Origin of the sequence: Leptospira weilii (assembly GCF_006874765.1) — a bacterium.
Classification (GTDB): Bacteria; Spirochaetota; Leptospiria; order Leptospirales; family Leptospiraceae; genus Leptospira; species Leptospira weilii.
Window position 1 is genome coordinate 1472501 of record NZ_CP040840.1, and the last position, 57671, is coordinate 1530171.

38 protein-coding genes and 1 pseudogene (2 of these 39 running past the window's edge) are annotated in these 57671 nt (G+C 41.3%); 22 read left to right on the forward strand and 17 right to left on the reverse strand.

Going from position 1 to position 57671, the window contains the following annotated elements; all coding sequences use genetic code 11:
• The 6 genes and pseudogenes from FHG67_RS07055 to FHG67_RS07085 form a co-directional block, all read left to right on the forward strand.
• Positions 1–370 carry the 3' end of a M16 family metallopeptidase gene (locus FHG67_RS07055; RefSeq protein WP_232423652.1) on the forward strand. 1106 nt of this gene lie to the left of the window's left edge, so only the last 370 of its 1476 coding nucleotides appear in the window; its start codon lies beyond the left edge, outside the window; its stop codon occupies positions 368–370.
• Positions 360–1187 carry an MBL fold metallo-hydrolase gene (locus FHG67_RS07060; protein WP_004499548.1) on the forward strand — a complete coding sequence of 276 codons (828 nt, stop codon included), beginning with the start codon at positions 360–362 and terminating at the stop codon, positions 1185–1187. The genes FHG67_RS07055 and FHG67_RS07060 overlap by 11 nt, the downstream gene beginning before the upstream one ends.
• On the forward strand, positions 1184–1921 hold the full coding sequence (locus tag FHG67_RS07065) for an O-methyltransferase (RefSeq protein ID WP_004501841.1): 738 nt from the start codon (positions 1184–1186) through the stop codon (positions 1919–1921). The genes FHG67_RS07060 and FHG67_RS07065 overlap by 4 nt, the downstream gene beginning before the upstream one ends.
• 74 nt (positions 1922–1995) lie before the next feature.
• A complete protein-coding gene (locus FHG67_RS07070; RefSeq protein WP_004495737.1) occupies positions 1996–2763 on the forward strand; it encodes a hypothetical protein in 768 nt (255 codons plus the stop codon).
• Positions 2763–4166, forward strand: a complete 1404-nt coding sequence (locus FHG67_RS07075; RefSeq protein ID WP_004499492.1) for an N-acetylmuramoyl-L-alanine amidase — start codon at positions 2763–2765, stop codon at positions 4164–4166. Before FHG67_RS07070 ends, FHG67_RS07075 begins: the two co-directional genes overlap by 1 nt.
• Positions 4167–4419: 253 nt before the next feature.
• A pseudogene (locus FHG67_RS07085) lies at positions 4420–5059 on the forward strand (IS630 family transposase); the annotation flags it as partial.
• A 587-nt stretch (positions 5060–5646) separates the two neighbouring features.
• Here the strand turns inward: FHG67_RS07085 and FHG67_RS07090 are convergent.
• From FHG67_RS07090 to FHG67_RS22305, 8 genes are all read right to left on the reverse strand, one after another.
• The gene (locus tag FHG67_RS07090; RefSeq protein WP_026054159.1) at positions 5647–6021 is read right to left on the reverse strand and encodes a hypothetical protein; all 375 of its coding nucleotides are present in this window, start codon (positions 6019–6021) and stop codon (positions 5647–5649) included.
• Positions 6022–6037: 16 nt separating this feature from the next.
• Positions 6038–9352, reverse strand: a complete 3315-nt coding sequence (locus tag FHG67_RS07095) for an efflux RND transporter permease subunit (protein WP_142499715.1) — start codon at positions 9350–9352, stop codon at positions 6038–6040.
• A 64-nt stretch (positions 9353–9416) separates the two neighbouring features.
• Positions 9417–12476 carry an efflux RND transporter permease subunit gene (locus FHG67_RS07100; protein WP_142499716.1) on the reverse strand — a complete coding sequence of 1020 codons (3060 nt, stop codon included), beginning with the start codon at positions 12474–12476 and terminating at the stop codon, positions 9417–9419.
• A gap of 27 nt (positions 12477–12503) precedes the next feature.
• Complete coding sequence (locus FHG67_RS07105) at positions 12504–14108, reverse strand: Ig-like domain-containing domain (protein ID WP_142499911.1); 1605 nt, start codon at positions 14106–14108, stop codon at positions 12504–12506.
• A gap of 17 nt (positions 14109–14125) precedes the next feature.
• Positions 14126–15703 carry an Ig-like domain-containing domain gene (locus FHG67_RS07110; RefSeq protein ID WP_004503780.1) on the reverse strand — a complete coding sequence of 526 codons (1578 nt, stop codon included), beginning with the start codon at positions 15701–15703 and terminating at the stop codon, positions 14126–14128.
• Positions 15700–16365 (reverse strand): tetratricopeptide repeat protein, encoded by a 666-nt coding sequence (locus tag FHG67_RS07115; RefSeq protein ID WP_004503779.1) that lies wholly within the window; start codon positions 16363–16365, stop codon positions 15700–15702. Before FHG67_RS07115 ends, FHG67_RS07110 begins: the two co-directional genes overlap by 4 nt.
• Complete coding sequence (locus tag FHG67_RS22300; protein ID WP_004503764.1) at positions 16355–17005, reverse strand: hypothetical protein; 651 nt, start codon at positions 17003–17005, stop codon at positions 16355–16357. Before FHG67_RS22300 ends, FHG67_RS07115 begins: the two co-directional genes overlap by 11 nt.
• Positions 17002–17565 carry a tetratricopeptide repeat protein gene (locus FHG67_RS22305; protein ID WP_004499551.1) on the reverse strand — a complete coding sequence of 188 codons (564 nt, stop codon included), beginning with the start codon at positions 17563–17565 and terminating at the stop codon, positions 17002–17004. The genes FHG67_RS22300 and FHG67_RS22305 overlap by 4 nt, the downstream gene beginning before the upstream one ends.
• A gap of 199 nt (positions 17566–17764) precedes the next feature.
• Between FHG67_RS22305 and FHG67_RS07125 the strand changes: the two genes are divergently transcribed.
• The 3 genes from FHG67_RS07125 to FHG67_RS07135 all read left to right on the forward strand — a co-directional run bounded on the left by FHG67_RS07125 (position 17765) and on the right by FHG67_RS07135 (position 21373).
• Positions 17765–18391 carry a lipoprotein gene (locus tag FHG67_RS07125; protein ID WP_004495775.1) on the forward strand — a complete coding sequence of 209 codons (627 nt, stop codon included), beginning with the start codon at positions 17765–17767 and terminating at the stop codon, positions 18389–18391.
• Between the two features lie 40 nt (positions 18392–18431).
• Entirely contained in the window at positions 18432–19844 is a 1413-nt protein-coding gene (locus tag FHG67_RS07130) for a TolC family protein (RefSeq protein ID WP_004499523.1), read from the forward strand.
• Positions 19845–19942: 98 nt separating this feature from the next.
• On the forward strand, positions 19943–21373 hold the full coding sequence (locus FHG67_RS07135; RefSeq protein WP_004503762.1) for an efflux RND transporter periplasmic adaptor subunit: 1431 nt from the start codon (positions 19943–19945) through the stop codon (positions 21371–21373).
• On the opposite strand, the gene FHG67_RS07140 is transcribed toward FHG67_RS07135, so the two are convergent.
• The 3 genes from FHG67_RS07140 to FHG67_RS07150 form a co-directional block, all read right to left on the reverse strand.
• Positions 21367–21777 carry a hypothetical protein gene (locus tag FHG67_RS07140; protein WP_002623272.1) on the reverse strand — a complete coding sequence of 137 codons (411 nt, stop codon included), beginning with the start codon at positions 21775–21777 and terminating at the stop codon, positions 21367–21369. The genes FHG67_RS07135 and FHG67_RS07140 overlap by 7 nt on opposite strands.
• Positions 21778–22223: 446 nt before the next feature.
• Positions 22224–22565, reverse strand: a complete 342-nt coding sequence (locus tag FHG67_RS07145) for a HigA family addiction module antitoxin (RefSeq protein WP_002623237.1) — start codon at positions 22563–22565, stop codon at positions 22224–22226.
• Positions 22566–22574: 9 nt separating this feature from the next.
• The gene (locus FHG67_RS07150; RefSeq protein WP_016758231.1) at positions 22575–22856 is read right to left on the reverse strand and encodes a type II toxin-antitoxin system RelE/ParE family toxin; all 282 of its coding nucleotides are present in this window, start codon (positions 22854–22856) and stop codon (positions 22575–22577) included.
• Between the two features lie 293 nt (positions 22857–23149).
• Here FHG67_RS07150 and FHG67_RS07155 point away from each other — a divergent pair, with 293 nt between their 5' ends.
• From FHG67_RS07155 to FHG67_RS22595, 4 genes are all read left to right on the forward strand, one after another.
• Positions 23150–23914 carry a hypothetical protein gene (locus tag FHG67_RS07155; protein WP_004503761.1) on the forward strand — a complete coding sequence of 255 codons (765 nt, stop codon included), beginning with the start codon at positions 23150–23152 and terminating at the stop codon, positions 23912–23914.
• Positions 23908–37386 carry a GumC domain-containing protein gene (locus FHG67_RS22310; protein ID WP_244947483.1) on the forward strand — a complete coding sequence of 4493 codons (13479 nt, stop codon included), beginning with the start codon at positions 23908–23910 and terminating at the stop codon, positions 37384–37386. The genes FHG67_RS07155 and FHG67_RS22310 overlap by 7 nt, the downstream gene beginning before the upstream one ends.
• Positions 37387–37390: 4 nt before the next feature.
• Complete coding sequence (locus FHG67_RS07175; protein WP_004494991.1) at positions 37391–38161, forward strand: hypothetical protein; 771 nt, start codon at positions 37391–37393, stop codon at positions 38159–38161.
• Between the two features lie 145 nt (positions 38162–38306).
• Positions 38307–38441 (forward strand): hypothetical protein, encoded by a 135-nt coding sequence (locus tag FHG67_RS22595; RefSeq protein WP_004494987.1) that lies wholly within the window; start codon positions 38307–38309, stop codon positions 38439–38441.
• A 181-nt stretch (positions 38442–38622) separates the two neighbouring features.
• Here FHG67_RS22595 and FHG67_RS07180 read toward each other — a convergent pair whose 3' ends face one another.
• Positions 38623–39750, reverse strand: a complete 1128-nt coding sequence (locus FHG67_RS07180) for a helix-turn-helix domain-containing protein (protein ID WP_142499717.1) — start codon at positions 39748–39750, stop codon at positions 38623–38625.
• Positions 39751–40262: 512 nt separating this feature from the next.
• On the opposite strand from FHG67_RS07180, the gene FHG67_RS07190 reads away from it, so the two are divergent.
• Complete coding sequence (locus FHG67_RS07190) at positions 40263–40652, forward strand: helix-turn-helix domain-containing protein (RefSeq protein WP_004494978.1); 390 nt, start codon at positions 40263–40265, stop codon at positions 40650–40652.
• On the opposite strand, the gene FHG67_RS07195 is transcribed toward FHG67_RS07190, so the two are convergent.
• Both FHG67_RS07195 and FHG67_RS07200 read right to left on the reverse strand, forming a co-directional pair.
• The gene (locus FHG67_RS07195; protein ID WP_004494973.1) at positions 40639–41538 is read right to left on the reverse strand and encodes a histidine kinase N-terminal 7TM domain-containing protein; all 900 of its coding nucleotides are present in this window, start codon (positions 41536–41538) and stop codon (positions 40639–40641) included. The genes FHG67_RS07190 and FHG67_RS07195 overlap by 14 nt on opposite strands.
• Positions 41539–41562: 24 nt before the next feature.
• Positions 41563–42210, reverse strand: a complete 648-nt coding sequence (locus tag FHG67_RS07200) for an LBL_2463 family protein (RefSeq protein ID WP_004494988.1) — start codon at positions 42208–42210, stop codon at positions 41563–41565.
• A 477-nt stretch (positions 42211–42687) separates the two neighbouring features.
• Between FHG67_RS07200 and FHG67_RS07205 the strand changes: the two genes are divergently transcribed.
• The 4 genes from FHG67_RS07205 to FHG67_RS07230 all read left to right on the forward strand — a co-directional run bounded on the left by FHG67_RS07205 (position 42688) and on the right by FHG67_RS07230 (position 50583).
• Positions 42688–43668, forward strand: a complete 981-nt coding sequence (locus FHG67_RS07205; protein WP_004494977.1) for a DUF1016 N-terminal domain-containing protein — start codon at positions 42688–42690, stop codon at positions 43666–43668.
• Positions 43669–43799: 131 nt separating this feature from the next.
• Entirely contained in the window at positions 43800–48632 is a 4833-nt protein-coding gene (locus FHG67_RS07215) for a hypothetical protein (protein ID WP_420844358.1), read from the forward strand.
• Positions 48633–49194: 562 nt separating this feature from the next.
• A complete protein-coding gene (locus tag FHG67_RS07225) occupies positions 49195–49791 on the forward strand; it encodes a hypothetical protein (RefSeq protein ID WP_232423461.1) in 597 nt (198 codons plus the stop codon).
• 138 nt (positions 49792–49929) lie between these two features.
• Positions 49930–50583, forward strand: a complete 654-nt coding sequence (locus FHG67_RS07230; protein WP_004503769.1) for a hypothetical protein — start codon at positions 49930–49932, stop codon at positions 50581–50583.
• A 50-nt stretch (positions 50584–50633) separates the two neighbouring features.
• Here the strand turns inward: FHG67_RS07230 and FHG67_RS07235 are convergent, their stop codons facing one another.
• The 3 genes from FHG67_RS07235 to FHG67_RS07245 form a co-directional block, all read right to left on the reverse strand.
• Entirely contained in the window at positions 50634–51548 is a 915-nt protein-coding gene (locus FHG67_RS07235; RefSeq protein WP_004499528.1) for an LIC10906 family membrane protein, read from the reverse strand.
• Positions 51549–51564: 16 nt separating this feature from the next.
• Complete coding sequence (locus FHG67_RS07240) at positions 51565–52170, reverse strand: LBL_2463 family protein (protein WP_004499493.1); 606 nt, start codon at positions 52168–52170, stop codon at positions 51565–51567.
• Between the two features lie 85 nt (positions 52171–52255).
• Positions 52256–52639 (reverse strand): helix-turn-helix transcriptional regulator, encoded by a 384-nt coding sequence (locus FHG67_RS07245; RefSeq protein ID WP_004503782.1) that lies wholly within the window; start codon positions 52637–52639, stop codon positions 52256–52258.
• 90 nt (positions 52640–52729) lie between these two features.
• Between FHG67_RS07245 and FHG67_RS07250 the strand changes: the two genes are divergently transcribed.
• The 4 genes from FHG67_RS07250 to FHG67_RS07265 form a co-directional block, all read left to right on the forward strand.
• A complete protein-coding gene (locus FHG67_RS07250; protein ID WP_061222089.1) occupies positions 52730–53899 on the forward strand; it encodes a helix-turn-helix domain-containing protein in 1170 nt (389 codons plus the stop codon).
• 122 nt (positions 53900–54021) lie between these two features.
• Complete coding sequence (locus FHG67_RS07255; protein ID WP_004499515.1) at positions 54022–54237, forward strand: B9T54_RS14040 family protein; 216 nt, start codon at positions 54022–54024, stop codon at positions 54235–54237.
• A gap of 254 nt (positions 54238–54491) precedes the next feature.
• Positions 54492–55478 carry a DUF1016 N-terminal domain-containing protein gene (locus tag FHG67_RS07260; RefSeq protein ID WP_004499542.1) on the forward strand — a complete coding sequence of 329 codons (987 nt, stop codon included), beginning with the start codon at positions 54492–54494 and terminating at the stop codon, positions 55476–55478.
• A 25-nt stretch (positions 55479–55503) separates the two neighbouring features.
• Positions 55504–57671: the 5' portion of a hypothetical protein gene (locus FHG67_RS07265; protein WP_420844359.1), read on the forward strand. The gene runs 442 nt beyond the window's last position; the window shows 2168 of its 2610 coding nt (coding positions 1–2168); it begins with the start codon at positions 55504–55506; its stop codon lies beyond the right edge, outside the window.

Sequence of the window (57671 nt, forward strand, 5' to 3'; positions counted from 1 at the left end):
GAAAACTTCCACGACCAAGGAAGTTTACGACCTGATGAGGGAAATTCTAAGCGAACAAACGATTGCCAAAATCACGGAAGAGGAATTGGAATCCGCAAAACAATCCATCGTCAACCGTTTCATCTTTCAATTTGCGGATAAGATGGGAATTCTACACAACTTTCTTCGGTTTAAAGAACACGATATGCCCGCCGACTATCTAAAAATGTACCGGGGTAAAATCCAAGCGGTCACATTAGGCGATCTCAAACGGGTCGGTAAAAAATTCTTCGTGAGTTCTTCCGTAAAGACTATTTTGACCGGGCCGAAAGACATTACGAAAGGATTGAATGAAACCGTGAAGCACATCGGACCGGAAGATGTATTGTAAGTTTCAGCACAAACAATATCAATTCGAAGGAATATCGGAGGGGGGCATTCGTACCTCCCTTTATCTTCCTTCCTTGAGTTTAATGTTCGATATAGGAGCCCAGAACCCCAATCGGATTCACCTTGATACTTTGTTATTGACTCATTCTCATCTGGATCATTCCTGCGCTTTGCCGTATTATATTTCCCAGAGGTCTTTGAGAAAATTAAAACCGCCTAAGATTTTCGTTCCCGCCGCTTTGGAAGAACCCATGAGAAGGATTTTGGATCTTTATTCCGAGATCGAAGATTTTTCTTATTCGTACAATATGAAAGCGGTAAGCCCCGGAGATAAGATTGATTTGGATCAACAGCATTTTTTTTCTCCTCATAAAACCTTCCATAGGGTTCCCTCCCAAGGATATACCTTGTATCAGAGAAGAAAAAAATTAAAAAAGGAATTTCAATCTCTTCCCCAGGAGGAATTGAATCTTGTTTTAAAACAAAATAAGGAAGTTTCCGAGCCGAGTGAAACTCCGGTGGTCAGTTTTTCGGGAGATACGAAAATAGAATACGTATTGGAACACGAAGACGTCGCGAGTTCGAATATTCTATTTATCGAATGTACTTATATCGACAAGGAACGAAACGTCGCTCAGGCTAGGGAATGGGGTCATATTCATCTGGACGAAATTTTAGGAAATCTTTCCTCTTTTCGAAACGAAAAGATCGTTCTCATTCATTTTTCGAAACGTTATTCGATTTCGTATATTCGGGAAGTTTTGGACAAAAGAATCCCGAAAGAAGAACGACATAGATTTCATCCGTTTCTGCCATGAGCAAGGGGAGTCCTCCCGGAAAATACGGAACCTCGATTTTTCTTAACGGTCTGGAAGAAAGGATCGATTCTGAATTGGTTGCCCGCCCCATCGATATCCTTTTGCAAATGGAAAAAGATGCGGCTGCAATTGGTGTTCCCGTTTTAACTCCGGCTTCGGGTGCGGTTCTTCGTTTTCTTGTGGAGTGCGAACAGCCGGAGGAAATTCTCGAACTCGGAACCGGATACGGGGTTTCCCTTTTTTGGATGGCTTCCGGTTTAAATAGAATCGCTAAGATCGTCTCCTTGGAGAGAGAGATTGATTATATCGCGCGAGTTCGTTCTTATTTGGAAAAACATCCTTTTCGTGATTTGGATATTCGTCTTTTAAAGGTTCATTGCCTTCGATATCTCAAGGAAGCGAGCGGGAATTCGGACGTGAAGTGGTCGGGCAAGTTCGTGTTTGTGGATTGTGATAAGGTCTTATATCCGGAAATTTTTCGGATTCTCAAACAAGTGCGACCGGACACAGCGGTGTTTGATAACGTTCTTTGGCACGGTAGAATTTTCGATCCTTCGAGACAGGCTCCTTCGGACAAAGCGGTGCGGGAATTTTGGGACGAAGTCAAAAGTTCGAATCTTCCCTATACTCTTTTTCCGGTCGGAGACGGGTTGCTTCGAATTCGATTTTGTGAATCCTTCGAAAGGAACAAGACCTTTTGCAGAGGGACGAACGAACCCGTTTGTTCGTTTTAGACGTAAGGCGGAAAGCGACAAAATACTAGTTGCGTTTTAAGACGCTGTGTTATACTTCCGTGCAGGAGATTTGCATGTCATTTAAAAGTTTCCAGATTTCGATTTTAGTTTTATTTTTTTCTGTATTTTCAGTTTCGGCTCAATCGAACGCATCCAAGGACGAAGACAAAGGGAGCGAACTTGCAAGCGCGACTAACGATCCTAAGTATCAGGGAGATTATTTAGAAGAATTTCATTACGCGAGAACCTTGGATTCCATGAAGGAGAGAGTAAAAAACGATATTCACGCGCTCGTAACCGTAACGAAAAATTTCGGTTCCAGCGTTCAAGGTTCGAACGAGGATCTGAACTCGATCTGGAAACAATACAACGACGCTCTTCATTACTATTACAGAAGACAGTATGTGGTCGCGGGAAGAAAGATGCGGGAAACTTCGGAAAGTATGGACAAACTTTACAATAAGTTTTCGGATCAGTACAATAAAAGGACGGATCAGCTTTTGGGGGAATGCGCGGATACGATCGTAAGTGTGGAGCAGACTCAGAGCGGATCGGTTCAGTCTTCTTCCGCTCGTAGTAGGGAAGTTTCGGCAAATCATCATAAACTTCAGATCGCTTATTATCAGATGATCCAAGCGGATCGAATGCGCAAGGATTCAAGATATAAGGATTCTCTCATGCACTTTCGTCTTGCAAAGGAATACGGGATTTCGATTTTGAGTAAACTCAAGCCGGAGGAAGAGGGTAAGAATATCCGTGAAAAATATAAGATAGATCTGAGTGATAATCGGAATTTGGTATATTCCGAAGGTTCGAACGGAAAAGAATCTCAAAAGAAATAGTGGGGCGTTTTCAATACCTTTTATCGATCCTTTTCCTTCACGTTTTGTTTTCGGGATCGTTTCTTTTGGCCGGTCCCGAAGATCGAGGGACGTCGAATTCAAAAACCGCTCGCCCGTTATCCCCTCTTAAAACTTTTAAAGTGGTAATCGATCCCGGGCACGGAGGCCTGGACCTTAAACCCAAAGAAGATCACGGAGACAAATACGATCCGATCTCGGGCAAATATTTGGAACTCTACAAGGCGGGAGCGTCTTTCAAGGAAAGAAAAGAAAGGACGATCGTATTAGAACTTGCTAAAGAACTCAAGGAAGTTTTGGATCTTACGAAAACCGAAGAGGGGTTCAAAACTTTTCGATCCTATATGAAGTCGTTTACGAACGACAATATCCCTTGGATCCAAATCGATTCCGTTATGACCCGTAACGAGAATGCGGAAGAAAGAGAATTTTCTTCGAGCGAGGATCCGAACGCTCCGTACCGTCTTTTCGATTATCCGGATAAAAAAACGAAAAAAATTCAACAAGGAAGAATTTCGTTTATCAACACGGAGAAACCGAACTTGGTTGTTTCCCTTCATCTCAATCCAAGTTATAAGGAACATCCGGGAGGGATGGCGGCGGTGCTTACGCCTTCTTACAGAACTTTCTATATATTAAAAGGAATTGGAGAAGGTAGGTTTGAAAAGGAGAAGTTCGAACGTTCTCCTTGGAGCGAATGGATGATCTTTAAAAGCGGTTGGTCCAAGTTAGAAAACGCGGTCGCGGACGCTTGGATTTACTTTCACGGATATTGGCCGAACCAAAGTGGTAAAAAAACGGATCTGTCCGCATTCGAAGGTTATCGTCAAAATATGATTCATTGGAAATATAAGGATATCCCAGGTTGGGAAGAACTCGCTAAACTCGGAGGAAAAGGGCCTTATTCCAAAAGTCATAAGAACTTTGTCGCGGAAGGAAAATTCTGGGAAAGAGAAAAATCTCAGCCTGAGCTTTGGAGAAGAGAAGACGGCAGAGAAGGTTTCGGTGGAGACAATCATTACGCTTCCGCGGAGCTGATGAGATTTGTTCAATACGGCCTTCGAAAAAGAAAAACCGAGGGAAAATTTCCGGAACCCGGTCCGATCAATAAACCGTATCTTTCTACGTATGCTTTACCGACTTTTATCAATGCGATTTCCGCTTATTTGGAAATCGGTTATATCGATAAGGAAAAAGATATGATCTTAATGACAAAGCGTAAGAAGGATGTCGCGATTTCGCTCGCGGCGGGTATCTATTCTTTGGTTCATGGGATTAAGATTAAAAAACAAAATTATCCTTATATTCCTGTTGGTAAAAAAATAAATTGGAAACGTTATGAAACCAGAAAAGAAGGAAATTACTTTCAGATCGTAGGTGAGTAGATATTTATTTCAACCATTTCACAACCTGCGAAAAGCGGAATCATGACAGTCCTGGGTTTTACCTTCGTTAAATAAGTTACATCCTTTGATCAAGGATCGGACTGGGCAACACGCGATTTGGGTAAACGGAGCTATTCGAATTTGTTTTACCTGGAACGACGGAAAAGTTATAATAGAATTTATCGGAAACTATCATTACTGATCCCTATAAAAAAGAGTACCAAAAATATATCAATCATATCCCATTGTCATAATGCAAAGATTAGAGCGGGAAAAATTAAAGCGCTTGGAAAAGCGTAGGTTGAAGGGAATTCGTTTACTTGAGAAGGGCTATACATGTTATAGAGTAAGCAAAGAGCTTGGAGTAAGTAAGCAATCGGTAATGCGTTGGCGAGATAAATATGAATCGGAAGGAATCGAAGGAGTAAAGTGGAATGGTCAACGAGGTCGACCGACCAAATTGAGCATTGCAGAGAAGAAAGAATTAAAAAGAATCATCTTAAAAGGCCCGATCAGTAACGGTTATCCGAATGAACTCTGGTCAACGTACCGCGTATTGGAAATCATACGAAAAGAATTCGGAGTAACATATCATCAAGATTATGTGGGAACTCTCTTGCATCAATTAGGGTTTTCGTATCAAAAACCTAAAAAAAGAGCGTTGGAAAGAGATGAAAAGGCAATTGAAACTTGGAAAACGAAAACTTGGCCGGATATAAAAAAAAGCAGAGAATGAAGGATTTAAGATCCTATTTTTGGATGAAAGCGAAATCAGTCAAAATCCGTATACGGTAAAAACTTGGAGCTTAATCGGCAAGACACCGATCCTTCGTCACAAGATGTCTTGGAAAAAATTATCAGTAATAGGCGCTATTTCTCAAAAAGATTTTAATAGTTTGGGATAATCTATCTGTTCTGTTTGCGTGCGTTTTCTCGATTTTAAACGCGCGCAAACAGCGAGTGGTCTATGGAAACGTATGGAGATATTTTTTAAGATTTTGGGGCGGGACTTATTCTCTTTTTATCTTACCTTTTATCAAACTCGTCTTTCAAGCATAACTAACGTTAATTTGATGATTGAAAGTGAGAAAGAATATTCCAAAAGTGGAAATCCCTACTTTTAGAATTTGTTCGTAAAATCGCGATTTGTTGTAGTTCCCACATTTTAAGAATAGATTTACAAAGTTCAAATTCCGACTTCGTAAAGAAAAATGAATCATGAATTTCTTACGACCTGCTCACGTTAAGTAACGTGAGTTTGGCGTAAGAAAGTTTGGGCGAATAAGAAACTAAAGTGCAACGACTCCCTATGGGTCGTCGTCGCAGCTCGCGAGTTTCATAGATAAAATGGCTCGCGACCGCGCTTAAACTCAATGTTGCTGCCTATGGTCGCAACATATAATCGCTTTCGCATTTTGTTATACCGAACTCACGTTAAGTAAGTTTTGAGACAGGTTTGTCGAAATCGCATTCTCTTGACCTACAACAAGAACCAGTAGTATGAAAACGCAACGATCACGGAAAGGTAGCCGATTATATAAATCCAAAGTCTGTGTTTGTACACGAATTGAAATAGTATCGTATCATAGGCATGATTGGAATTTGGAAAAATATCCCGGTTATTTTGGGAATTGTCCGAAAGTCCGTTTTTCCATGAGGCTATCACTTTTGTAAAATCTTTTCCGAATGAACTTTTCGGAATGAAATTCTCAAAATGGAATATTTTCGCTTTCTCCTGACAGCGATCGCAATCCCTAATATGATTCCTAAGAAAGATTGGAATCCTCTTCCCGGAATATAAATTTTCCTTAATGTATTCATCTTCAAAACATATGTCGGTATTCATGGGCTCCATCGTTTTTGGATTTCCTTTATATTTTCTTAGAACGTTTTTTGATTTTATTTTGTAGCGGAATACTTTTATGATCTTCCAGAAGATAGGGGACCGCGATTTTAAAAAATGCGGGAAATAAAAGTATTGTAAGAGCCGTCGAGATGGACAATCCTGCGACTACCGTTACGGCAAGGGGCCTCCACAGCTGACTCCCTTCTCCCGAATCCAAAACGGACGGAAGTAATCCCAGAACCGTGGTTATGGTAGTGATCAGGATCGGGCGAATTCGTTCTCGGATTCCTTCGGTTAATAATACGTCGATTTCGTAATATTGATTTGATTTTAATTTTTCTAAAAAAGTTTCCACAATTAATATCGAATTGTTCACGGTAATTCCTGCCAACATAACGAAACCGATATATACGGAAATATTTAAGGACATACGAAACACGAATAGAGTTAAAATCACTCCCGCCGCAGAGAATGGAATGGTAAGTACAATTAGAAACGGAAGTAAAAAGGACTCGAATAAAGACGATAAAATACAAACGATTATGATGAATGCCAAGACGATTAAATTGATCATCTCGGTTTTACTCTCTTTCAGTTTTTTGTAATTTCCAGTCATTTCGTAATGATAGTTTTCCGGGAAAGAAATTTTCTTTAAAGCGGTTTCAATTTTGAAAACGGCCGAACCGGTATCGATGTCGCCTAACTTAGAGGTGAGTCCGTAAGTTCTTCGTTTGTTTTTTCTATAAATCCTGGACTCCGCTTTTTCCTTTTTGATCGAACTGAGTTCGATCAAGGGTGTTTTCGAGACTTTTTCCGATTGAGAGGAAGGAATTGCGACTCCAAAAACCGACTCGGGGCCTTCTCTGTCTTCTTCGGAAAATCGGACTCGAATGTCTATCTCCTTGTCTTTATCGTAAAACTTAGTGGGAATGGAGCCAGTATATGCAGTTTTCATAAAGTTGGCGATTTGGTTGGGCAACAATCCGGATTGCGAGGCTTTCACTTTGTCGATCGAAAAAGTGATTTGATCTTTTCCTTCCTTAAAACGAAGGGCAACCTGCTGAATTCCGGGTATTCCTCCTATTTCTTTTGCGGATTCTCTGGCTAACTCTTTGATCGTTTCAGCTTCGTCTCCTATAATTTCAATATCGATTTCCTTGGATCCCTCTCCGGCGCCGGATTCGGTATAAAATACGAATGCGTTCTTTAGTTCGTCCGTTTCTTTTTTTAATTCGGTGATAACGTCGTTGGTCGATTTACCTTCCCGGAAAGAAACGGGTTTTAACTTTATCATCAGATCCGAATGCCATTTTTCGACTTTGGAGGATACTTTTTCCACGTTCGGATTCTTTTCGATCGCCCTTTCCACGCTCTTTGTGATCAAATCGGTCGCATCAAGATGGGTTCCTGTTTCTACTTCCAAAGACGCGCTGATCTCGTTGGAATCGGTCGGATCAATGTATTCCTGTTTTAAAAAATAAGAAAGGCAAAGACAAACTACGATGATAGCCGTGGAATAAAGCGCGGTTTTATTGTAGTGTTTGAGTAGAAACCGCAAAGATTTCGTTAAATCAAATCGTAGAAGTTCATGTTGATTTGGTGATTCGGAATTTAATTTCGTTTGACGACGCCGCAAAATTTGATTCCGGAGCCAAGGTAGGATCTTACAGCGCGCGCCAAAACCTGCTAAGCGATTCTTAGAGAGCAAAGGCATTGCGTTTTCTGCTTTATCAGAAAGATTAAGCTGCAAGGTTCTGTCCCAGTATTGGGATAGAACCTTATGATACATTTCGATTTCGATATAAGATTTCATTTTTGAAATATACGTAAGAATATACTGCGGCGGAACGAGAGTTTGAAACCGACTCTCCTTCGTTAAAATAAATTTGGCAAGAGTGGGCAAAAAAGTTAGGGATACGATTAAAGAGGTGACCAAAGACGCTGAAACGGTAATCGCAAGACCTCCGTAGAGATCCCGTAGCTCTCGGGAACTGAAAAAGATCGGAAAAAAAACCGCAATGCTGGTCAAAACGGACGCGAACAATTCCTTCGACAATCCGGAAGAGGCTTTTAAAATTCCGTCTTTTACGAATCCGTTTTCGTGGTGAACAAAAAAGATACGATCGATAACCACCACCGAACAATCCACAAGCATTCCCACGCCCAAAGCCAATCCGCAAAGGGAGATAACGTTGATCCCTACGTTGAAAAAATACATCAATCCGAACGTCGAAATGATAGAAAGCGGAATCGATACGGATACGAGAATCGTAGCGTAGAAGTTCCGTAAAAAAAGAAACAAAACGACGACTGCGATGATACCTCCCTGAATTGCAGAATCCGCAACTTTTGCGATAGCCGTTTTGATCGTCTGAGACTGATCGTAGTTGATACTTTGTTGAATCCCTTCTATATGAATCGAGGAAAGTTCCCTTCGGAGTTCTTCGCATAACGCCAATGAATTTGCGTCGCCCGCTTTTTGAACATAAATGGATACTACTTCTTTACCCGCGTCCCTTGCTATGTCTTCCTTTTCTCTGAACCCGTCCTTCACATTCGATATATCCGATAAGTAAACGATTTGCTCCGACTTACCGACCGTAATCGGTATTTTTCCGATCTCTTTAATTTGAATCAACTTACCGATCACCCGTATATTGATATAGTTGTCTCCGATCAATAAATTTCCGGCGGGAACGTCTACGTTCGCGGTTCTGATCTTGGATAAGACTTCTTCCAATCCGACCCCGGTCTGTAATAATTTACCCTTGTCTATATCGATGTTTATCTCTCTTTGAAATCCTCCTCCGACGTGAATTTCACTGACTCCGTCGATTCTTTCGAATTTCTTTTTATATTTGTTTTCGCCGAATTCTCTCAAGTCCTTCAATTTGTATTTTTCGGATTCGAGTTTTACGATGAAGATCGGTTTGTTGGTGGGATCGTATCTGAGAATGGCGGGCTCTTCCACTTCTCTGGGAAAATTACCTCGTATGAGATCGATTTTAGAACGTACTTCGAGAGAACGATACGAGACTTTGGTGCCGGGTTTGAATATGACGTTGATCCTAGATTCCCCTTCTTCGGAAGAGGATAGAATATCCTCGATCCCGCCTACTCCGGAAATTTGTTCTTCGATCGGTTTTGTTATGATTTCTTCGATTTTACCGGGTGAAATTCCGGGATATCGAGTCAGTATGGTGATAGCCGGAGAACTCGTCGGAGGCATTAACGAAATCGGAAGTCTTGGAATGGAAATGAATCCGAAAATTCCGACCGCCACAAACAACATAAACGTTGTTATATGTCTTCTGTATAATAGACCGATTAAAGAATCCATTTACAGCGTGTCCCAAAACTCCAGTTTACTTTATCGGAAAAATCAAGCTGCAAGGTTCTTACATCTATTTCTGTTTTACGATCGAGAAATAAGCCGCGGGTATGATAACCACGGTAAAAACAGTGGAAGCCGTTAAACCGCCTAACACCGCTAAGGCCATCGGCTCTTGGGGAGATTCGCCGCCGATTGCAAGCGCCGCCGGCAAAAGTCCTAAAACCGTAGTCAGAGTAGTATTCAGGATCGTGTCGATTCTTCGGTAGATCGTACCGTATACCGCTTCTTCAACGTTTTTCTTTTTATCGACCAAGGTGAAAAACTCTATTAGAATAATTGCATTATTGACCACCAACCCGCTTAACATGACCATTCCCATTCCTGAAACTATATTCAACGAGTTGCCCGAGAATATTAAAAACATCAGGGAACCCGATCCGACCATCACGATGGATACCATCACGACTAACGGTAAAATTAAATTTTCGAACTGAGACGCTAAGGTCATGTAGACCAAAATTAATGCGAAAAGACCGGCCCAGGCCAGGGCTTCGAAGGATTTGTTCGTTTCTTTCGCGATTTCGCCCGGAAGAACGGAGATATCCTTATCTTTTTCAAAACGTGTGATGATCTCCGAAATCTTTCGTTCTATGATTTCGGCCGATTCCTTAGGAATTGCGGATACGATCGCGATTCTTTTTCCCTCTAATCGCATAATTTTACGCAAGGTTTTTGTTTGTGAAACTTCCGCTATCGCGTCCAAGAAAATATTTTTTCCGCTCGGTAAACGAATCGGAATTTCGCGTAACGAATCGAATCCAAGTCTATCCGCCGATTGAAATCGAACCAACACGTCGTATTCGAAATCGTTTTCTCTAAATCTTGTGGCAATATCCCCTTTGATGGAAGTCTTTAGAGTGGTGGCTATGTCCTCCACGCTTAGGCCGAAGTGGGCCATCTTTTCTCGGTCCAATTCTACTTTTAGTTGAGGCGTTTCTTCCCGAGCCGACGAGGAAACGGAAATCGTTTCGTTCGTGGAGACCAATTCGTTTTCGACTTCGTTCGCGATTTTACGGATGAGGTTTAAGTCTTGTCCCGAGATTTCCACGGAGATTCCTCCTCCGCCGGAACCGAAGATGCCGCCTAACACGCTACCGGCGATTCGAGTTCCGATTTTAGAACGATAATTTTTTTCTATCTCGGATAGCTCTCTGGAGAATCCGATTAAAAATTTCTCCGCTTTGTTTTTGTCGGCAAGTTTAACGAAGATCGAAGCTCGATTCAGACCGAAGTCCCCTTTGGGATTCAATATGATATCCTTTTCCTCGTATCCGATTCTTGAAAATGCGGTTTCAACGGTTTTATCTTGAGTGAGTTTTTTCGTGATCGTATCTACGACTTTTTTTGTATAATTTAGATTGGATCCTTCCGGTGCAACGATATCGATGTAGAATTCTCCCTGATCGATCTCGGTCAGCATTTCTTTCGGAATTAGAATAAAAAACAAACCCGCTACAAGTATGGAGCCTAACCCAACGTATACGGCGAAAGTTTTCCTTCGGATGAAAAAGACCGCCATGGACGCGAAAGAATTTCTGATTGTGGAAAGGATTTTTTCTCTGCGAATTTCGATCGCTTGCGGAAACGTTCCTATTCCCTTCGAAAAGAAATCGTATTGCGTTAAAACGGGCACAAGCGTCGCCGAGGTAAAAAGCGAGGAGATGAGCGAAAACGAAATTGTTAATGCGAACTCTCCGAAAATTTCGGCGGCGATCCCTTCGACGAATAGGATCGGCAGGAATACGACGACGCTCGTGATCGTTGATCCCAGGATGGATCCGAATACCTCTTTTGTTCCCTCGATACTCGCTTGGATCGGATCGGGGATCGTTTTCTTTTTAGAAGCTACCGATTCTAAAACGACAGTTGCGGAATCCACAACCATTCCGACACCGATCGCTAGTCCGCCTAACGACATCGTATTGATCGTAAGACCGAATCCGAACATCATCAAAAAAGTCGCCATAACCGAAATGGGCACCGCACTGATGACGACGATCGGTTCTCGGATATTTCCTAAAAAAAAGCTCAGTACACAATAACAAATGATCACCGCGAGAATTCCCGCCCAGGCGACGGAAGCGATGGAGTCTTCGATCAATATCGATTGATCCGATATGATTTGAAAACGGATCTTGTCCCCGAATTTTTCGTTCAGCTCTGCGATTAAATTCCTCAAGTCGGACGCGACTGAAACCGTATTTTTTCCGGATTCTTTTTTGAGAACCATAGAAATACATTCCTCGTCCATCAAACCGCTTATGCTGGTTCTTTCTTTAAAAGTATCCTTTACGTCGCCTACGGTTCCGAGATAAATAGGAACTCCGGCCTTTGTAACCCCAACTACCGTATCCTCAATGGATGCGACCGAAGGAAAAAGCCCGTCGGTTCGAACTAATATTTCCTTATCTCCCTCCCTTACGTTACCGGCGGGAAATCCGAAATTGCTGGAATCGATTTGATTGACCAAATCCTGAATTCGTATATTATGAGCTTCTAATCTTCCTTTGTCTACGTTAACCTGAATTTGCCTTTCAAATCCTCCGGATAACGAGATGGCCGCTACGCCGTCCACACGTTCGAAATATGGAATTACGTTTTTACGTAAAAATAGTCGAACGTCTTTCAAATCGATACCGTTTGTTTTGACCGCAATCTGCATGACGGGCGCGCTGTTCGGATCGAAACGAATTACGATGGATTTTTTTACGTCCTGAGGCAGAGAGCCTTTGACCAAATCTAGTTTTTCCCTGACTTGAATCAACGCCTGGTCGATTTCGGTTCCCCATCTAAATCTCACCGTAACGATGGATATCCCTTCGATCGATTCGGATAAAATTCTGTCGACGCCTCCAACGGAGGAAAGGATTTCCTCGATGGGTTTGGTCACTAGGGATTCGATTTCCGTCGGAGCCACGTTGCTATAAACCGTAACGATCGTGAGAGACGGAAAACTCACGTCCGGAAGTAGTTCCATCTTTAATTTTGTCAGCCCTACGTATCCGAACAGAACGAGTAAGAAGAATACGACTAACGTTGTTACCTTTCTTCTTAGGAAAAATTCAATCACGGATAAAATCTCATTTTGAAGTTAACTTTAAGGGGAAACGGAAAATCTGACGGAATAATCCTGTTCCAGATAATTTCCGTACAAATCTTTAGCCCCGTCGGGTCCGCCCTTTACCGTGAAAATGTAAGAGTTCGGAGATTCCGTGAGTCCGAAAATCGAAGTCTTATAGATGTTAGGCGCCGCTCCTAACTGAGGTAGAAGCAGATAAGGATTTCCCGAATTGGGACCGAAGTCGAAACTCACCGAAAATTGTAAGGAAGACAATATCATATTCAAATCGGTTTCGGAACAAGTATTCGATCTGAAATCGTCTCTGCAAAAAGCAACGTAAAACGCTTTCGCGCCCCCCGCGGAATAATTATACGCGGGACCCAGACCGCCGTCGTGCTGAAGCGAATTGATTACGCCGTCTAACAATCGATTGGCGAGAGAATGCGCGTTACTCAGATAGATATTCTGTACGAAAAGATACTTACTTCTCGGTCCGTTCACTTGAGTGTTATAAGTGAACGTTTTGTTCAGGCTGTTTCCTTGGGCGTCTTTGACGGAATTCGTCACCTGTATCTGATATATTTGATTGATCGATAAATTAGAATTCGGATGTATGATAAATCCGGTATTGGCTCCTCCCGAATTTTCGACGATGGTAAAAGTTACCGAAGGGCTGAATGTGATTCCGTTCAATAAGCTGGAGGGTAATACGGGTTCCGAAAAATCGATCATAAAATCGTCGGTCTTTTCGAAACCTCCGATGATCGCGAATTCATTCAATACGAAGTTTCCGGTATTCGTAGTGGATCTAATGTTCGTCAGAGTGGGTTGTACAAAATCGGAACCTACGGTAAATCCGATTCGATACGTCTGCAAAAGCGGATTTCCGATACTGTCTTTGATGGGATTGGGAATCGTGACATTATAAGTGGTACCGAAAGTCAAAGGTTGAATCGGTATAAATTCAAACGTCGTTCTATCCGGAGAAATGATAGTAGAGGGAAGGTTGAAGGTTACGGAAGGATTTGAGGTAACTTCGGTAAGGACCTGATTTACATTCATTGGCTTGGAAAATCTGAGAAGTAAGTGCGCGTCCGAAGTAACTCCGATGGCCCCGTTCGAAGGCGAGCTACCGGCTAACGTAGGTTCGATCGTGTCCGCGTTATAATTGAACTTGAGTATAAAATCTTGTTCTAAATTTTTACCTTGTTTGTCTTCCGCCTGAGATTTGGAAACGGTTAGAGTATAAATTCCAGGATCCGTAAGGGATACGGTGGGCTGAAAATGGAGAGTCGAACCCACCCAGGAATAGCTTCCCACAACGGTATTTTGCGAACTTTTTAGGGACAGGGCGGATTCCGTAAACGTCTGATTCATTTCTTTGGAAAAAGAAATGGAAAGAGCCGCCTTTGGATCGGCAATCGTTTGGTCGTTCAACGGCCAGCTTCCGATCACTCTTGGAGATTCTCCGTCCGAAAATACGGATAAGCCAGGAATTAAACTCAAAGGCCCTTTTCCATTGTCTATCAACTGACTGCATCCGACAAAAAAAGATAAGATCCAAACCGCGGTTATCCGGTATGAAATTTTAACGAACGTGGAAGAGACGTATTTCCTATCCTTTGATTTTTTACAACTCATGTTTAGCTTGTGTGTTTTCATTGTCTTTCAAAGAGAAATATAATATCGTTTGTGAGATAATTATCGTTGATATCCCTGACTCCCCCGGGACCGCCTTTCAATTTGAATTTATATTGGGTTCCGGTCGGAACGTTTTTGATGCCGAATTCGAATGATCCCGCGGTGGAACAGGACGGGCCGCAATTGTAATTTTTATAATAAATGTTCGGAGATCCCACTCCCGGACCGCCCGAAAAATACGAAACGGAAACCTGATTGTAAATATCGTTGTCTCCCAAACTTTGAAGAGGCACGTTACCTGCCGTCGCGAAGTTCAGTCTGAATATATAATCTTCCAAAGCGCATGCGGTCGATATTACAGATATCTTATATACTGCGGAAAGATTTGCGGGAATTACGGGGGCGTTCGCATTGCCATCCGCGGTCGGAGCACACAACGCAGTGACGGAAAAATTGTTAATTCCGGTTACCGTTACCGGAAGACTGTCGGCCACATTATCCACTTTAAAATCTACGATATAGGAATTTTCCAGCGGCATATTTCCGGTATCCGTAGCGGTCGAGTTGATTGCCAGTCTGTAGGTCGCTCCTTGGGTCAGTTTATCGGTAGGAGTAAACTGAAGCAAACTTTGCGATACCCAGGTAAATTGGCCTGTTATGGGGGGAGTAAACTGAATGGCGTTTTGAGTTTTTGATTGATCCATCGGTTTTGAAAAAGTGATCGTCAAAAAACTATTTTTTGAAACTCCGTTGATCAACGGATTGGCGGAGGGAACGGGTTGTAAGACCGGCCAAGGCGTACTCGGAACGCTCATTCCGATATCTTGAATATAAGGATTTAAGGATGCGATTCCGGTATAAAATAGAATGGAGTAGTCTTTTTCTAAAACGTTTCCGGAAGCGTTTTCGGCTGATTTTAATATTTTGAGAGTATATGTGGTGGAAGGGTCCAGGCTTTTTGTCAGTGATAGAGTGAGACGAGTCGAATCGTCATTCCACTCTTTTACGTAAATCGCGGGACCTCCGGTAATGGAAACGGCTTCCGCCGTTTTGATTCGATCCATCGGTTCGGAAAATTGTATGTAGGGATTGGAATTCACACCGAATCCGTATACGATCTGGTTGGCGACCGGAGGATTCGATTCCGTAATAAACGGTTGAGGCCCAAATCCGGTTGTATAAAAAACGGAAAGAAAATTTTCAGCTAAAAAATTTCCCCTTAAGTCCTTAACGACATTACGGTTGAGTCTGATTTCATATCTTCTACCGGCGGTAAAATGCGACTTGGGAATGACTTTGAGAAGTATGTCGGAGGTCCAAACGTATCGAACCGAGCTGTCTCCGGAAACGGCTCCGATTGTAATTCCGGTTTCGACCGAATTTTTATCCATCGGTTGAGAAAAAAGAACGGATACCTCTTCATTAACCGAAACGTTTTTAGCTTCGGAGATCGGCGTAATCATAAGGACGGTCGGCGTCGTAAACTCTCCGCTATTTGCAAGACCGAGATATTTTAGTTTGTCACTCAATTGGTTGATATCGGCGTTGCAGTAGAAACATAAGAATATTAGAAAATATTGAATTATTTTTTTCATTCTGCTTTTTCGAGAAGTAGGCCTTTTTCCAAAGCCGCTTTTTCGTGCAAACCCGCAACGTCGTATAGTTTGCCCAGATCTCTATGGATTTTATCAAAACCGATTTTGATCATCTTAGCGCGATTGTATTCAACCAAGGCTTCCTTCAACATTCCTTCTTTTTCATATATTTTCGCCAAATAATAGTGCGCGTCGAAAAAAGTTTCTTCCGTTTCCAGTATGTATTCGAGTTCCTGCTTTGCTTCCTTTGTCTTGCCTTCCTGCAACATATGGATTCTTGCTATCCAAAATCGAATCGTCGAGTTTCCCGGAAAACGAGTTAATCCTTTTTGAAATACCTCCTCCGATTCCTCCATTTTCCCCAAGAAAAAGAGGCTCTTACCTAACATAATTTGAGCCGGTAAAAATTCCTTATCCTCCGAAACGACTTGCCGAAAAAATTCGGCGGCCTTCTCTAAATTTCGGGAAGTGTATTCCTTTTTTCCTTTTTGAAAAGTTTCCAATTTGGATTGTTCGTCCCTGCCGCACGCGTTTAAAGTGACGATCAGAGAGATGGAAACGATAAGGAATAAAATCGAGCCGTGATACGCTTGCTTTTGAAGTCGCATTATCGACGATTTGATTTTCAGATTGTTTGCGATTCCTTTAAAATTATTTTTCATATAAATCTTTCGTAAATACTTCTTTTTGAACGATGCGAACCTTGTTGTTCTGTCTCATCTTTCCTAATATGATTTTCTTTTTTTCTTGGGACAGGGCTAACCTTTCTCGGATCTTAATTAGAATGGCGGTGTTTCTAAGTTTCTTTTTGAGTTCTTTCGGATTTTTTTCTTTCAGAAGTTCCTTATTTTGAGAGTAGTATCGTTCGATCAGTTCGTCGGAAACTTCCACTTCATTCGAGTTTTCGGCGATTTCGAATTCTCCGGACTCTTTGGATAAATAATAAGAAATGACCGCTTTGCGGACAAAAGGCCATAGATACTTTTGAGCTTCGGCTGAATTCAGATCGGTTTTGGCGATCGCTTCGTTTAAAACGATGGTTTCTTCAATGTATCTTTGAAGTTCGGCTTCTATTTCCGGGGGCGTAACGGGGTCGAATTTCCCCGCAATATGTTTTCTTTCGAAAAAAAATTCTTTCCTGAAATTTTTCGCGGAGAATTCGGATTCGTTTAAATAAAACAGCGCCGGGGTTCCCTTTCTTTCGGAGGTTCGCGCAGACGCAAATTTTTCCAAATCGATCGAACCTTTGCAGGATAGTAGGACGGAACAGAATAATATCCAAATGGTCTTTTTCATTTTCAAACACCCAATTCTTTGATTTTCAAATATGCGTCTTTGATTTGCTGGCCAAATTGAGGAGGGGCTTTTTTGATAAAGATCTCGTAATTTTTTTTCGCTTCCGCTTTTCGGTTCAATCGAGTATTAATAATACCTAAATTGAAATAAATCTCGGGCATAGCCGCAGGAATTGCGGCCGCCTTTTCGTAATAACGCAATGCCTCCGTATCCTTTTGGAGATTTTGATAAGCAACTCCCAGGTTAAAATAACCTCTTTGAAAGTTCGGATCAATTTCAACCGATTTTGAAAAATAGATTATCGCCTGTTCGAATCGATTTCGCGTAATCAATGTTACACCTATGTTGTTCGCGTAATTCGGGTCTTTAGGATTCAAACGATGCGCTTCCTTGAAATGTTTTTCCGCTTTTTCGAGATCATTCAATTGTAAGGCGCCGATTCCAAGTGTGTTTTGTTTTTCCGCGTCGTTCAATAGTTCTTTCTCCTTTTGCTTGGAACAATCGCTTAGCATCAGTATGGAAAATAAAAAAAAACATAAAAAGATCGCATAACTTTTATTTTTCATTTTTTCTATGCCCTTCCTAAATAAGACAGATAGCCGATTCAATGGAAAAAATGTCAATCTTTTCAACTCTAATGTAATATTTTATTCTTATTAATTTCTATTTCTTGCATTTTTATGCCATATGTGAAGTATTGGTTCTTTTTAGATCACCGATTACGGATTTTTTCTATTCGAAAATATGAATATCTCTTAAAAAATTATGTTAAACGATCATTTTCAAACTTTGCTCGGAACCTTTGCGGCTTTTTGTTTTCTTTGTCTGGGGACATGTGGGCCTTCTTTGCGCTATTATCATGATATAACGTATCATGTATCGTTTTCTGAAATGGACAAAACCGCTTTGAAGGGCGGAAACCGCATCGGTATCGTTCGTTTCCTCTCCAAATCTTCCAATCAAGCGGATATAGTTTCTTCCGTCTTTTCCGATAATTTGTTATTTTTTCTCCACACAAACGGTATGAAAGGGACGATTTCGAATCCTTCCGCTAAAATCGAAGAACCGCAACCGAACTCTAATGTTTCCATTGTTACGGCCACGCAAAAAATGAATTCCGCGTATCTTTTGAATGCGGAACAGGTAAAAGAAATCTGCGCCGAGACGAATTCGGATTACGTTATCACTGGATTTGTTCATGAAACGAAAGCGGGAAATTTTTTAAATCCCGATCAGAGTTCGGGTATTATGGCGTACCTCTATAATAAAAACGGATCTCAAGTGGTTCAAATGCAGTACATAGGGTCCGAGTCGTTGGAATTATACGATAACAGTTCGGAAGTCGCGAGAGTTTTTGCGAATAAGATCGTGGAACTATTACGAAGTAAATAACGGTGGATCGTAGATCTTATTTAAATTTTGGGTGTGACCCGTGTTCTCTTTTTTGTCTGTAAAATCGCTTCAATGGATTCCGATTTTTGCGTGTTTTGGAATATTCCATTATATGAATATTTTAGAGGCAAAGGAAAAAATTATTCTAGACATCGGTTCCGCGGAAAAGCTAGGAGTCGAGAATAGTCCCGAAATTCGTCTAATCAGTTCCCAGCAACAAATCAAACGATTGCTGTTGAACGAAAATTGGAGGGCTTATTTTCCCACCGCAACGGTTCGCTGGGATCGCTCCCACAATATCGTATCGAATACGGATGACAGCAGAAATCAGCGTTTGAGTTTGAATGTGGACCAGGTGGTATTTGACGGAGGGAGGCGTTCTCTCGCTTTAGACGCGGCAATGAGCGATTTAGCGTTGGCAAAATATGATCTTCGTCTCGCTCTGAACGAACTTAGGTTTAAAATCAGATCCAAATTTTATGAAGTTCTGAGCCGAAAGTCGGCAATCGAAGTCTACGAACGATCCATCGACCGCCAAAAACAACAATTGGAATTAGGCAAGAAGGAGCTGGAACTTGGGGAAAGTACCGTAATCCGAATTCTGGAAGTCGAAAACCGTCTGAATGAAATCAAAATGCAGCATGAAAACGCCCGGATGGAATATAATAACCTCCTTGAGGATTTTAAAATTCTGCTACGTCTTCAAGCGAGTAGCGAATTGGAATTAAAGGGGGACCTCTTAAATTCCGTAAAATACAACTTTATCCAGTTCGAGGAAATAAACCTAATTTCTTTGGCAAGAAAATATAGAGTGGACTTTGATCGGGCTAAGGCAAAGGAATTACAGACGGAGTCTCAGCATCGTTATGCGAAATCTTTTTACATTCCTACAGTTTCTTTAGGCGGCTTTTACGGCTATTCGGGAGCCGATTATCCGCCCAGACAGCCGGAATGGGGTTTGAACTTTCGAATTTCCATGTTGATGGGTCCGAACCAAATTACCGATTCCTCGAACTTCGTTTCGCGCAGGGACGATACGGATCGTTCCCTTTCCTCCTCCACTACGGTTTCGATTTACGATCAATTGAGTTATAAAAAACAAATAGTTTCGACGGGAGTGGACGCGTATCAGGCTAAAATTGCCAGTAAACAATTGGGGGATATTATCGAAACCGAAATCAGAAAGTCTCTCAGGGGATTGAATATCAGTTGGCAAGCCATGAAACAAGCGGATGAAAATATTATAATATTCGAAAAAAGACTCAATATACAGGAGCTGCAGGTAAAACTCGGGGAAGCCACTCGGCCTCAATTGGCCGAAACGGAAATTCGTTTTTTAGAGGCGAAAAACGCCCAAATCGGGGCCAGGTTGAAATATTTGAACGCGATTGCTCAGATGGAACTATCGACCGGCTTAAATTTAGACGATTTACACTTATTTGAACTACAATAAGAGGATATAGAATATGAAAGATAAAAATCATTTCACAAAATCGGAATCAAATCGGGTTTTACGATTTGTAAATAAGGGCTTACAGAGTTTTGTTCGTTATGCTTGATCCCATGAAATTAAGATCATATTCTTATTGTAGAATTTTTCGAAAGTGCGTCTGGATTGTAATATTACTGTTTCTTTTTACGGATTGTAAAAAAAGCGAGAAAAAGGAAGAAGTATTACCTCTCGAAGATCGTATCAAACTTGCCAAGATCGATTTGAGCGAATCGAGTTCCGGTCTTAAAGTTTTAGGTTCCGTTTCTTTTTTCAAGAAGGCGGAGGTTACTTCCAAAATTTTAGGGAGAATTCAACAATATTTCAAAGAAGAGGGGGATTCCGTTCTTATCGGAGACGTTCTTGCGAAAATGGAAACGTTGAATTTGGAAATTCAATTATCCAAGGATCAATCCGGTGTGGAAGTACAAACCCGTCAAAGGGATCTTGCGTCCGCCAAGCTTTTCATCGCTAAACAAAGGGTGGATCGGGAATTGGCGAATATCGAAAAGGCGGAGGCAGACGTGAAGGATTCCAGGGAAATTCGAAATAATCTTTTGCGCAGCGCGGAAAACAAAAAGAAGCTGAACGAAGCCGGGGCTGTTTCCGAAACGGAATTGAAATCCGTGGAAACATCTTTGAACTCCGCCGAAATTTCCCTTTTTAAAGCCGAAAAAAATCTCGCCAGTCTTAGAATGGGTTATAGGCCGGAAGATTTAGATAAAGCGAATATTCAGATTCCGAAAACAAAGACAGGATTAAAGGAAGCTTACGTAAAATTGAATACTATGATTGAAAGCGCCGAATTGGACATGGCCGAGGCAAATCTCAAATCAACTTTTAAAAACATGGAATCCACGCAACTCCTATTAAAGGAATCGAATATTAAAAGTCCGTTATCGGGAACGGTCGCTTCCAGAATTAAGGAACAGGGAGAAGCCGTCAAAGAGGGAGAGGCTTTGTATATCATTGTGGACACCTCCAAAGTGATCTTGAAGTTTAACGTCGGTGAATCGGAACTATGGAAACTGAAAAAAGACCAGAAAGTGAATTTTATCGTCGATGCTTATCCGGGTCAAAACTTTGAAGGAAGGGTTTATATCATCAGTCCAATCGTCGATCCGCAGAGCAGAACGGTGGAAGTCAAGGTTCTCACTCAAAATGAAAAAAAACTCTTAAAACCGGGTATGTTCACACGGGGTTACATCCTTCAAGAGGACGCCCGAAAAAAAACCTTTTTGATTCCGCTCAAAGCTCTCCTTAAAAATAAGGAAGGCAAGAATGGAACCGTCTTTGTCGCAAACGATGAAAATCGGTTGTTTGGCGTCGAAGTGGAAATCGTTAAAGAGGAAGGCGATTTTGCGGAAGTATTAGGAAATCTTGAATTAGGAAGATATGTTGCGGTTTCCGATTTGAATGAACTCAAGGAAGGTCAAAAGGTTAAAGTTCCAAAGGAACAAACTTCCGGCTCGATCGAAAATCAATCTCATTGACAAGTGATGAGTATGCTAAGTACGCTCGTTCCGGAAATGCTTCCCACTCCGTTTGGGATCGTGCAGATTTTTGCGTTTGGCTGCGTTAACACTGTAACCGAATAGGAGTCTCCGTTTTTATAGGCTTTTGCAAATCGAAATACGCCGTTTAGATTGATCGTCAGTAAATCGGAATTGTTGTTCTGAATGATGACGCTACTGGATAAAGCCAGACCGGTTACGGTTCCCCCGACATAATAGGAATCGTTGTTTGGATTTTGGTTTTGTCCGTTCTCTGCGGCGGTAACGACGGAAAGCAGTCTCGATTTAAAATCTTTTTCTCTTTGATCCTCATGATTCGTTTTTCCGCATCCTAAAATCGATAGATAGATTAACGGATAAAAAGTTTTTAAAAAGCGGTTCATTCTTCAATCAAGATGTGTTTGGGTGAAAATTTTTTCGAACATTTTTCGAAATTCGTTCGGAAAATACTTACTAGGGGTCAGGAGTCAGAATTCAGTGTAGGGTCCTAGAAAAAGTTGTCCGGGGACAAATTTTCTTGATTTGTGAAGTATATTATTTTTAGTATCACAATCGACTAAGGTTCTTGAGTTCGACGTAAGAAAGTTTGGGCGAATAAGAAACTAAAGTGCAACGACTCCCTATGAGTGAGTCGTCGTCACAGCTCGCGACCGCGCTTTAACTAAAGTGTTGCTGCCTAAACTCAGCGAATGCCTCTCACTCTATTATGTAGAGATGAATATTATCGACAACTTGCGAATCAGAAGGACTTGGTGCGAACTTGCTTTGCAAGCGAAGCGCCTCAAGAAGTCGCATTAGGCACCTATAAGCTGACGCCGCAACGACGAGATTAAGCCAGAGATGGCGTCACTTTTTTACTGTTTTGATCTTTATAAAAATCCTTATATGATTTCATACTTTTAAGAACTTTTGCCAATTTATGCTGTTCTTCCCGAATATCATAATCATTCTGAAGACCAATCCAAAAGTGCGGATTTAATTCAAAAAATTTCCCAAGTTTTATTGAGATACTAGCGGTAATGTTTCTTTTTCCATGAATAATATCTGAAATTTTCGACTCAGGAATGCCTGTTTCTTTGGATAATCTATAGCCAGAAATCCCCATTGGCTCTAAGAATTCTTCCTGTAGAATCTCACCAGGATGAACATTTAATAGCTTTTTACTTACCATTTCCTTCTCCTAATGATAATCAGTTATTTCAACGTTGAAAGCATGATTGCTTACAAAATTAAAGCAAATTCGCCATTGTGAATTAATCGAAATAGAATATTGACCCTCTCTGTCCCCAGATAGCTTATGAAGTCGATTTCCGGGCGGAACTCGGAGTTCCGTTACATCTACAATGTTATTGATCATACCAAGCTTCATTTGCGCTTTCTTCTGAATATCGGGTGAATATTTTTTTGAAAAATGACCTTCCCAAATTTCCTGAGTCTCTTTATCCTTAAAAGACCTGATCACTTATTAATACTTATCATATTGATTAGTATTGTCAACGATTTTTTCAGGAAGAAATCAATAAAATCTCAACTTGCTAATCCCGGATACGAAGGTCCGGAAATGAAAAGCGGGAAGCCGCTGTTAGGCGACATTCGAGTAAGTTCATAGGGTTTTAGAATTCAGTGTGGTGTGTAGCGCCCTAGAAAAAGTTGTCCGGGGAACAAAATTTTCTTGATTTGTAAAGTATATTTCTTCATATATCACCGCGGGACAAAGCGGTGCGGTTACCTATTAAAGAATTTCAGATATTTGTTTTGAGTTTAGCCCTTGTATCGGCGATTCTTTTTGTTTTCTTTTTTGATTCCAAACCAAAAGAAGCTTTCGTATCGCGTTCGTTTTCGGCGGAGTTTCGAGTTATTGGCGCCACTTTCGAGTTTGAAAAAAACGTTTCCTCGATTTTCTTAGACGAAGTTCCCGTTCGAAATTCGCAAGGACTGAGTCGGAGCAACGGATCCGGTTTTGTTTTGAATCGGGGAGTTCCCGCAAAACAATTAGAAGATTTGAATAGAGAACTTTCGAATCCGAGCGTTTTGGATTCAGAGACATCGCCAAAACTGAAATTTTCACTTAGAAAAACTTCGGAAAAGAAAGAGAAATTTTTTGCAGAGATTTCGGACTTGGATCCTCTGGACCCCGTTTTTGTATATTTGTCGGAAGATAAATTTCTAACACTCCAGTTTGACTTTTTTCTCAATGTGACTTTGAACGCCGCGCACCAATTGAATCAACTTTTGACACCGTCTATTGCTCTTTCGAACATTCGTAAAATGGAAAAGGGCTGGTTCGGTTCCAATTTGTACGATTTGAGCGTAACGCTTTGCGGCCGGGAGAATCGCAAACTCAAGCCGGACCAATCTCTTACTTCCCCGTTTCGAATGAACCGAATTGATTTTGATTTCGCTTTAATGAATCTGAAACGATTGGAACGACCTTTGGTATCTTTTAAGTTTCACCGTTATTTCGCATTACTCTTTTCTTTTCCCCCGAATTCACCCGAAGGACAAAACGAATCATGTTAAACACCGACCCATCCCGCTCTTCTCAATCCGCAAAGTCAGTCTCTCTCTTCAACTCTTTTCGAAAGAAATTATTCTTCCCAAAGAACTCTTTTTTAGAAATCGATCTCAACGTTTGTGAGGAGTTTCTTCAAAAGGAAGAAACTCCGAAGTCCGATTCGAATTTTTTTTCTCAGACATTTAGAAAGTGGAACGGAGGAAGTTCCCACACTTTGTTTTTACGGCCCGAGCCGTCCGTTCGAAAACTCAAACGACAAACCACGGAAGTAGAGCGGTTTGTTAGAATGGATTTGCGTGGCGGTTCAAGGACGGAACAAAGACCTTCGGTATGGGGGACGATGACTCTTTTGGACGGATTGGAATTACTGCGGGGCGGAATTCGGGTGGCGTCCGACGTGTCAAAGGAAGGTCTTCGTTTAACATCGAGAAGATGGACAAAGACTGTCGCCCTTCCTATGATTTTTGTATTTTTGTTCGAGTTTGTGTTTTTGCCCGTTTTTGAATCGGGAAGTCTTTTTGCGGATCCTTTCGATCAAAATTTTGAAAACAAAAATAAGGCGAAGGGAAGGCTGGAATCGTATTACAACGCGGCGGAAAAAACTTCGGACGCTTTGGAGTGGCAATCGATTGTAGAAAGCGGGAAACGAATCTTGAAGGCTCAGTGGGAGGCGAATGCGAGTCTTGAGATCGAAAAGGAACTGAAAAGTTTTTCCGGGACTTCTTCCGCGAAAGAAGAACGTAGGATCCAACTGGAAAATCAAAAACAAACGATCGCGGTCGAATGGGAATCGGATCTTTCGGAGGAGATTTTAGAAAAGAGAGGATCTTGGAAAGCGAACTTCAACAAACAGAATTTCGAATCGTATTTTACGGTTGATAAAAAGAAAGAAATTAGAGACGCGCTTGAGAATTTAGTGAAGGCCGCGGACGCCGCTAAAAACGCAGCTACGGGAGACGGGACCGCTCGTTTAGCCGCCTGGGACAATGCAATCAATGCGGGGATTGCGGGAGTTCGCGCTCTTTGGGAAAACAACATCACTTCGATTAAAAACGGCATTTTGATTTCCTCTACTGCGACCGCGCTTACCGGAGTGGAAAAAGTGGAATTCGAGAAGAAGTTAGGCGAAATCGAATCCTATTACAAAAACTACTTTCGCCTGGAAGAAAACGGAATGAAACTTCCCGCAAGACAAGGATTGATTCAATCTCTCAACCGAGACATGGACATTGCGATCGCTCAGGAAGAAGATCCGACCCAACTTACCGAATTACTGATAGAAAGAACGAAACAACAACTGGATCCCGCGACGGGGCAGCTTTTGAATTCTTTGGACGATCTCGGAACCATTCCCACGAGTTACGACGACGTTTCGGGTTCGAACGCTCAGGAAAAAATTCTACAGGCTTTGCAGGACGGCCAGGCTCTTTGGGACCAGGCGATCGAAAGATTGGTCGTGAAAAAACTGGAATACGACAGAGTCGCGGAGGACAAACGGGTTCGCAACGAAGACAAATGGTCTAAGGCGTACTATGTTCTTTTGGATGCGAAAGCGAAGTGGAACGAGGAAATTAACAAACAGATCGAAGAAGGTTTAAAAAAATGGGACGAGTCCGAGGTTAGGCTTAAAGAGAACAAACAAAAAGCTTTACAGGAGTTGAATCAATATCTTTCGATCAGCCAGGAACAATACGTCGCGCACTTAAACGGCTTGCAAGGAACGATTCTTTCCAGCGCGGATACGATCGGTTCGATTGTTTCGAATATCGCCTGGTACCAAGATCAGATCGACAAAGAGAATAGAAAGTCCTCTCCGAATTCGGGCCTCATTAATACGTATCAGCAAGAAATCAACAAATGGACCGCTCTCAGGACTCAGTTCCGTCAATATGTGGCCGCCGTTCAGAACAAAATTCACGACGAGGATATTCTCGGAAACAACGGAGGTTCCGGGGTTTTGGACGACAACGGAAATTCTTCGGATCCGTATCTCTACAGTTCGGCCGAATTTGAATACCGCCTCGCAAAAGCGGAACTTGACGAACTCGAAAAGAAAAAAAACAGAGCGCAGGCGGTCTGGGACTACGCGGAAGCAAACGTAAATGTGACTAACATGCCCGCTCTTCAAACGGAACTGGAAGCCGCTAAAACCGCTTACGAAACGCAACAATCCGCTTATTTGGCTCTTCTTCAACAATTAAACGGTACAAGTCCCGTCGGGGGAGGCACCCAAGGAACGGATCCGAATTCGAGCAGCGGTTCCGGAAGTTCCACTCCACCGGCTAACACCTCTTTGTCGGAACTGGAAGCCGCTAAAAAATTAGCGGAGGAAAAAAGTATCGCTCTGACTACGGCTCAGGCGGAGTTGGAACTGGCTCGGAAACGTTTCGACCAGGCAAAACAACTTCAGATTTTAGTAATGAACTCTTCTCCCGAGTTCTTGGGGGACATTGGTTCCGTGAATATGGGTACATACGATCCGAATGCGCCTAACGGTGGTATCAAATACGAAATCTACCAGGCGGATCTTCAGATTGCGGAAGCGAGAGAAAAGCTCAAAGACAACGAAAAGGTGTATTTTTCCAAAAACTACGATCAAGCAAACGCAAAACGCACCGAGGATTTTTTCGGCGATCTTTGGAATCGGATTCAATCTTTCGAATCGAGTAAGGAAAAACTCAAACTTTTGGAAGACGCGGTTTCCAGTCCCAATCAGACCCTCGTTCAAAAAGTGAATTTGCTTTTGAATCCGGCTAATTTGGTTTTGGTTTCCGTTTTTGGAAACCAGGGCGCGGCCCAAGTCAAGTCCCAGTTGCAAGGACTTGTGGAGGCACTTTCCAAAACCGTAATAGACAACGAAAACGGTAACGTGGAAAAACAAAAACTTCCCTTTGCGGTGGAAAAATTCTCCTCGAGTTTGGATCCGATCCTCACTCGTTCCGACGAGCTGCTCTCTCAGTTTGATAATACGGATAAGGGCAACTTAAGCGAGTTTACGACCCGTATGGGTAACATTTCCTCTTTCTTAAATTCGTTTACGACAAACTACAATTTAAATTCCGGTTATTTAAAGATTGAAGACTTTAACGTTTGGAACTCCGCTCTTTCGAATTCTTTGTCCAAGTGGAACGAAAACGTAACCGCGTTTCAAACGGCCAAGACGGATTTTTCGAGCGCTCTTGCAGCTTACAAAGCGTATGCGACCTCCCACGTAGGAAGCGAGGACAGCCTGGAATACCAATTGGAAGTCCAAAAAGTTACGGCCGCTTTCGGTACATACCAGGAAAAAACTTCTTCCCTGGAAGAATACTGGGACGACCTTTCCACTCGCACAAGTCACTTAAGACTGGAAGCCTTGGATCGACTTCAAAAAGCGAGAACGATGGTGGACATGTCCACTTTGGATTTGGCTACGAGAAAAACACTCAAAGCGCAAATCGATTCTTTCAAATCCACTTTTAGTAAAAAAGATGCTTCCGGAAACGATCTACCGGACGACGTAACCGCCCTTTTGACCGGGACAGATTCCAAGTTTACATCGGTGGCCAATTCTTTTTCAAACTATTCCACCCGTTATTCGTATTACAGAAATACGATCGACGAAAGAAGCGCGATTTTTTCGGGCATGAGCGGTATTTTGATTCAGGCCTTGGAAGGTCAAAGAGCTTCGGTTACCGCTCAAAAAGCGCAACTCGGGTTTTTACTGGACGAAGACGCCGGGGTCGAGGAACTCCAAGACACAGTCAGCGGTGTGGAAGAAACCGCCAAAACGGAAGCCGCGAAACTAGACGCGAGAGTTGCTGAAATTCTTTTGTCGAAGCTGGGGAATTTAGGTTCGGATTCTTCGACGAGAAAATTCGATCCGATCTATTTAGGACTCACCAACGAAATCAATTCTCTCTATTCCACTTTTACGGGATCGTCGGATCAAATACTCGAGATCCGTGCGAGAAAAATCGCCCTGGACTATATTAAGAACGCGGGTCAATCCTTGACCGGGATCTTTGCAAGCAATTCCGAATATTCAAAATTTCAAATAGACTTGAATCGGATGAAGGATCGGTCCGCGGCGACGCTTTCTTTTTACGAAGACGATCACGGCTATTTGAGCGAAGCCGACAGGATTTCTCTTAGGATGTCCGATGACGAAAACGATCGCAGAAAGGTGAGCGAATATTTCAGTTTCGGTAGTACTTTTCTTTTCGGAAACGCTGTGATGCAAGGGACTTCCGCTTGGTTAAATTTAGCGGGAGGAATGAAGAGTTTTTCGGAAGCCGTGAAATCGGGCGCGATTTTAAGCGGACTGAGAGACGACTACTTTTCGGAGCAGGAATCGGAAGCGAACGGTCTTTTCCAGGAATTGACAGAGGCCGCGGGGATCGGTAGTTATTCCTCGGTTGATTTTTACAAGGATTCGATCCGCAGTCAAGCGGGTGTCGATCAGTTGGATACGGCTAAAATCAATCAGAAAAAAGCGGAACTGGCGGCTTTGATCGCGGGGATGTCCGATCCGCAGGCTCAGTTGTCTCAACTGATTCAGTCCGGGAACTTGACTTCTGTGTTCGGGTTACTGACTGGAACGGGCGTCAAACAGGACTTAGTCGCTTGGCAGAAGGAGATAGACGACGCGAAGGCATTGTTTCAAACTTTGGACGGAAGCATCCAAACTCCGATGACGAATCTTACGACACAGTTCGATTCTCTTTTGAATTTTTTCAACACTCCCGCTTTTGCCCAAATGCAATCGTATGCGGACGGTGTGTTTCAATCCGTGGAGGCTTTGAAAGGTTTGGAGGATTCGAATCTTCCGATTTACGATCGGGTCAACGACGCGGACGGTAATTCTCCGTACGAACAAGCCCCGGATCAGGACGGAGACGCCGTAGGTTCCGCCAATTGGACCCCCACATACAAGGACGTGAACGGGAAACTTCCTTGGGAGACCGGATACGATTCCGCTCACTTAAAAATATCGATCGCCTGGACTCCCACATACAGAGACGCAAACGGAAAGGTTCCGGGGGAATCCGGTTACAATGCAAGTAACTTAAAAATATTAGGATATACGAAACCGTTTGAGAATTTAAATACAGACAATTTAAAAACGATGCGGGACTCTTTGAAGACCGCGCTTACCGAATGGAACGGGGTCAAATCGGACGCGCAAGCCAAACTGAACGTTTACAAAACGAGCGTAAACGCGCTTTTGGCCTTTCGGGCCCTACACCCGACCGATTTTGCGGAGGCGGAAGGAGGCAAATATCTGACCTTGGTCGAAAAAGTCAGAACGGACGGACTGGCTTTAACGGGCACTCATTCGGATACGATTGCCTACTTTAACGGGGTTTCTCTGAAGTTTCAGGATTTAAAATCGGAACAGGAATTTTTGACCCGAACGGCCAAACAGATTTTAGGTTTGCCTATCAACAAAATCCTAGTGCCGCAAAAGGCGGTGCAGTTCACTTTTCCTCCCGTAGTTCCTCCGGAGCCTTTGGAACTTTCTCTTACCAGCGCGTTACGATACGATATTACGAATGCGAATCCGGGGAATTATTACACCGTGTCCTCTTCCCAGAGAAATATCGTCCAGCAAATTACATTATTGGAATATTCAAAATACAAGGAAATAGGACCGTTTTCCGATTACGGAACCAACGGGGTTTCGTTCTTTTTGGGGAACTTAGGAAGCGCGAACAATCAATTGCAAGTATCCGCTCAGACGTTCGCACAAAACGCAAACGCGTGGGCGAGTTCCGTTCAAAACAAGAACGTTCCTTTGAACGGACTTGCGGACAGACTGGATTCCTTAAACGATCGGATCGTTTATTATACCGCGGGGTCCGGTCCGAACCAGATCGGTCAGAGTGATCTGATCCAGGTCGTCGCGAATTTGAGGACCTTTCTACTCCAAAAAAGTTTGGACGGAGTGGAATTCAATCCGGCTTTAAAGGCGATGGTGGAAGCGGCGGGCGCGTTTACGGACGAAATTGAAAATATCCAGTATTTGCAATCGTATCCGAGTACGGACAAAAACGTGGCAAAGGCCAATTTGACCGCGGCCCAGGAAGCGCAAAAAACCTTGACTGAAATTTCCCAGTTGGCGGATCAACTCGGTAATTTCTTAAGTTCGGGCGCCGTATATTCCAATTTGGGTATGGTTCAGAGCTTATTAGAAAAGTATGATATTTTAAAGAACAAGCCGATGGACCAGGCAAAGTTTGAAACTCAGTTTAAATCCGTTTTGGGGAACGCGTACTGGCAGGGAGCCTTTGAAGTTTACAGGGACAAATTGTCCGCCGCAGAGGCATTCTTTACGCCGCAGACTCAGGAAAAAATCGACCAACTGAGAGAAAACAGTTGGGAGGTGTTCAAACGGAATTTAGCGAACGCGTATTTGACTCAGAGAGTGGGAAATCCGATTTTATCCGAATTTTTAACCGAACTCAAAGAAGGAAAGTTCAGCGTCCTCGGGGCCAATCAAGGAGTGGTGGAGATAGACTCCAAGTTTTTGGGAAAGGCGATGACCGACTCCGAAATTTTGGAAGTGGGGGAATTTCTGAAACCCTTTGACGACATGGCTTCGATACAAAGACAGGGTCTTGTTTCCGATTTGGAAACCTATTTGAAAGACTATGATCCGGAACTGAAAGAGGAGATGAAAACCTTTTCCCTTGTGAATCAGTATTCTTTGATCAAAAACGGAATCGCACAAGGAAACGTATATCCGGACCGGGAACTGCCTCCCGAGTTGAAGGACTTTACCATTATTAGTACATTTGAATATTATCTTTCCAACACGAAAGAAGAGATAACGGTAACGGAAAACGGCCAGCCGGTTAAAAAGATGGTAAAAAAATACGACCCGTCGAGCGCCGATTCCAGAAGGGCGGCGATGAGCGATCTTTTACTGAAACTAGGCCCCGTGCACAAAAAGGACGCAAACGGAACTCTCGTGCTCGATCCACAAAGACAGGCACAGATCGAGGCATTGACAAACGAGTATTTGACGAACTACGGCAGTAAAAATCCTTCCAGCTATTTGGATTCTCAAATACTAAAAAACTTTGAAGCTAAGGCCGCGTATTACGCGGAAAAGGAACTCAGAATTTCCCAAAACGCGGACCCGAACCTACCCGCAGACCAGAAAAAAGAAGAACTGAGTTACGACGATCTGCAAGCGCTTACCGATTGGTTGGTGGAAGCGAAATTTGATCCGAGTACGCAGACTGCAGTGACGGAAACGGCCCGGATGGATTTTCTCTTGTCGCATTATTACGGTGAGGATACGGAGGATTTGAGCGCGGAGGATCTGCAAAAAAATCCGGAACTGGCAGCGTTTTACGGAGAAGGCGGAAAGGGATATTTTTCGGAGATGGATGCGTTTTTTACGAATCAAGGCAAAACGGTCCTGACCACCGAAGAGAAGGACCGGTTTAAACTGCTCAGCAGCGGAGTGACGGACGCGTGGGGACTTTGGCAGTACGATCCGTCGAGTCTCGTTCAAAGACAGGTCGTTTTACAAAACTTCGGATACGCAAACGAATACGAGGACTTAGTGGATTCTCTGCAAACGGAAACCAAACGACTGAAAACGGAGCTTGCAAAAGCAAATCGGAATATACAAAAAGAGAAATACGTCAACGACTACAGAAACGGACTGATCCACTTTGACAGTTATCTTTCGTATTTGGGAGTACCGACGGACAACGTAGCCTCGGACGTAACCACAAACGAGGCCTTGGCGATTCAGGGAAGATTGAGGGAACTTGAGATCAACGCGGAACAGAAGTTAGGCGGTCTGTTCAACTTACTGGAAAACCACAAAAGCGCGGTGTTTGACCAGACGCCGCTTGCGGACGCACTTCCGGGGGATGCGATCCAAACCAAAGCCGACTTAAATCCGGGACTTAGAACTGCGGCGAAGGTGATGAGTTCCGCATATACCCTAAGCGACGACGTTTTGTCAAAAGACGCGAACGGGAATTATTCCTTTGACGGAGACTTTACGAATCTGAAAGGAAGACTGGACCAGGCCTTGAACGTGGTCAGCGCCGGATCGGTGGACTACGACCAATATGCCGGAACCATTACAAGCCAAAGCGGACTGATCGCCACTCTCAAAAATACGATCGAGACGGCGGGACAGAGTTATGTGCTTTTAAAAGCGCAACTTGCGAGCGGAGTCAATCCGACGGCGGAACTCAATGCGGCGACGACGGCGTTTAACGCGGCCAATGCGAAGATAGAAGGGGCGACGGGACTTAAAAAACAATTCGAAGACGCGCAAGCCTTGGTGACACAAAAACAAAACGAATACCTGGCCAAAGAAACCCAGGTAAGCAACGCATACAACACGATGCTTGACGCTCAGGATACGTTTAACGAAAAGGCGGCCCTTTACGACTATGCAACACTTTTAGAATATTCTAAACATAACGTATATCAGGCGGAAAACAATAACGCGCCGAACGCGGAGAACAATCTTCCCGCGGGATATATAGACACGCCCAAGAAGATGGCGGAAGCGAGATACAAAGCGGCCAAAGAAGCATACGACGCGAAAGCCAAGGAAGTGGAACTGCTCCAGAAAAAAATGGCCTCTCAAATCGGAGTGGGCGATTTGACTACTTACGTCCAGAATGAAAGGGCGGAAGCGGAGAAATGGGCGCTGCTTGCGGTCAAATACAACACGGCGGAAACCCTACTCAGACAAAAGGTAGCGGATTTAAAAAGACAAATCGGTGTACAACGAACCAACTTAGAGGGACAACTGGACCGATTGTACGGAATTGCACCGCCGAACAACAAACAGTCGGTCGGAATGATGGATTCTCTCGAAGGATCATTAGACTTCGGGGGGAGCAGATATTTAAAAACCGAACAGTGGACAAGGGACAGAGACAGAATCGCGGAAGGAATAATCAGCGGCAGAATCGGCACGATGGACGTAATGACGGCGTATCAATGGGATTACGGCCAAGGAATCACTCCCGACATGCAGCCGTACAACCTAAATTCCTTTTTAGGAAAATGGGGAGGCACCCTAGGAAACGACAGCTACCAGTCGTTACCGCAAAGAGCGAACGCTCATATGAATTCGATTTTGTTTCCGGCACCGGAAACAAGAGGATACCGATACGGATCGGGAAGCAGCGCAGCTACGTATGATCAAGCCTACGGACAGGCGCTAGTCAATCAGACAATGGTTCAGGTATTTTTCCTCAACCAATTGGATTTGGTATGTATGGGATTTTGTATGCTGACGATGGCGTATGTCAACGAAATCAATACATACAATACGAATCGGAATCAAGTGAACGACGCGGTAAGCGCCATCGGAGCGCAAGGATCGACACTCAAAGGCCTTTACAGCCAACTGCAAGAACTGACAGACGTAGACGATACGAACCAACTCTTAGGCGTACTGGGAAGACCGGAGTTTGGACTGAATGCACAAGACTTGGCGATGATCCAAAAAACAAATCCGGGAAGCAACAGCCTCAAAGACATCGTGTGGAAAACGAGCCCCACAGCAACCAATCCGTTGTCGTTTAACGATTTAGTAGGAAGCGACGGGCTAAGATTAGCGCAACAAAAAGCAATCCACGACCAATACGGAAACTACGTAAGAAACGGAGAATATACGGCCGGAGGAACCACAGCCACCGCGGAAAAGACAGACCAATACGGAAGACAAACGGCACTGATGGTGGGAGCGGATGAATTTTTAGACGCGATGGGAGTGCTCGCGGAAGCACAATACCAAGTAGCAAGAGACGCATACTACTCAAAAGCCGAAAACTATACCAAACAAATCGGAACCGGAAACGAAGAGAAGATTGCAGTGAAAGTGGACGCGAAAGTGGTCCTGCAAGAAAGAGAGAAGTTTGCCTCGGACTTACTCAAAAAAATCACACGAACGACAAACGGAGAAACGATCGCATACAACGTAGAAACAAACATCTACAGAACAGTCCTCAATGATTACATGGGAGAAAACGGAGTAGTCTCCCAAATCTTCAATGCGGAACTGCAACAAAGAGGAGCAGAACAAAAACAGCAGTGGAATTTAAAAGAACAAGAATTCTACGATTTAAAAAGCGATTGGATCCAGAACGTGAGCTACTTGAAACAAACGGGAACCAAACGCTGGGAAAACATGGTACAAGAGTTCCAAGGGAAATGGAAGGACTGGAGAGCCGACTTTAAAGCGGAACACGAGGCGAACCAAAAAATCTACCTGGATCGAATCGAAAGCACATTAGAAAAGAAAGAAGCTTGGACAACGAGCTTTTTACAAAAGAGCAACGAACAAGCGGACGAATTGACGATGAAAGAGATGTACGACTCGATAGCTGGAATGGTAACATCGATGCAAGAGAATCTACCGGCGGGAGTGAGTATGAACGTAAATGTAAACGACATCCTCTCGAACATCCTGAGTAAAAAACCTGGAAGTATCTCCGCAAGTTTGATAGACAGAGCATCTTCGATTGATACCAATTTCTTTTTAAATGAAGTGAAGAAATACAACTTCAACGATAGCGGACTGAAAGAACAATTCAAAGGAATGTTGGACACAACCAACAAACTCTCCCAAAACCTGATCATCTTACAGACGTTAGAGTCATTAAGGAGTTTACCGGAAGCGTTTGCCAAAACGATCCAACAACAGAACGGAGCGGTAGAGGAACAATTGAACCAGACGATGGCGTATGGCGGATTTGCGAGATTGGGAGCAGCGTATGTTCGGATGATCAAAACTGCAAGCGGAGGAGACGAAGTCCAAACACTGGGAACGTACCAGTATTACAATTACAATCCGCCGACAGTGTTTCCTGAAGTGAAAGACTCGAACGGCCAGAGCTGGGATTTAGGCAAACCTGAACTGCTCATTGACCGGGAGAAAGTACCGAGTGCTAGCGACCTAACAGTGATGGTGCGACTTGCGAAGAACAAGATGGGCGCTGACTTTGAGAAAGTGTTTAATCCGAAAGTGCAACACAACTACGAAGCGGAGAGAGGCCTTTTCGATCCGACCGAAGTGCAAGCATCTTTCAACGACTATTTGGAAGGAGTGAGGAACGGAGAAACGGTATCTTGTTTGGGAAAGAGCGCGGAACAATGCGCAAAATCAGCAATGAGTTCCGGTTTTCTTGTCGGAGAAGTAGCGGACGGAACGTTTGGAGAGGCTCAGTTTGCCCAGTCTTACATCATCCTGAAAACAAAGAAGGAAATGGACAAGAGAAAGGGTAAGATGGACGCGGCCCGGCACAGAAAACAAGGCGGCATGGGAAGATTTTACAACCAACTGGGAGCGATTGGAGAAGGCCTTGGGGAAGCGGTGAAAGGAGCGGGAAGTGCGGTGCTATCCGCAGCGAAAGCCAGCTTGAAAGCGACTACAGACTTTAACGGAGCGAAGAAGGATTTAAAAGAAGCGGGTAAACAAGGAGAGAGAGCTTTACAAGGAGCGTTGTATGCAACCTCGGGAGCAGTAGACTTTGTAATGTTTGCATCAGAGACGTTTGCGGAACCGTTTGTGACAGTATTTACCCTTGGTATGGGTAACGAAACGATGAACGGAAAGTTTGCAGAAGGGAACTACGAACTTGCCAAGTTTAGAGACACAAACAGAGCCCAAAAACATTTGAATGAACTTGGAATGCGCACGGGAGCGGAGATGTATGCGAACGATGCCGCCCTCGACAAAGTAGTGACAACAACTCTCGCCGTAGCGGGAATTTTTGGTGCGATCCTTTCGTTTACACCGTTTGCACCTGTTGGAGTCGGACTTTTGGCGGTATCGGCCTTGGGAACTGCAGGTTGGAAGACGTTTAGAGGAGCGTATGAAGGCGGAGCGGCCGGAATGCTTGCGGGAGCGGTGTCGGGAGTCGCCAACTCGGCGTTAGACGCTGCGACAGAAGGAATGGTAAGTGTGAACTTAAGTTACAGTTATGCGAACGGATTTGGAGCAGGAGTTAGCATCGGGACAGACAACAAAACGGAGTTAGGCGGAAGCATCGGCTTGAACTACAACTCTAAGAGCGGAGCTTGGGGAGCAAGCGTAGGTTTGAAAGTAGGTCTTGGTGGACAAACGAAAGACGGCTATTCGAACTGGGCTGAAGTCGGTTACAACCGAAACAATATAGGCCGAGACAACCAATCTTCCGGAGTGAGCGCGAACATTAGAGGTCAATACAACGAGAAGCAAGGATTGTCTGGCAGCTTGGGCCTTAGCTATGATACGAAAGCGGGTTACGGTGCAACGATCGGTTTAACTTCTGGTTTTGGTCCTGTGAGCGTAACGCCTTCTTGGACAGTTTCAGAATACGGCGGTTTGAGTAGCGACGTTCAATACGGAGTTAACAAAAATCTTCTCGGGAATATCTTTGAGCAGGCTACCAACCCGAATCACGCTTCTGCGAATCGGAATTTACTCGATGATATCTGGAACGGGATGGGTGCAGTTGTGAGCGGTATCGGTGCAGTCGGTAAGAGCGCTTGGGAAAGTGCGATGGGGGCCGTTGGCGGTATTAACGGTGAGAACCTTTCTAACGGCTGGAATGCGATCAAGAAAGCGTTGTTTGGCGGTGGATCAAACGATGATCCTTCAGAAAGTCCGTTTATGACGCAAGGTATGAAAGAAAAATATGCAAAACATATGATAGAGCAAGGCAAGCATATCTTGCCGACGAGTGATCCTGATTTTGTAGCGGAACTTAAGCCCGACGGTACCTATGAAATACGTCAAAGAACGGCGTCAGACAATTTAATGAATGTTCATACGATCGCACCTAACGATCCAAACCATGAAAATATTACGTTAGAAGCGGCGAAGATTGCGGGAGTTGAAGCCTCGATGGATATGATACGAGGGATTAGGTCGAATGATTTGCCGGAAGGTTTATCCAAATTCCTTGAAGTATTTGCGAAACATAGCGCTGGAATGTCAGATGATTCTTTAACTTTTAGATCTCATTTCGGTGACATGCAGGAATTGCACTCGATGGCGGATAGGGGAGAAATCGCCGCAACTACGACCAAAAAAGAGATTATGAAAACCATTGTGGATCTATTTACACTGAGCACAGCTAAGGATGGGAATGGGAACTTTCTACTTCCTAAAGAAGTAAGAGCCGAACTGACCGGTTCTGCACTTCATATCATTCAAGATTCGTTTGCGCAAGGGCATGTATTGAGAAATGAGAAAGGTGAAGTTGTGATGTTCCAAACGTATGAAGGTCAGGGAGACAAACATGCGGAAATGGATCACAGTAGTATCAACGATCCTGTAGCCTACCAGAAGTCGGTAACAGCGTCTGTTGTATATCTATCAATAACCAATTATGGAGGCAGTGCGCAGGATATAATTCACTTTCTGGATAAAGTTGTTTTTCCTTTGGCAGATGATGTAAAGCCATCCGGCGTAGCTCCTGGATTTGAGAAACCAAAAAAGAATAATTGGTTCGAGTTGTAATCCAATGAAACGTATTTGGAAATATTTTGTTCGGATTCTTGGAGTTGTTGTACTTTCTTTCATCCTCATAGGAGCGGGACGATTGTTCTATGTAAGATACTTTGGTTTTCATTGTATCCAAGGCAATTGTAGGAGTGGGATTGGGGTTAAGGAATTCAATAATACTCGATATTCTGGTGAGTTTAAGAATTACAGATTGAATGGGAAAGGAAAAGCTGAATATTATTCCGGCTGTACATATGAAGGAGATTTTGTAAACGGCTACTTTGACGGATATGGAGTGTATTCTTGTTGGAATATGAAACCATTGGAAGATAGAAAAAAGCTTATATTTGAAGGATACTGGATTCAAGGAATTGCAAACGGTCAGGGAACAAAGACTACTGCTTCCGGTAAACAATACTCAGGAGTTTGGGAAGATGATAAACTTTGTTTGAAAGGCAATTGTAAGAATGGTTTTGGAACTCGTGTATTTGTACACCATGATAAAATTTTCACGGGAAATTGGACCAATAGATATTTAAATGGTTTCGGAGTTGAGACGGATTCCGACGGCCATCTAGTTTACAAAGGTGAATTTAAAAACACTCATTATCATGGTAAAGGAACTTTGTACAAGAATGGCAAAGTCTTTCAGCGTGGAGAATGGGCAGAGGGTCACTTTTTAGATCCTGAATATAGAAAATCTTATGAGGCGACTAAGAAATTAATTAAGGAAGTTGAGAAACGGATGATAGAGGAAGGAATTGCTGTTCCTGAGCCGACCAAAAACTAAAATGCAGAATCCACACCAAAGGCAGAAAACGGTTTCCTAGAAAACCGGACAGTGAAAAAGTAGCTCAATTTGTTCAATGACATTTTTCAATACAGTGTAAATAGCAGTGAGAATCCTGGATACAATATACAAAAGAAGACAATAGATGATACGATCTAAAGAAAATGAGGAAATCCAGAAAGCGATTAAGAAGCAGCTTGACGCTTTGTTGGAAGTCGGAGGCGAAGGAATTGATGTAGGATGTTTGGTATCTATCCAAGAGAAAGCACACCAAAGGTAGAGCTGGCCCCGGACTTTTTTCCGAAAGAATATCCCGTCGAAGGGAAAACGGAATTTCGAGCTTGGATAGGCAATTAGACATTACTAAATTAGAAAAGCAGCAAGCTCGGAATGAAGCGCGGGGAAGGCTTTTCCTGCCCCTGACATTTAATATGAGAGCGGTTCTTCATCGAGGAGAACGGTCACTTTTTAGATCCTGAATATAGAATATCCTTTCTAAGATTACGCGGTGATTTACCTGTAAATTTAATACAAGCCCTGTGAAAGGAGGAAGCGGAATTGAATCCACATTCAAGAGCGATCCCCAGTAGGTTGAAGTTTGATTTTGTGTGAAGCATCTTTATAACCTCGTTCATTCTGTGAAAATTCAGAAAGTCGTTATAACTCTGATTCAAATATTGATTTAAATAGTAAGAAGCTTGATGAGTGGAAAGACCTAAGTCGGCGGCAAAATCCGGGAGCCTAAGTTCCTCGTCTTTAAAACCTTTGGAAGTTATAAATTGATTCAGTTTGATTTCAACTTTTTCTAAATCAGTACCCTCTAACAAATCTCTAGGCGGATATTTATATTTTTTTGTTTCTTTGACTTCTGGAATTGAAATTGTTTCGGATTCAATTTCTTTGTCTATATTCGCGCCTGAGACTTTAACCTTGCCAAATAAGGAAGGAAAAAAACGTTCTAAAATAAACGCGTAACAAATGACTGATCCCGGAATGAATTCCGCAAAGAATAAACATTCTTTCTTAAAGAAAACAGAACCAAAGAAATCAAAAACAAAACAAATAGAGATCAGGAAAGATAGAAACGGAAGATTATAATGTAAAATAGATTTGTTAGTATTTAAAACCCTACTCAAAGACCGGATAAAAGTAAAAATTGAAATTATAAATCCTAGAATATCTACAAATGATATAAAGAAAAAATTAGGAATTAAAAAAGAAAGTAAAATCGTAATAGGAATCGTCCCTAAAAGTCTTTTGCAATAAATCCAAGGATTATCTAAAGCTTTTAATACATACTTAAAACAGACTAAAACAGCCAAACTGGAATATAAAACTAGACCGTAATAAAAACCGAATAAAATTCTACTTTCGTTTCGTAAAGTTCCTTGATCGATAAGGATACCGTTATTTAAAATCAGAAAGATTACCGTTGAATATAAAATCGTACCGTAAGATTTGTTAAAATTATCATCCGAAAAAAGTTTCGAAAATCCTAAAATTAAACCGATACCAACACCAAAGGCATGGAAATAAAGGATACCCAATTGTAGAAAACTTTTATAATTGAAAATTTCGGCTGTGTTCATAAAGTTTTATCTAATTATCTTTTACGCTTTGTCGGGATCCTTTCAAGGTGTGTCTTGTTCTGGTAGCGAAAACCCTACGAAAGCTTGTGAATTTCAATATTGCCTCTCTGTCCTCGTCGTTTATTATGATTTACCTAAATATTTTTTCATATTTGTCTAAATCGGAATTGGGGATTTCTAAGGGATTTATTTGGAAATAATTGAAAATCATGGTTTAATCCTTTTTTGGGGTTTAGGTGAATTTCTCCCTCAATCAAGTGAGAAAGATTAAACCTCTTGATTGTTGAAAATGAAATATTTCTGTCCTAAATTCTTATATATTTTAATTAAGTCCGTAATGATAAGCACGTGTGCGGATATTAGAAACCGACCTCGGATTTTTACTTTTCGGTTGCATAATTCCCACTTGCCAAATTTAATTATCAAAAATTGAAATTGGAGCAAATTGTTAATATAATGATAATATACATAAGTGTATATTTCAAGCAAAAAATATGCAGATGCGGAATTTTATGGATTTTACAATAATTCTGAAAGATTTAATGAGTAGGAAGGGGTGGAATCAAGAAGACCTTGCTAAGGCTGGCGAAGTTAAACAACCGACTGTCAGTCGTTATTTGAGTGGGCATACGACTCCAACGCTAACTTTTGTAGTAAATCTTTATAAAAATGAAAAGATTGATCCTATAATTTTTGTTCGTGATTTCGAGTTAGATCCGATTGATTTAGGATTAAGAAGATCGCGAAAAGAGAAAGGGGACTTGATCAAAGAAGTAACGGTGTTTCTACGATTTTTAAAAAATTCTCCAGACGCCTTGGAAATATTCTGGAAAATTTATAAAATGGATAAATCGGGTAAAAAATCTATGAATGCCTTGGCAGAAAGAATTATTGAGGAATGATAGGGATTTCCTTTGTTGCCAAGTAGCTGTAAATTTCATCCACAGTTAGTTCTGAATGGATTTGAAGGTCTACAAAATTTTGAATAATTCTTTCGATTGCATTCCTTCTGTAACTTATCAATGCTTTTTTGTAAAATTGCGAGTCAACTTTTCTTAGTATTAGAATGTTCGCATGGGCGACGATTGAATTTCTCTTTTCTAGAATTGTATCTTCAGAAATTTCGAACAAATTGATTTTAATAATTCCGATTGACCAAGTGGCTGTAGCTAAACTGCAACCAATTGGTGCTACAAAATTATACTCCGGTAGGCCAAGTATTTTGAATAAGAACATAAAAATAGCGATAAAACCAAACCAAACACAGATCCCCATTGCAATGTAGACTAGCCTAACTCTATCGAGCCCTTTTCTTCGTTTGAAACCTACAAACAGAACAAAAATTGAATAAAGGAGACTTATAATTCCTCCTGCTACAAAATAATCGTATAAAAGTCCAGCTTCGAAATATAATTTTGAATTTATAATTTCCGCTTTAGAAATATAAATGTTAGAAAAACTCAAAGCGGATATAGGTAAAACATAAACTAAAAGAATTAGAAAATTACAGATTTTTGACAGTTTTAAGCTGAAAACGTATGAATGTATAAATCGAACCAAAAGTAGTGGGCCTATAATCATTGGAAGAGTCATCACTCTCGTCCAAAAGAGAATGGAAGAGTGGTAGAAAAAGGGAACGGCAAATAAGACATCCCATATTCCAATTAAAATGCAAAGAATGCCAAAATCTAAGAATTTTTTTCTTTGTCTTACGATAACTAATAAAACATAAAGCCCTATAGCAATATTGCAGATGGATGAGAAAAAAAGAAAATAAACTGTTTCCAAAGGCGTTACCTTGGAGACAGTGAGTCACATGTGACTAATTTTTGCAATAATTTTAGAAATATCTGACACTTGAATTACCCATTCTGTAGGTCGAATTTTTCCTTTTATAAGTTTACCATAGTTTCGGAAGTAAATTTTATAAGAATGAAGCGTGGATTCTATTGCACCAAATTGGTTATATAACTTTCCGATAGTTGGTCTTTCTACGTCATACAAACCGTAAGTAGATTTAAAATTTTGTTTCAAAACATATTTTGCACTTAAAATAAGTATCTTTATACCAACCGAAATAGATAAAGCAGCGAATGAATTCATTTCAGCAACATTTCCATCTTCGATAACTGTTCGCTTTCCAGTATCGCTTCGATAGGAATATTCAATTGGAAGACCGAACGGACCTCTAGAAACGATTCGGGAAGTCGCGATGATTTCATCATTTTCGTCCAGAGCAATAAAATACTGACTAAAGCCATTTAGGTCGAATTGACGATCAAAGTTAGGATCGTATCCGACGTAATCTAATTTAGAATACTGAAGTTGAACAAATTCCCGTGCGCGCTCAACCAGGTTTGGATTTGATTCGTAATTACAGTTTAAATATTGAATTAAATTATTTTTTTCAGTTTTGTTACTAATTTTATTAGAAGGGTTAAATAATAAGTTATATGACATAATAAATATTATGTCATATTATAATAAAAATACAATTCTTAAATCTTTTTTTCGTTCATTAATGTATGAATTTGGATTCGGCTGACTTAAAATAGATTCTTAAGAAAATTATAAAATTCTGCAGTGCACTGCAGAAAGCACACCAAAGGAAGAGAGCATACTCCGGAAAACCGGAATGCTGCTTAAAAATGTAAAATGATAAGATGAAAATGAATTGAAAATCCGATATGAAAAAAGAAACACCGATTAACTAAAATTAATCGGTGTTTGGAGGAACTTTTAAAACGTTTCCGAGCTTATTTACTTTGATCGACTTTTGTTCTTAGAAACTTCCCAAAACATACGGCCTCATAATAGAAAAGAGGCATATTATTTAAAAATGAGCCGAAGATATAAAAGCGGTTAATTGATAAACCTAATCTTCTCGATTCATTAATTAATTTTCGCATAATATTTAAAATAGAAAAGACTGAAGACTTGAAACGCCAAGATACAGAAAGTTTAGCAAAAGAAATCGCTTCTATCTTTGAATCCATTAGGGAAAATACATATAAAGGAGGGAATCGGTTTCTGTTAACGGGACATTTGGAAATCGGAGGTTTATTGAATCGAGAGTTTAATTCCTACATAATGGATGAGAAAAGTAGACAGAGAATGAAAACTCTTACAGAGAAGATAGGTAAAGTAGTAAAATCGAACTTTTCGAAGAGAACGCTTTACTACGCGCTTAAATTTTACCAAGCGTATCATGGCAAGAAATTGGATTTTCGTTTGAGCTGGAGTCATTACAGGATTTTATCGGCGGTTTCAAATCTAACGATCAGAAAGAAGTTAGAAAAAGAAGCGTGCGAAAAAGGTTGGAGCCGAGAGCAGTTAGAGCGATATGCTCGTGAAAGCGGTTATTACGGCGGTTCGAAGTCTTTAAAGTGGAATCGTCCGAATGGAGAGATTTATCATTATAAAATTGTAAAAGATACGGTTAGCCGACAAGGAAAACTTTGGATCGATTTGGGTTTTCGTTGTTATCGCGAATTGGATGTTAAAGGTTTCAAGGAAGGTGAAATCGTGCGACTATCTTCGACCAAGAGAACTTGGAGTATTCAAAAAGGGAATTCGAATTCTTTAGTTTATCATTATCTTGGCATATTAGAAAGGGTCGTAGACGGAGATACTTTTGTCGCTCAAATGGATTTGGGTTTTGGTCTAACTGCCAGACAAAAGATTCGTTTACTTGGTATTAATGCTGCGGAATTAAATTCGTCCGATGGAGTGGAGGCTTTTGATTCTTTAAAGAAGAAACTAAAACCGGGAACCAGTCTTTTGATTAGAACGCACATACAAGATAAATATGGACGTTATTTGGGAGATGTTTTGTATTTATCTGGAAAAGAATCGGACTATGAAACGTTGCGTAAAAAAGGAATCCATTTGAATGAAGAACTTTCGTTCGAGGATTAACATTAGAATCTTTAGTGAAAAAGAAGTAAAATTACGTATTTTTTATCTTTAAATAAAGAAGAAAACGAAGAGAATATTGACTTCAATCCTCCTTTTATTAGAATGAATGTAGTAAGAACAATAAGTTGTATATGTTAGTTGAAGAACCTTTATCATTGTTATGGATTGAATTAAAAAGCGATGCATTGAGAAAGGTTTCCAAAGTGCGAACCGGCGGTTCGCACTTTCTTTTTAACGACGCAACATTGAAATACAACAGCGTGAGCGATCGAAGTGGAAATCCTGCGACGCAACATGTATTGAATGCGAAAACTGGAATATACGCAAAGCTTGAAATGTTGCGTTGCAGATTGAAACGAAGAGCGCGACTCTGCGGTAGAAGTTCGGAAAGATTTCGCAGAGGCACGCCCCTGACATCTAACCCCTATTTCCTAACCCCTCGAAGCGCGTATCAATGGGATTACGGCCAAGGAATAACTCCCGACATGCAGCCGTACAACCTAAATTCCTTTTTAGGGAAATGGGGAGGCACACTCGGAAACGACAGCTATCAGTCGTTACCGCAAAGAGCGAACGCACATATGAATTCGATATTGTTTCCGGCACCGGAAACAAGAGGATACAGATACGGATCAGGGAGCAGCGCAGCGACATACGATCAAGCCTACGGACAGGCGCTGGTCAACCAAACAATGGTGCAGGTATTTTTCCTCAACCAATTGGATTTGGTATGTATGGGATTTTGTATGCTCACAATGGCGTATGTCAACGAAATCAATACATACAATACGAATCGGAATCAAGTCAATGACGCGGTAAGCGCCATCGGAGCGCAAGGATCGACACTGAAAGGCCTTTACAGCCAACTGCAAGAACTGACCGACGTGGACGATACAAACCAACTGTTAAGCGTACTCGGAAGACCTGAGTTCGGATTAAATTCCCAAGACTTGGCGATGATCCAAAAAACAAATCCGGGAAGCAACAGCCTCAAAGACATCGTGTGGAAAACGAGCCCTACAGCAACAAACCCATTGTCGTTTAACGATTTGGTGGGAAGCGACGGACTGAGACTGGCGCAACAAAAAGCGATCCACGACCAATACGGAAACTACGTAAGAAACGGAGAATACACTGCGGGAGGAACCACAGCAAGCGCGGAAAAGACCGACCAATACGGAAGACAAACGGCACTGATGGTGGGAGCGGACGAATTTTTAGACGCGATGGGAGTGCTCGCAGAAGCACAATACCAAGTAGCAAGAGACGCATACTACTCAAAAGCTGAAAACTATACCAAACAAATCGGAACGGGAACGGAAGACAAGATCGCAGTGAAAGTGGACGCGAAAGTAGTCCTGCAAGAAAGAGAGAAGTTTGCCTCGGACTTACTCAAGAAAATAACACGAACAACGAACGGAGAAACGATCGCATACAACGTAGAAACGAACATCTACAGAACGGTATTAAACGATTACATGGGAGAAAGCGGAGTCGTATCTCAGATCTTCAACGCGGAACTGCAACAAAGAGGGGCAGAACAAAAACAACAGTGGAATTTGAAAGAACAAGAATTCTACGATTTAAAAAGCGATTGGATCCAGAACGTAAGCTACCTGAAACAAACGGGAACCAAACGCTGGGAAAACATGGTGCAAGAGTTTCAAGGGAAATGGAAAGACTGGAGAGCCGACTTTAAAGCGGAACACGAAGCGAACCAAAAGATCTACTTGGATCGAATCGAAAGTACATTAGAAAAGAAAGAAGCCTGGACACAAAGCTTTTTGCAAAAGAGTAGCGAACAAGCGGACGAATTGACGATGAAAGAGATGTACAATTCGATCTCCGGACTTGTGACTTCAATGCAAGAGAATTTACCGTCTGGAGTGAGTATGAACGTAAATGTAAACGACATCCTCTCGAGCATTTTGAGTAAAAAACCGGGAAGTATATCGGCCAGTCTCATCGATCGCGCGAGTAGTATAGATACAAATTTCTTTTTAAACGAAGTGAAGAAATACAACTTCAATGACAGCGGACTGAAAGAACAATTCAAAGGGATGTTAAACGAAACGAACAAACTGAGTCAAAACTTGATCATCTTACAGACGTTAGAGTCATTAAGAAGTTTACCGGAAGCGTTTGCCAAAACGATTCAACAACAGAACGGAGCGGTAGAGGAACAATTGAACCAGACGATGGCGTATGGAGGATTTGCAAGAGTAGGAGCCACATACATCCGCACGATCAAGACGGCGAGCGGAGGAGACGAAGTCCAAGCACTGGGAACGTACCAGTATTACAATTACAATCCGCCGACAGTGTTTCCTGAAGTCAAAGACTCGAATGGTAAGAGTTGGGACTTAGGGAAACCGGAGCTTTTAATCGACCGAGAGAAAGTCCCAAGCGCCAGCGACCTAACAGTGATGGTACGATTGGCGAAGAACAAGATGAGCGCTGACTTTGAGAAAGTGTTCAATCCGAAAGTGCAACACAACTACGAAGCGGAGAGAGGATTATTTGATCCGACTGAAGTGCAAGCTTCTTTCAACGATTATTTGGAAGGAGTGAGGAACGGAGAAACGGTATCTTGTTTGGGAAAGAGCGCGGAACAATGCGCACAGTCGGCGATGAACTCAGGCTTTTTAGTAGGAGAAGTGGCTGAAGGTAGTTTTGGAGAAGCACAGTTTAATCAGTTTTACGTGATCCTGAAAACGAAGAAGGAGATGGACAAGAGAAAGGGTAAGATGGACGCGGCCCGGCACAGAAAGTCTGGAGGAATGGGAAGATTTTACAACCAACTGGGAGCGATTGGAGAAGGCCTTGGGGAAGCGGTGAAAGGAGTTGTAGATTTTGCTTCGGCAGCCGGTCAAACGGTTGTGAACATGGCGAAGTCGGGTAGTAGGGAGTTTATACAAGCTAGTATCGACATGGCGACGTACAACTATTCCGGAGCGGCTAAGAACTTTCAAACGAGTGCGAGGAACGCGAACAGTGAACTTGTGAAAGGCGAAAAGGCAATGTCTCGTGCCGGAGAAAGAGCGTTACAAGGCGCGTTGTATGCAACCTCAGGTGCAGTCGACTTTGTAATGTTTGCGGCGGAGACAGTGGCGGAACCGTTTGTGACAGTATTAACCCTTGGTATGGGTAACGAAACGATGAATGGAACGTTTTCGGAAGGGAACTACGAGTTAGCAAAGTTTAGAGACACGAACAGAGCGCAAAAACATTTGAATGAACTAGGAATGCGAACGGGAGCTGAGATGTATGCGAACGATGCCGCCCTCGACAAAGTAGTGACGACAACGTTAGCAGTAACGGGAATTGTGGGAGCGATCCTTTCGTTTACTCCCTTTGCTCCGGTGGGAGTCGGATTGATGGCGGTATCAGCGGTTGGAACTGCAGGTTGGAAGACATTTAGAGGCGCGTATGAAGGCGGTTCGGCCGGAATGCTTGCGGGAGCGGTGTCGGGAATCGCGAACTCAGCGTTAGACGCTACTACGAATGGAATCGTCGGAGTGAATTTAAGCTACAGCTACGCAAACGGATTCGGAGCGGGAGTTAACATCGGGACACCAAACGATGTGCAGGTGGGTGGAAGCATCGGCTTGAACTACAACGCAAAGAGCGGAGCTTGGGGAGCAAGCGTAGGTTTAAAAATGGGTCTTGGTCAAACGGATAATCAAGGTAACTATTCGAACTGGGTGGATGCGGGAGTCCATGTGAATAATATCGGACGAGACAATCAATCTTCCGGAGTGAGCGCGAACATTAGAGGTCAATACAACGAGAAGCAAGGATTGTCCGGTAGTTTAGGTCTCTCGTATGATACGCAATCCGGTTACGGAGCAACGGTTGGTCTTACGTCGGGGCTCGGTCCTCTTCTGAGCGTAACGCCTTCTTGGACGGTATCGGAATACGGGGGCCTAAGTAGTGACGTTCAATACGGCTTTAACAAAAATCTTTTCGGTAGTCTTTTCGACAAGCCGACCAACCCTGAACACTCCGCCGCGAATCGGAACTTATTAGATGATATTGTGAACGGTGTGGGCGGTTTGGTGAGTGGCATTGGTCGTGGCGCGCAGTCCGTTTGGGACGGTTTGAGTGGCGCAGTGGGCGGTATCAATGGAGAGAATCTCTCGAACGGTTGGAATGCGATCAAGAAAGCGTTGTTTGGTGGCGATGGTGGTGCGACAGTAAAACCAGGTCCTCGTCCGGGAACATACGTTGATGAAGACGGAACAGTCTTGGTTCGAGATCCGAAGACAGGGAATCTAACACCGGAATGGTTGGTGCCGAATTTGCAAAATACTTGGTCAAGCAAAGAAATTTTTGATATGTTCGAACCAATCCATCAAGATGCGGTTGGTAATGTTTTAACTGGTAAAACATTAAAATCTCTGATTGAAAAAATCCAAAATCAGCAGGTTATAATTGACGAGTTACAAGGGGACGAAGATTTACATAAGCATGCTAATACACCGAAAGGAGGTGATAAAGCGCACGAAATTGCTAATGCAGAAGCCTTTGTTCAGGAAAATTTGACCAAAGCAAAAGCCATTATTCAGGAAAAAGGATGGAATCGCCTATCAGCAAATGATATTAATAACTTAGGTGAAGCTATGGGAAATGTAATTCATGTGCTGACTGATGCGACATCGCCCTCACATCAAGGCTTTCAAGAATTTGATAATCATTCTTGGAATAAATATTTTAAAGCATTAGAACATGTATCTAAAGAAAGATTTTATCCTATTGAGGGATCCCTTGAAAGAGCAAAATTGGAAGGATCAGTAAAATGGGTTTTTGATATTGTAACAGGAAACACAAAGACTCCGGAAAAATTCTTTAATTCAGAATCCGGCTATTTGAACTTACCTAATAAATATTATAATCCTAATTTACCTACCGATGCACAATTAAGAAGAAACATTCCATTCAATGTATCGCCCTATTTGCTTTAATTGATTTCAAGAACGGTAATATAGGAGAAAGATCATGCGAAAATTAATTTTGATTATCGGTACCTTTTTTTTGATATTTATTTTTTTAAACGCGTTATGGGGCCTTGAAGGCATTGCCGCAGCGATATTAAATAAAGAAAAATTATCCTTGGGTACCCTCGTTCATGCGAATCCTGGACTTTTTATACTTTTGATTATACTTTATTTTGCCTCAATGGTTTGGCTGTTAATTATAGGAATCCTATATTTAATACGGCGAGATATAGTAATACTTTTTATGTTCTTGGGAACATTTTTATTACTCTTGATTTCATTTTTAAGTGTGTCCTAGGGTGCAGAAAGCACACCAAAGGTAGAAAGCCGGGTCCGGAAAACCAACAATCAAGAGCGCTTTCATCTCCCCTTTCGAACTATGAAAAAATGTTCGTATTACAAATGTATGTATTACGGAAACAGGAGTTAAATAGATTGTATTAAATGTTGCGTATTGTAAAAAAGTCAGATGAGTAGAATTGTTTTTTTTTCTTTAATCTTTTGTTTGTCTTTTTGTAGAGAGAGGGTTATGTTTTCAACGGATGACTCGGTTGCTTATAGAGTCATCTTTGAAGGAAAAATAAAAAAAATCGGCAAAATCTACCCTGATTTTCCTTTAGTTGTGAAAACTGATTTTCTTCCGAATTATGAAATGGTTGACAGATTTTTAGATAAAGAGCTGTTTAACGAGAGTTTTTTCACTTTCGCAGAGGGCTTGGTGAAGAAAGAAATTGATGTAAGTTCTTACCGCTTATTTTATAATAGAGGGGAAAAAACTGCATTTTCAAGATCTCCTTATATGTGGATATTAGTATATGCTGATAAGGCCGCTTTGATTAGAACCGGTTATATATCACAGAGGACAAGGGAGGAGCCATTTATTGGTGCAAAATACTGGATTTGTAATTTTGATAATTCAGACATCCAAGAAACTAAATTCGTGAATTGCAAAAAAGGGGAAAAACGTTCCGAGCTTGATACGTCCTTTGTTCCTTTGGTTAGTGAAGTTAAAGATGATGACCAGCCCGACATTGTTTGTGCCAACCTTGCCGAGAGTGAAATTCTTTGTGATTCAGAAGGTTCCAATTATATTGGAATTAAAAGTGATAAATTTTATATTCGCTAACAATAATGCTGAGGGCAGAAAACGGTTTCCTAGAAAACCGGACAGTAAAAAAGTAGCTCAATTTGTTCAATGACGTTTTTCAATACAGTGTAAATAGAAGTGAGAATCCTGAATACAATATACAAAAGAAGACAATAGATGATACGATCGAAAGAAAATGAGGAAATCCAGAAAGAGATTAAGAAGCAGCTTGACGCTTTGTTGGAAGCTGGAGGCGAAGGAATCGATGTAGGATGTTTAAAATTTATCCAAGATAAACCGGAACCAAAGTATTACCCCTTGGTAGAAAGGGGATTACGAAGTAAAAAAATTGAGCAAGTAATAGCCGCGGGTTACTTAGCGGTTTCTTGGAAACTGAAAGAATTTGCACCGCTTTTGCTTTTGTGGGATGGAAAGGGCGAAACGGAAAGCAGTGTACTACAAGCGATCCATACGTATCTTTCCGATCGCAAGAAGACGCTTGCAGAAATCAAAGATAGATCACCTGCTGCCGCACTTGCGACTGTAAAAATGATACACAATATCCGAAATCCCGACGCATTGGATTGGGAAATCTTACTCTCATCTTTCGATTTTCTTTTGAGTATTGAAGGGAATCACAACTTTTTAGCGGGAAATTTTTTATCGGATTTAGTGTATGCCTCGGTTCGAATGCTTGATTCTCAGACTCCGAGTGCGGAAATAAAAAAAGAATTACGGAACCGATTTAACCAATTGGATTCTGATATGCCCGTCGATGATCCGTTTTTACATGAGGAACTTTTAAAGCGTTTCCGAGCGTATTTACTTTGATAATAAATAGAAAGCCTTACGCTTCGTAATTAGTCTGCTACTTTTCTATTTCAACGAATTCGTTGAAAAAAAATCCGTGCTAAAACTTCAGCTCTATCTTTATTATTTAGAGATTTTGAATTTTCCCGATTTAGTAAATCTGAATTTATAGATGTAATTTTCAAAACTACATTTGTTTTGCTCAAAATAATTCTAGAACAATATTCTTCCGGATCTAAAATTTGAAATAATTTTAGAATAGGAAGTGATGAAATTCGGTTCAGAAAAGGTAAACTTAATTCTTCTTCTATGATATGTTCTCTAATTTCAAATGCATCATAATGTAAGATTGCTATCGCCCAAATGATTGAAAAAGGTAAAAACCCAAATGCTAATTTATTTGAATAAAATAATCCTAACAATGGAAATATATAAACGCAAAGTATCGTTGTAAAAAGTGCAATTACAACACCCGATAATAACAAAAAAGCCCTTACTCTTTCATCTCCCTTATCTTTTATCATAGAACGTATAATTGATATACAAGAAAGGGATACATAAAATGTACTGTAGGAAATAATTAAGTGATAATTCAATGTAGGGCGATATGAAAAAAGCAAAGGATCTAAAATTTTCACTGCTTCACCAATAAAGGCTACATAAAGTAAATATGGGAGGAATATAACATTTAAAGCTATTCTAATCTTTGAAAAACTATATTTACTTTTAAAAATGGAATTTACAATTATATCAAGAAACGTTGGAATAAATAAAACTGGAATCAAAATCCAGTTTAATACAATTTCTCGTATTTCTATCGATAAAAGATAACGGAATCCAAGAGCAAATACCCACAGTGTAAGCAAGACGCAAAGACCAAAGAAGTATTTTTGAACCCTTTTGCCTGGGGGAATTACTAGGATATAAAATCCCAAAAAAATTAAAAAAATTCCAATCGTTAAATTATAAATATTTACAGAAATCATCTCTAAATTGCCATTGTTATAGATATTTTGACGCAAATTTTTGTAAAGTCGGTTTTTGTAATTCTATAACGTTTAAAAGACAAATTTCACCTTTAAGGTAAAAATCCGGAAAAAACACTGGACCTAAATATTTCTTAGATATGACAGCTCCTGCATTTCGATAAATATTCCAAATTCCGGTTAGTGCTAAAGGATACAGTCCATATACAACATTGTATCCTTTTTCAATACAGTGTTTTGCAACTTCAGTCGAAATTCTTTTCCCGTCTCTTAAACCTTCCTTAGAATTTCGGAAAGCAACAGCATTCCAATCTGCTACATTTTCTTCTATCACAGCGTATCGTTTTTTAGGTTTGGATTTGTCATGAAGCAAAGCAACTTCTAATGGAATAAAATTCCAAGGTAATTTCTCAACGATTCTCATAGCCGCCGTAAGGCCATTTTGATCTTCCGTGTAAAACCAGGTTGACCAAGGATCATAATTTTGGTTTTTCCATGGAGAATTCGAATATCCAGCATCTTGGTAAATTTTAGAAACAAAAGCTTTTACTTTTCTGAGTTCTTCCGGTGCTTCTGATGCTACGACTTTTTTGACTTCAATTTTTTCTAAATTATAAGACATAAAAAAACCATGACTTATGATTTAGATAAATTCAATGAAAATATTTGAATAATTGTGTCAAAATTGACTTAATTTATTTGATTTTTTATAATTCTAACTTTTTAGCGGTGGCTTGAATTACTGATAAATCCCGATCTGACAATCGAAGAAGACTTTCGATTAGATTTCTCATCCCCATACGCTTGTTTATTTTGTGAAGAAGTTCAGTATCCTCCTTATTTTCCAAATATCTTGGCGGCATAAGCATTTCACCTTTCTCGAATAAAAGCCAATTTGAGGAAATACCAAACACATATTCAAATACCAGTGCCATCGATTCTGTTAATGAATTTTCACCATTCAGTAAACGAGTAACGGTTCCTGGAGTAGTTCTTAATTTTAAAGCTATTTGATTCTGGTTCAAACCTCTCGATTCTTTCAGAAAATTAATAGCGATTTTGATACGATTTGTAACTTCTATATTTTTCATTTTATTGTATTAATCAATTTTTTATTTGACAATTTTCATTATACAATTCACTGTCCAAACAATTTCATACCACAATACTAAAGGACTTCTATGCCAACTTTAAATTCTCAAGGAATAATTTCATTATTTTTAAATAAAACAGGCATAAATCGATTCTTTTGGAAGAAAATTCGATTTCTCTATATTAAATTTCCAAAGAAGTTTACCCGATTGAATCGGAATCGAGGTAAAGATAATTTTGAAGATATCATTATTCCAATTCAATTTTTTCTATTATGGCTTTCTACTACTCTTTGGGATACAAAATTATACGAATTAGATATAAGCATTAAATTAAAATTTGTTGCCTTAATCTATGGACTTCAGCTTGTACCACTCGTACTAGTAAGACCAGCTCTTAAATCGATTTTAGGAATTGAATCTTCTTTTCTATCGATTGTGAAAGGTATAATTCTTACAGTTTTTGTATGCTTCACATTTTTTTATTCCTTTAATGATTTTTGGTCCTTAACTTTATACAGCGGAATTCTTACATGTATTTTAGCGTTTTACATATCGGTTGAAACTTCATTTCTTATCTTGAAACGTAAGTTAGTTTTCCGATTTCAGATTTTTTCTCTGATCCCCTTATTGATGGGATTGATCTTAGTATGTAACATTTTCTATAACTTAACTTTTAATCGAAATCTTCAATTTTTTCCCTTCCTATCATATGGTATCAATTTAACGATTCTCTATTTTGTTTATCTCAAAAAATATCACTCTCGATATTCGGCATTTTCTCCTAAAATAGAAATGTTTTCAGAAACAAATTTAAAGAAGACAAGACGAAACACCGATTCAGAACTCCAAGTTATCGAAGATACTAAAAAACATAATATTCTTCTTATAAGAGAAGATCAGTTAGTAACTCTGGAAGATAAGCTGAAATTGTTTATCGAAGAGAGAAATTATATTCAAAATATTCGCCTTCCTGACCTGGCTAATTATTTGGGCATTACTTTGCACCTAACGTCTAGATATCTGAATCATTACAAAAAAACTAGTTTTTCGGATTTTATTAACGAACTACGCATTCAAGATGCGCGAAAGTTGTTAGAAACACATTATGAAACAATGAATTTCATGGATATTGCCTTAGCTACAGGATTTGAATCATATCCGGCTTTTAGTAGGGCCTTTAAGAAAAGGGTGGGGACTTCTCCTTTTGTTTTCCTCAGAGAAATTAAGCGTAAGCTTAAAAAATACTCCCACTCTTAATGCCTCCTTTGATAGCCAAATTCTTTCAAAGGCGTTTAAGGGTTAGACCAAGTAGGTTACTGACGATCATTCCAGTATTCTTTTTCGGACAATTTATTCTTAATAGCTGGGGGACACATCCTATGATTTCTTATAATAAAATTAAATACAAAACACCCGTTAGTTTTAATGAAATTAACTTCGAGGAATTGGAAAAAACTTTAAAAATTAGGATCGATGACTTTTCAAGGGAATCTATTCGCCAAAGTGAACATCTCAGACGTATTTTGGCGTATCTAAAACCCTGTATTCCTAACAAAAGCGTAACCCCTACATCTTTAGATTTTTTCGAGGAATGACTTCTGATACTTTGATTTTACAACTAATATTTATTAGCTGGGGTAGGGGTTAGATATGATTAAAACGATAAAAAAAGTTATAAAATTTACTTCTTTATTTGACGAAATTAGAGTAAAGACAACTCTTTAATATATCGGATCGAAGATTCAAAGTTATTGGAAGATATAGAAAGCTTTTACAGTTTTTCTTTTGATAAGCTCGTTATAAAATGTAGTAGTTCCCGTCCTTTTGGAAGTTTTAGGTAAAGTTTTTCTTGAAATACAATAAGATTAAAATTTTAGCAGATCAAATCGCTGAAATATTTAAAACTCTCGAAGAGAACAATTACAAAGGAAGCAATCGTTTTACTTTAGAAGCGGCTCGTAAAATTGGAAATCTTTTGAATCGAGAATTTTTAGGACAGATGAACAATTTGGAAAATCGCTCTAAGATGAAAGATCTTAGCGATGCAATTTCCAAGCGAGTTTCAAAAGGATTTTCAAGAAGGACGCTTTACTATTCTCTTAAATTTTACCAAAGTTACCGTAATAAGAAGTTAGATTATCGCCTAAGCTGGAGCCATTATCGAATTCTCGCTTCGATATCAGACAAGGATGTAAGAAGAAAATTAGAAAAGCAAAGTATTCAAGAAAACTGGACTCGCCTAGTCTTAGAAAGAAAGGCTCGTGAAAGCGGGTATTACGGTACTTTAAAACAATATAGTCGCAAGCGTCCAACGGGGGAAATTCTTCATTACAAAGTTGTAACCGGTAAATTGAATCCTAAAAGTAAGTGGTTAGATTTTGGTTTTCATTTTTACGAAAAACTGAATGGGAAGAATGATTATCAAGAAGGCGATATATTAAAAGTTGTTTCTGACAAAGGTGGTTGGAATTACCACAAGAGTAAGTTGCCTCATGCCTCCCTTTATCACTATCTCGGAAATATAGAACGGGTAATAGATGGAGATACGGTTTTGGCTTGTTTAGAGTTAGGGTGTGGGCGAATCTTGAGGGAAAGAATTCGTTTGCTTGGTGTGAATGCAGCTGAGCTTGGAACAATGGACGGTGAAGCTGCTTTTCAAGCTTTAAAGAAAAAACTCAAAGTTGGTTCGAGTATTTTGATCAAGACGCATTCTCAAGATAAATATGGAAGATATCTTGGTGATATATTATATTTAAAAGAGAAGAAACCAAATTACAATAAACTGAAGAGTGAAGGCTCTTATCTCAATGAGGAATTGGCTGGGAATGGTTACTAGTTTAGAAATATAGAATGAAACTAAAATGATTCAAATTAGGAAAGAAACGAAATCGAATTTTAAAAAACAAACCTCAATCTTTCCTAACTTGAAAAGTGTAGCTGTGCACCCGGGTGCACAAAGATCCGTTTTCCTTTTCTGTATACGAAACTTAACTTTAGCTTTCAAAAGCTCAATCTCCGACTACGGCGTCGATTCGAATTACAACCTAACCGGGTCCGGGCCTTGGAACAGAGAAGAAGTTACCCGGCGAAGGGGAAGCGGAATTCCGAGCTTGGAAAGACAATTAGACATTACTAAATTAGAAAAGCAGCAAGCTCGGAATGAAGCGCGGGGAATGCTTTCCCCGCCCCTAACATCTAACCCCTATTTCCTAACCCCTCGAAGCGCGTATCAATGGGATTACGGCCAAGGAATAACTCCCGATATGCAGCCGTACAACCTAAATTCCTTTTTAGGAAAATGGGGAGGCACCCTAGGAAACGACAGCTATCAGTCGTTACCGCAAAGAGCGAACGCACATATGAATTCGATATTGTTTCCGGCACCGGAAACAAGAGGATACAGATACGGATCAGGGAGTAGCGCAGCGACATACGATCAAGCGTACGGACAGGCGCTGGTCAACCAAACGATGGTGCAGGTATTTTTCCTCAACCAATTGGATTTGGTGTGTATGGGATTTTGTATGCTGACGATGGCGTATGTCAACGAAATCAATACGTACAGTTCGAATCGAAATCAAGTGAACGACGCGGTAAGCGCCATCGGAGCGCAAGGATCGACCTTAAAAGGCCTTTACAGCCAACTGCAAGAACTAACGGACGTAGACGATACAAACCAACTGTTAAGCGTACTCGGAAGACCTGAGTTTGGACTGAATTCCCAAGACTTGGCGATGATCCAAAAAACAAATCCGGGAAGCAACAGCCTGAAAGATATCGTCTGGAAAACGAGCCCCACAGCAACCAACCCATTGTCGTTTAACGATTTAGTGGGAAGCGACGGACTGAGACTTGCGCAACAAAAAGCAATCCACGACCAATACGGAAACTACGTAAGAAGCGGAGAATACACAGCGGGAGGCACCACAGCCACCGCGGAAAAAACAGACCAATACGGAAGACAAACGGCACTGATGGTGGGAGCGGACGAATTTTTAGACGCGATGGGAGTACTCGCGGAAGCACAGTACCAAGTAGCAAGAGACGCATACTACTCAAAAGCCGAAAACTATACCAAACAAATCGGAGTAGGAAACGAAGAGAAGATAGCGGTGAAAGTGGACGCAAAAGTAGTACTGCAAGAAAGAGAAAAATTTGCCTCGGACTTACTCAAGAAAATAACCCGCACAACCAACGGAGAAACGATTGCATACAACGTAGAAACGAACATCTACCGAACGGTTCTCAATGACTACATGGGAGAAAGCGGAGTCGTATCTCAAATCTTCAACGCAGAACTGCAACAAAGAGCGGCAGAACAGAAACAACAGTGGGATATGAAAGAACAGGAGTTCTACGATTTAAAAAGCGACTGGATCCAGAACGTGAGTTACCTGAAACAAACGGGGACGAAGAGATGGGAAAACATGGTGCAGGAGTTTCAAGGAAAATGGAAAGACTGGAGAGCTGACTTTAAAGCGGAACACGAAGCGAACCAAAAGATCTACCTGGATCGAATTGAAAGTACATTAGAAAAGAAAGAAGCTTGGACAACGAGCTTTTTACAAAAGAGCAGCGAACAAGCAGACGAACTAACGATGAAAGAGATGTATGATTCCATAGCCGGAATAGTAACATCGATGCAAGAGAACCTACCCGCTGGAGTGAGCATGAACGTAAATGTAAACGACATCCTCTCCAGCATCCTGAGTAAAAAACCGGGAAGTATATCGGCAAGCCTCATCGATCGCGCGAGTAGTATTGATACGAATTTCTTTTTAAACGAAGTAAAGAAATACAACTTCAATGACAGCGGACTGAAAGAACAATTCAAAGGGATGTTAAACGAAACGAACAAACTGAGTCAAAACCTGATCATCTTACAGACGTTAGAGTCACTGAGAAGTTTACCGGAAGTGTTTGCCAAAACGATCCAACAACAGAACGGAGCGGTAGAGGAACAATTGAACCAGACGATGGCGTATGGCGGATTTGCAAGATTGGGAGCTGCGTATGTCCGCACGATCAA

Coding starts and splice junctions, on each gene's coding strand:
- FHG67_RS07105 (WP_142499911.1), bottom strand. CDS start 14,108: ATGAGTTGTAAAAAATCAAAGGATAGGAAATACGTCTCTTCCACGTTC.
- FHG67_RS07070 (WP_004495737.1), top strand. CDS start 1,996: ATGTCATTTAAAAGTTTCCAGATTTCGATTTTAGTTTTATTTTTTTCT.
- FHG67_RS22305 (WP_004499551.1), bottom strand. CDS start 17,565: ATGAAAAATAAAAGTTATGCGATCTTTTTATGTTTTTTTTTATTTTCC.
- FHG67_RS07095 (WP_142499715.1), bottom strand. CDS start 9,352: ATGGATTCTTTAATCGGTCTATTATACAGAAGACATATAACAACGTTT.
- FHG67_RS07255 (WP_004499515.1), top strand. CDS start 54,022: ATGATTTCTTATAATAAAATTAAATACAAAACACCCGTTAGTTTTAAT.
- FHG67_RS07225 (WP_232423461.1), top strand. CDS start 49,195: ATGTTTTCAACGGATGACTCGGTTGCTTATAGAGTCATCTTTGAAGGA.
- FHG67_RS07190 (WP_004494978.1), top strand. CDS start 40,263: ATGGATTTTACAATAATTCTGAAAGATTTAATGAGTAGGAAGGGGTGG.
- FHG67_RS07110 (WP_004503780.1), bottom strand. CDS start 15,703: ATGAAAAAAATAATTCAATATTTTCTAATATTCTTATGTTTCTACTGC.
- FHG67_RS07245 (WP_004503782.1), bottom strand. CDS start 52,639: ATGAAAAATATAGAAGTTACAAATCGTATCAAAATCGCTATTAATTTT.
- FHG67_RS07140 (WP_002623272.1), bottom strand. CDS start 21,777: ATGAACCGCTTTTTAAAAACTTTTTATCCGTTAATCTATCTATCGATT.
- FHG67_RS07145 (WP_002623237.1), bottom strand. CDS start 22,565: ATGGTAAGTAAAAAGCTATTAAATGTTCATCCTGGTGAGATTCTACAG.
- FHG67_RS07115 (WP_004503779.1), bottom strand. CDS start 16,365: ATGAAAAATAATTTTAAAGGAATCGCAAACAATCTGAAAATCAAATCG.
- FHG67_RS07065 (WP_004501841.1), top strand. CDS start 1,184: ATGAGCAAGGGGAGTCCTCCCGGAAAATACGGAACCTCGATTTTTCTT.
- FHG67_RS07250 (WP_061222089.1), top strand. CDS start 52,730: ATGCCAACTTTAAATTCTCAAGGAATAATTTCATTATTTTTAAATAAA.
- FHG67_RS07125 (WP_004495775.1), top strand. CDS start 17,765: ATGTTAAACGATCATTTTCAAACTTTGCTCGGAACCTTTGCGGCTTTT.
- FHG67_RS07175 (WP_004494991.1), top strand. CDS start 37,391: ATGAAACGTATTTGGAAATATTTTGTTCGGATTCTTGGAGTTGTTGTA.
- FHG67_RS07090 (WP_026054159.1), bottom strand. CDS start 6,021: ATGGAGCCCATGAATACCGACATATGTTTTGAAGATGAATACATTAAG.
- FHG67_RS07230 (WP_004503769.1), top strand. CDS start 49,930: ATGATACGATCGAAAGAAAATGAGGAAATCCAGAAAGAGATTAAGAAG.
- FHG67_RS07180 (WP_142499717.1), bottom strand. CDS start 39,750: ATGAACACAGCCGAAATTTTCAATTATAAAAGTTTTCTACAATTGGGT.
- FHG67_RS22595 (WP_004494987.1), top strand. CDS start 38,307: ATGATACGATCTAAAGAAAATGAGGAAATCCAGAAAGCGATTAAGAAG.
- FHG67_RS07240 (WP_004499493.1), bottom strand. CDS start 52,170: ATGTCTTATAATTTAGAAAAAATTGAAGTCAAAAAAGTCGTAGCATCA.
- FHG67_RS07200 (WP_004494988.1), bottom strand. CDS start 42,210: ATGTCATATAACTTATTATTTAACCCTTCTAATAAAATTAGTAACAAA.
- FHG67_RS22310 (WP_244947483.1), top strand. CDS start 23,908: ATGTTAAACACCGACCCATCCCGCTCTTCTCAATCCGCAAAGTCAGTC.
- FHG67_RS07060 (WP_004499548.1), top strand. CDS start 360: ATGTATTGTAAGTTTCAGCACAAACAATATCAATTCGAAGGAATATCG.
- FHG67_RS07135 (WP_004503762.1), top strand. CDS start 19,943: ATGCTTGATCCCATGAAATTAAGATCATATTCTTATTGTAGAATTTTT.
- FHG67_RS07215 (WP_420844358.1), top strand. CDS start 43,800: ATGTTAGTTGAAGAACCTTTATCATTGTTATGGATTGAATTAAAAAGC.
- FHG67_RS07235 (WP_004499528.1), bottom strand. CDS start 51,548: ATGATTTCTGTAAATATTTATAATTTAACGATTGGAATTTTTTTAATT.